The organism is Allobosea lupini, from assembly GCF_900109525.1.
GTDB lineage: Bacteria > Pseudomonadota > Alphaproteobacteria > Rhizobiales > Beijerinckiaceae > Allobosea > Allobosea lupini.
The window spans coordinates 1-56,655 of the sequence record NZ_FOAN01000003.1; the positions used below are offsets into that span (position 1 = coordinate 1).

Genomic DNA, 56,655 nt, shown 5'->3' on the forward strand with positions numbered 1-56,655 from the left:
AACACAAAAGACCATATGCTTGCCATATCCTTCGCCGGCCCGGTGGCTTGAGCGAGGAGCCAGAACCCGATCCCATCCCGAACTCGGCCGTTAAACTCCTCAGCGCTGATGGTACTGTGTCTCAAGACCCGGGAGAGTAGGTCGTTGCCGGGCCTGTCAAGGATATCCCTCATCACATGACGTGACAGCGCGCGGCGCCAGGTGCCCAAAAGCACCCAGCGCCGCGTTGCCGTTTAAAAAAACCTTACCGCGGGGTGGAGCAGCCCGGTAGCTCGTCAGGCTCATAACCTGAAGGTCGTCAGTTCAAATCTGGCCCCCGCAACCAAATCAATGAAGAATGCAAAAACCCGCAGAGAGAAACCTCCGCGGGTTTTTGCTCGTTCCGGGCGAAGAAGCACACAGCGCCTAGCGAATGGGCCGTGCCGAAACCTCGCGCCTCTAAAACCTCTGCGATCTAGGTCCCCCGGAGAGCGCTCTAAGCGCCATTCTGTTTCCTCAGCAGTGTTTGGTATAAATCCCGGAGTTTCTGCCGGTCTGCCGGGTCTTGAATCCGGCTAAGATCGAGCTTTATATGCTCGTCTTGTTGACCCTCGGCATCCTCTTGGACGTCGATAGGCAGATCCACCAGATAGCCGGCCTGCCCCTTCATCGTAAAACCTTCTTTCCCCTGTTCGGCAGATTCGCTTTCAGGACGCATGAAGCTTCGAGCGCTCACGCCCCAAAGATCTTCAATCGTGACTACGACTTCAAACGGAATCTTATTCTTTCCGGTTTCATACTTCGAAATTTGCTGTTGCTTGACTTCAATGCGCTCCGACAAATGCTCTTGACTCAGGCCTGCGGCGTGCCGATACGCCTTCAAAAAGGCCCTCGCGCTGTCGTTGGCTGGCCCTTTACCCGTCCTCGGCATGCTTCCCCCGGAGCCGCGAGGCTAAAAGGGAGCGTTTCAGGGCGTGTCAAACAACTGATTTCAGGTCGTAGTATAGAACTGAAGCAATTTTAGGTTGAAGTTGGGCTGCTTATGCCCGTTCACGGCGGCGCGTCCTATTGCAATCTTGGCATGTTGCCGCGAGGGCCTGCAGACCGATGCCGGCGCCCTCGCAGATGATCTCCTCGGGTGAAACCTTGATGAGGGATAGGCGCCACAGATTGCTGCAGTGATGTCGTCCGCCGAATCGAGCCCTCCGCCACGTCGTCATCCTCCCGGTTGCAGTAAGTGGGCGACGGTTTGCTGAGACCTTCGTCGCCTTCTGCGGGTTCTGAAGAGTGCAAAGTGTCGGAGCGCTCCGGGCAGCCTGCGACCGTTACACGGCGATGCGTCGACTGACTCCGGTTCGCCTGACGCAGACGCGGCGCCGATAGGGCGACGACCGGCTCTATTCGGACTGAGCGTTTCTCTGCGCGATCGCTTCAGTGAAGATCGGCTCCCAGGCCATGACGTGGCTGGTCATCAGAGCCTCGGCTTCGTCCTCCAGCCCCTCCCGGATCACCTCGATGATGCGGTAATGCTCCGGCACGGACGCTTTCTGCCGCTCCAGGCCATGGGCTGACCGGATGCCGTAGAGCCGCATCCGGTCGCGCAGGCGCAGGACGATGTCGGCCAGGACATCGTTGCCGGCGAGTGCGAGCAATTCCGCATGGAAGGCTCGGTCGGCGGCCAGATAGCGCGGCACGTCGCCGGTCTCGACGGATTCGGCGATGGCGTCGGCCTGCGCCTGGAGTTCAGAGAAATCCTCAGTCCCCATCCTGACCAGCTTGCGGAAGGCAGACGCTTCGAGCTGCCTGCGCACCTCGAAGATGCCGCGCAACTCGTCGAGCGAGGGATCGACGACCCGGAAGCCGCGATTGCGCATCGGCTGGAGCAGCCCGTCCGAGGTGAGCTGGAGCAGGGCCTCGCGGATCGGCGTCGTCGAGATGCCGAGCGTGCGCGCCAGCGACGGGACCGAGCAGACCGTGCCCGGTGGCATCTCGCCGGAGACGATCGCGATCCGCAGTTGATCGACGACCTGTTCGCGCAGATTGGCGTCTCCCGAGATCAGCTGCATCCGTTCCCCGCCTTGCGCCGCATAGTTGATGCTCTCTGCCATGATCGCCCCGGCTATGGCCAGTCGCATCTCGGACTTGAAGTAGCGCGTCACGCGTAATACACTACCATATGTCCGATATGCGGAATGCCGAAATCAAAGAGGGCTATTGCACCCTGTGCCGCTCCCGCTGTGGTTCGCTGAACCATGTGCTGGACGGGCGTCTCGTCGCGGTTTTGCCCAATCCGGCCCATCCGACCGGGGCGGCGCTCTGCGCCAAGGGGCGGGCAGCACCCGAGCTGGTCGACAGCCCGCTGCGGCTGACCAGGCCGTTGAAGCGCACCACGCCGCGTGGCGCCGAAGCGCCGGACTGGGTCGAGATCGACTGGCCTGAGGCGCTCGACACGATCGCCGAGCGGCTCGGCACGATCCGAAGCGAGACCGGCGCCGAGACGGTCGCCTTCGCGGTGACGACGCCGAGCGGCACGCCGATGGTCGACAGCTTCGAATGGGTCGAGCGCTTCATTCGCTGCTTCGGCAGCCCCAATCTGATCTACGCCGTGGAGATCTGTGGCTGGCACAAGGATTTCGCCCAGGCCCTGACCTATGGCCGCGGCATCGGCGCGGCCGATTACGACAATGCGGACGCCATCGTGCTCTGGGGACACAACCCGACGCGGACATGGCTGGCGCAGGCGACCCGCATCGCCGCCGCGCGCAAGCGTGGCGCGACCGTCGCGGTGGTCGATCCCAAGCGCGGCGGCGCCGGCGAGGGTGCCGATCTCTGGCTCGGCATCCGCCCAGGTGCGGACGGGGCGCTGGCCATGGGTGCGATCCGCCATCTCCTGATGAATCGCAGCTATGACGACGCATTCGTCCGGCAATGGACGAATGCGCCGATGCTGGTCGATCTGTCGACCGGGCGTCTGCTGCGCGCGCAGGATCTCCGGGCGGACGGCGCGGACGATGCCTTCGTGCTGTTGCGGCCGGATGGTTCGCCGCAGGCCTATGACACCCACGAGGCGCTCGAGCGGCCGCAGGACATCGTCCTCGACGGCGAGGCGACGCTGCAAGGCGCGGACGGTAGAGCGATCGTCTGCGCCACCGTGATGCGGCTCCTGGCGCGCGAGGCCGCCGCCTTCACGCCGGAGCATGTCGCCGGGATCACCGGGCTCTCGATCGACGACCTCGCCAGCTTCTACGGTCTGTTCGAGGGGGCGCCCCGGCTGGCTTATCATTCGTGGACCGGCGTCGGCCAACACTCCAACGCGACCATGATCGAGCGCGCCATCGGCACGCTCTATGCGCTCACCGGCGCGAGTGACCGCAGCGGCGGCAATGTCTGGACGAGCGCGCCGCCTTTCCGCACCGTGAACGATTATGGCCTGCTGCCGGAAGCGCAGCGCCGCAAGGCCCTCGGCCTCGCCGAGCTGCCATTGGGCCCGCCGGCAAAGGGCTGGATCACCGCCCGCGATTTCTGCCGGTCCGTGCTCGAGGGGGAGCCCTATCGCGTCCGCGCATTGATGAGCTTCGGCACCAATTTTGTGGTGTCGCAGGGCGATTCCGCGCGCAATTGCGCCGCGCTGCAGGCGCTCGACTTCCATGTCCATGTCGACATGTTCATGAACCCGACCGCCGAGCAGGCCGACATCGTCCTGCCCGCCAGCATGCCTTGGGAGCGCGAGGCGCTGCGGCTCGGTTTCGAGATCACGCAGGACGCGGTCGAGCACATCCAGCTTCGCCAGGCCATGGTGCCGCCACGCGGCGATGTCCGGGCCGACTACGACATCGCCTTCGACCTCGCCTGCCGGCTCGGCCATGCGGAGGAGTTCTTCGGCGGTTCGATCGAGGCCGGCTGGAACCACCAGCTCAAACCGCTCGGGCTGAGTGTCGCGCAGCTGCGGGCCCAGCCGGGCGGCACCCGCGTGCCGCAGCCCAACCCGGAGCGCAAGTACGCTGCGATCCGCAAGGAAGACGGGGTCGCCGGCTTCCCTACGGCGAGCCGCCGGATCGAGATCTATTCCGAGCAGTTGCTGGCGCTCGGCCATCCGGCGCTACCCTGCCATGTCGAGCCGGCGAGCGCAGCCGGGCGCCCGGCCGAGCTGCCGCTGCTGCTTTCGACCGCAAAATCCGGCTGGTTCGTCCACTCGTCGCACCGCCATGTCGCTTCGCTCAGGCGCAAGGCGCCCGATCCATCGGTCGAGCTCAGCCCGGCGGTCGCTCAGGCGCGCGGCATCGTCGCCGGCGACTGGGTGATCGTGCGCACGCGCGACGGCGAGGCGAAACTGCGCGCCAAGCTGGAGCCGACGCTGCCGGCCGGGACCGTGATCGCCGAGTTCGGCTGGTGGGAAGCCTGCACGCCGCTCGGGCGCCCCGGTGGGGCGGTAACGGGACCGGCAACGCGCAACATCAACGCGATCTTGTCCGATCGCGATCGCGACCCGATCAGCGGCTCTGTTCCGCTGAGGGCAGTGGCTTGCGAGATCATCCGCGACGAGGCCGCCTCGCGCGGCTGGTGGACCGGAGAGCGTGCCTTCCGCATCGTCTCGCGCCGGCACGAGGCCGAGGATGTCCTCGCCTTCGGTCTCGCTCCCGTCGATGGCGGGTCGCTATCCGGTTTCCTCCCCGGCCAGCATGTTGAGGTGACCGAGCCCGGAACGGGATTGTCGCGTAGCTATTCGCTGACCGGCCCGACCGAGAATCCCACCGAATATGAGATCGCGGTGCGCCAGATCGCGGCCGGCGCCGACGGCACGCCGCCCGGCCGGATGTCGACGCGGCTGCACGAGCTGGAACCCGGCAGCATCGTCACGCTGCAGCCGCCGGCGGGGATTTTCACGCCGCCCTTGACCGGCACCCGCCCGGTGATTCTGGTCGCGGCCGGCGTCGGTATCACGCCTTTCGTCGGCTATCTCGCCGCGCTCGCTCGGACCCTGCCGGAGCAGCGCCCGCCCTCGGTCGAGCTGGTTTATATCTGCCGCAATGGCGCCGAGCAGCCTTTCGGTGACTGGCTGTCGACGATCGCTGGGCGAATTCCGGAGCTGCGAGTGATCCGGGCCTTCACCCGGCCGCGACCACAGGACCAGCTCGGTCGCGATTTTGACCATGCCGGCCGGCCGGAAATTGCAGGGCTGGGCCTCGTTCCTGGGGCGCGCCGGCCGCTGGCCTATCTCTGCGGGCCCGACGGTTTCGTCGCCGACACCCGGGCCGCTTTGGCGAGCATTGGCCTACCGGGCTTCGACGTCTTCAGCGAGGTCTTCGTCTCGCAGATCGACATTCCCGCCAATCTGGCGCCGCGCCGTATCATGCTGCAGCGGAGCGGGGCATCCTTCGACTGGTCAGTACAGGCCGGCAGCCTGCTCGATGCCGCCGAGGCGGCCGGGCTGTCGCTGCCGAGCGGCTGCCGCAGCGGCCAATGCGAGAGCTGCCGCCTGCGTGTCGTCTCCGGCACCGCCAGCCACCTCTCGCCCTATGACGGCGAGCCCGACGATTGCCTGACCTGCTGCGCGGTGCCGCTCAGCGACCTCGTTCTCGACGCCTGACTGCAAACCAACGGCGGCTAACCGCCATAAGAGGGGACAATGACAGATACGATCCTGAACGAACGCGCGGCGGCGCCGCGCGAAGGCGTCCTCGTGCGCATGTCGCAGACCATGGTGGCGTTCTCGGAACGCTGGTTTCCGGACGCCTATATCTTCGTCCTGCTGGCGACGGTGGCGGTCGCGCTCGCGTCGATCGCGCATGGCGGCTCGCCGGTCGCAGTCAGCACCGCCTTCGGCGAGGGCTTCTGGAGCATCATTCCGTTCACCATGCAGATGGCGCTGGTCGCCATCGGCGGCTACATCGTGGCGCTCTCGCCGCCGGTCGCGGCGCTGATGCGCCGGGCTGCCGCAATGCCGAGCACAGGCCGCGGCGCCGTCGTCTTCGTCGGCGTGGTCAGCATCCTGCTCTCGCTGGTCAACTGGGGCGTCAGCCTGATCTTCTCCGGCCTCTTGGTGCGCGAGATCGCCCGGCGCAAGGACATCCGCCTCGATTATCGCGCGGCGGGCGCGGCCGGCTATCTCGGGCTCGGCTTCGGCTTCACCCTCGGCATCAGCTCCTCGGCGGCGCAGCTCCAGGCCAATCCGGCGAGCATCCCGCCCTCGCTGATGCCGATCACCGGCGTGATCAGCTTCTATGAGACGATCCTGACTTGGCAGAACCTCTTGGTGATCGTGGTTGGCACGGCGCTCTCGGCGGCGATCTGCTACTACACCACCCCGTCCGACGCTGCGGCCAAGACCGCCGCCGACCTCGGCGTCGACCTCACCGACGTCAAGGCCGAGCAGAAGCCGACCCGGCCGGGCGACTATCTCGAATTCAGCCCGCTCCTGACGATCCTGATCGTCGTGCTGGCCGCCGGCTGGTTCTACGAGACCTTCAAGTCCGGCAATCCGCTGATCACGATGTCGGGCCTCAACACCTACAACTTCGTCTTCCTGCTGGTCGGCGCGCTGCTGCACTGGCGGCCGCGCAGCTTTCTGGTCAGCTTCTCGCAGGCCATGCCGAGTGTCGCCGGCGTGCTGCTGCAATTCCCGTTCTATGGCGGCATCGCCTACATGCTGACGCGGGTGAAGGCCGGAAGCGTCTCGCTCTCGGACACGATCGCGCACTGGTTCGTCGGCCTCGCCAGCGATGCCAGCGTGTTCTCCTTCATCGTCGGCATCTATTCGGCGATCCTCGGCTTCTTCATCCCCTCTGCCGGCGGCAAATGGATCATCGAGGCGCCCTACATCATGAAGGCGGCCAACGAGATCGGCGCGCATCTCGGCTGGACGGTGATGGTCTACAACATCGCCGAGACCCTGCCGAACTTCATCAATCCGTTCTGGATGCTGCCGCTGCTCGGCGTGCTCAAGCTGAAGTCGAAGGACCTGATCGGCTACACCTCTATGCAGTTCTTCATCCACTTCCCGGTGGTGATGCTGCTCGCGGTCGCGCTGATGCACACCTTCACCTATCGCGCGCCGGTCATGCCCTGAGCGAGCGGGGTCCCGTTGTCCTCAGAGCGCTGCGGCCTGGGTCATGAGCCAGGTCCGCAGCGCCGACAGGTCTTCGCTGATCGCCGAAGTCCGGGGCTGGATGAGACCATAGGCGGTTCCGTCCGCAGTGAAGCCGGCCGGTGCTTCAAGTCGTCCCGCTTTGACCTCGCTTGCCGCGATCGCTTGCGGCGAGAGCGCGACGCCGAGGCCGCCGAGTGCGGCCTCGAGCATCAGGAAATGATGGTCCAGCAGCCGGACCGAACGGGGGCGAGGCGCGGTCGGCTGCCCCTCAAGCCAGGCCTGCCAGGCCTGCGGCCGGGTTCGTGATCCCAGCGCGACATAATCGCCGCTGTCGAAGGTCCCGCGCAGCGATGGCGGCATCACCGGACCGACCCGCTCTGGCATCAGCGCCGTGACCGCCCAGCCCGGATCGAGCGCGAAATCCAGCCGCCTGATCGCGACCGTCACCCGCTCGCGTGCGAAATCCAGTGCACCTCCGCCCGTCGACAGATGCACCTCGATCGCCGGATAGGCATCCTGGAACTCGGACAGGCGCGGGATCAGCCAGCGCATCGCCAGGGATCGCTCGCAGGACAGGACGATCGGGGCCGGCGCGGCACTTGTCCTGATCGCCGCGAGCGCGCCCGAGATCAGGCCGAGCGCCTGACCGGTCGCCGACGCCAGCGTCTCGCCGCTGGCCGTCGGCCGTACGCCGCGCCCATCCGCTTCGAGCAAGGCCATGCCGATATCCATGCCAAGCTTCGAAACCCGTCGGCTGACAGCACCATGCGTCAAGGCGAGCTCGGTCGCGGCGGCTCGCACGGAGCCGAGCCGAGCCACCGCCTCCAGGGCGCGAAGATCGTCGAGCGAGGGAATCTCGGTGCGCTTCATTGGTGATCGATTATCACCAGTATCTGTCAGATCATATGCATTTTCAGCGCGGACAATTCTGTCATCCTCACGGGCATGACGATGCGGGATTCTGCGCAGACCGGCATCGCCACGGAAGGCGCCAACGCCGTTTCTCGGGCGTGGCAGCCGGCTTGTTCTGCTGGAGAGAGCCCGATGAGATCGACAGCCCTGCCTATCGCGATCACCATGGGAGATCCGTCCGGCATCGGGCCGGAGATCGTCGCGAAGCTGTTCGTGAGGCGAGTGGCCGAAGGCACATTGCAGGGAGAAAACCGGGCGCGGCCTGCGATCGTGATCGGGGATCCGCTGGTCATGCGCCATGCCCTGACCCTCCTGGGCAGCACGCTCCAGCTCCGGACGGTCGCGGCGGTGAGTGAGGCTGCCTGCGAGCCGGGCACGATCGATGTCCTCGCATCCTCCCGCCTCGACGCGCCTCCTCCGCTCGGCACCGTCAATGCGAAAAGCGGCAAGGCCGCGTTCGATGCGATCGCGCTGGCCATCGAGCTGGCTGCAGCCGGGCAGGTCGCCGGGATCGTCACGGCGCCGATCCACAAGGAGTCATTGGCGGCCGCAGGCTTCGGCTACCCCGGCCATACCGAAATCCTGGCCGATCGCGGCAAGGCGGGCCGTGTGGCGATGATGCTGGCCAATGACGAAATCCGGACAGTTCTCGTCACGATCCACTGTTCGCTGCGCGAGGCGATCGAACGCGCCGATTTTGCCGCGCAGATGTCGGCCATTCGCCTGGCCCATGCGGGTGGGAAGGCGCTCGGCTTGGCAGCGCCACGCATCGCTGTCGCCGGGCTCAATCCCCATGCCGGGGAGGGCGGTCTGTTCGGCCGCGAGGAAATCGAGATCATCGCCCCGGCGGTCGCGGCGGCGCGGCGCGAAGGGATCGATGCGAGCGGTCCCTGGCCGGGCGACACCGTCTTCATGCAGGCACGCGCCGGCCGTTTCGATATCGTCGTGGCGCAGTATCATGATCAGGGCCTGATCCCGGTCAAATATCTCGGCCTCGACAAGGGGGTGAACATCACGCTCGGCCTGCCCTTCATCCGCACCAGCCCCGATCACGGCACGGCCTTCGACATCGCTGGGCAGGGCATTGCCGATCCCGCCAGCGTCGAAACCGCTTTCGACTATGCGTGCCGCCTTGCGGCCACGCGCGACCAGGATCATCGCCATGGCTGACCTCGCTTTCATCTTCATGCTGACGCGCCATGACCGGACGGTGCCCGACGCTGCCGGACATGTCGCGACCGCGCTCGCCGCCGGCATCCGCCATATCGGCTTCAAGGATGTCGGATTGCCGCTTCCCGCGCTCAGGGAACTCGGCCACATGATCAAGGCCGGCGGTGCGGTAAGCTATCTCGAAGTCGTCTCGCTCGACCGCGACAGCGAGATCATGTCGGTGCGCGCAGCCATCGATCTTGGCGTCGACCATCTGCTGGGCGGGACGCATGTCGACGATGTCCTGCCGCTGCTGCGCGGCACCGGCATCCGCTACTATCCCTTCCCGGGGCAGATCGCCGGGCATCCGAGCGTGCTGAACGGCTCGATCGAGGAGATCGTCGGCAGCGCCCGCAGCATTGCGGGCCGCGAGGGCGTCGACGGGCTCGATTTGCTCGCCTATCGCTCCGGCGTCGATGTCCCGGCGCTGATGACCGCCGTCTGCGCGGCCACGGACAAGCCGGTGATCGTCGCGGGCTCGATCGACCGGCCGGAGCAGATCGAGGCGGTTCGGCAGGCTGGCGCCGCCGGGTTCACCATCGGCACGTCGGCGCTCGAGGGCCGCTTCCCGGCGCGTGGGACCGGGCTGGAGGCGCAGCTCGCAGCGATCGCCGCCTGCCTCTGACAGGTAGGGCGGCTCAGCCGGGCTGGGCTTTCTGCCGCAGGGAGCGCGGGGTTTCGCGGAAGGCGGCCTTGAAATCCCGCGAGAGATGGGCGCTGTCGGCAAAGCCTGCACCCATGGCGATGTCGGTGAGCGAGCGCTTGCTGTTCAGGATCAGCCATTTCGCATAGTCGAGCCGCAGCTTGCGCTGGAAGGCCGCCGGGCTCTGGCCGAGCGAGGCGCCGAACAGGCGCTCGAGCTGGCGCGGGCTGACGCCGACATAGCGCGCGACCGCGGCGATCGGCGGGGGATTGTCGAGCCGCTGCTCGATGAACTGCGCCGCCTGCTGCACCCGAACATCGAGATTGGGCGCCAGCTCGGCGTAGAAATGCGCCTGCGGCATCTCGGCCGGGCGCATGTCCTGCAGCATCATGTGCCGCATCGCCTGCTGGGCCTTGTCGCGGCCGCAATGGCGCGCGACGAGATAAAGGCCGAGATCGATCGCGGCGGTCGAGCCGGCGCAGGTGATCAGGTCGCCCTCGTCGATGAAGAGCCGCTCGACCCCGGCCGAGACCTTGGGAAAGCGCTCCTTGAAGGCGTCGAGCACGTTCCAGTGCACGCAGACCCGGCGTGGGCCGGCGAGGCCGGCCCGGGCGATCGCGAAGGTGCCGGTGCAGATGCCGAGCAAGCGTACACCCGACGTCGCCGCGCGGCGCAGATAGCCGAGCAGGCTCTCGGGGAGAGCGTCGTTGAGATAGTCGTTGCCGCCGCAGACGGCGAGATAGTCGAAGCCGGCGGGGTCGAGCAGGCCGGCATTCGGCGTGACCGAGACGCCGCAGCTCGAACGCCGCGGCTCCCCGTCGAGGCTCATCACCGTCCAGCTGGCATGCAGCTGGCGGCTGCGCCCGCCATGATCCGCAGCCAGCCGGAGCACGTCGATCAGCCCGGAGAAGGCAGCGAGCGTGAACTGGTCGAGCAGCAGGAAGCCGATCCGCAGCCGCGAGACCGGCGCTGCGGCGGTCTGCGGCCGGTCGCTGGCGGGGTGATGGAACTGGGCGGTGCTCATGTCGTGATTATTCAAATTTTGGGCCGGCGCATTCTAGTGCCTTTTGTGGCCCGCGCGCCAATGTCGCTACAGAAGCGCAAAGACGCTCGGCAGAGGAGAACGACGATGACCCCAACCGTCCGGCTGGCCACGGCCATGCTCGCCACCACCCTGCTCACCGCCCCGGCGCTGGCGCAGCAGCCCTCGTCGATCACCGTCGCCTGGTATGGCGGCAATTGGGGCGAGGCCTTCAAGGCTTGCGTCGCCGAGCCCTTCACCAAGGCGACCGGTATCGCCGTCAATGCCGAGATCGGCACCTCGACCGTCACATTGGCGAAGCTGCAGCAGCAGAAGGCGGCGCCAACCATCGACGTCGCCTGGATGGATGGCGGCATCAGCGAGCTCGCCCTCGCCGCGGAGGTGACCGACACTCTCGACCCGGCGGCGATCCCCAATCTCGCCAACACCCTGCCGGAAGCCATCTACAAGAGCGGCGCGACCACTTATGCGGTCGGCAGCGGCTACTACTCGCTTGGGCTCACCTACAACACCCAGAAGGTGAAGACCGCGCCGACCTCCTGGAACGATCTCTGGAAGCCGGAGTTCGAGGACGCCGTCACCATTCCCTCGCCGGCGAATTCCTCCGGCGTGCCCTTCGTGATGTTCCTGTCGAAGATCTGGGGCCATCCGGCCGGCGACCTCGCTCCGACCTTCAAGAAGATCAAGGAGCTCAAGGCCGCGCTGTTCTTCGATTCCTCGGGCGCCGCCACCAACGCCTATCAGAGCGGCGAGGCGATCATCGGCGCGCATTTCAACGTCGGCGCCTGGGATCTCGCCGACAAGGGCCTGCCGATCGGCTTCGTCGTGCCCAAGGAGGGCGCCTGGGCGACCGATGCGCGCCTGCATCTGGTCAAGGGCACGCCGAAGAAGGACGCGGCCGCCAAATTCATCAACCAGGCGCTGACACCTGAAGCCTCCGGCTGCCTTGCCGAGAAGCTCTATCTCGGCCCCTCCGTGAAGAACGTTGCGGTCAAGCCCGAGACCGCGCGCAAGCTGCCCTGGGGCGAGACCGGCTCGGTCAAGAACCTGCAATTGTTCGACTGGGCTGAGATCAACGGCCTGCGCTCGCGCGTCGTCGACGAGTGGAACCGGCAGATCGCCCGTAAGTGAGCTGATGGCAACGAGCATCGCGAGCCGCAGCATGAGCCCCATCCTCGCCATAGACGGCCTGTCCAAGCATTTCGGCGGACAGGCGGCGCTGACGGCGATCGATCTTGCCGTCGAGCAGGGCGAGTTCATCGCCCTGCTGGGGCCCTCGGGCTGCGGCAAGACCACGCTGCTGCGCTGCATCGCCGGCTTCCTGACGCCGGAGGCCGGCACGATCCGGCTCGCCGGCGAGGACGTGACGCGGCTGCCGCCCTATCGGCGTCCACTCAACACGGTGTTCCAGAACTACGCGCTCTTCCCGCATATGAGCGTTGCCGAGAACGTCGCCTATGGGCCGCGCCGGCAGGGCGTCGCCAGGGATGAGGCGGCCAGGCGCGCTGCCGAGGCGCTGGAGCTTGTCGGCCTTGCCGGCTTCGGTGAGCGCCTGCCGGCTCAGCTTTCCGGTGGTCAGCAGCAGCGCGTCGCGCTGGCCCGCGCCATCGTCAACCGGCCGCAATTGCTGCTGCTCGACGAGCCCCTGAGCGCGCTCGACCTGAAGCTGCGCAAGAAGGTCCAGAGTGAGCTCAAGCAGATCCAGCACCGGCTCGGCATCGCCTTCCTGTTCGTGACGCACGATCAGGACGAGGCGATGAGCATGGCCGACCGGATCGTGCTGATGAATCGTGGCCGCATCGAGCAGATCGGCCGTGGCCAGGACATCTACGCCCGCCCGGCGACCCGCTTCGCTGCCGATTTCGTCGGCGATGCCAACCTGCTCGCGGTCGACAGGCGCGGTGATGACAGCGTCTCGCTGCTTGGCGGCGCGATCACTTTGCCGGCTGCCGATGCGCCGCAAGGCACCCTGACCGGCGTGCTGCGGCCCGAGGACATCCTCGTCACGACCGAGCCCGTCGCCGAGCGCCTCGCCTTGCCGGCCGTCGTCTCCGAGATCGTCCATGTCGGCAGCCATGCCTCGGTCGGACTGACCGTTGGAGATACTACGCTGACCGCCCGGCTTGCCCCGTCCGCCCTCGCCGGGATGAGCGCCGGCCAGGCCGTCTTCGCCAATATCCGCCTCGTCGACATCAGCCTCGTGCCGGGGGATGCGTGATGAGCGGAGTGCCGCGCCCGGTCCTGCTGCTCTGCGCCCTGCCGGCGGCCTTCTTCGTCGCCTTCTTCCTGGCGCCGATGGCGGTCGTGCTGATCGCGAGCCTGACGACGCCGGCCGGCCAGCCGACCTTCGCGCACTATGTCCGCATCCTCGCCGACACCTATCACTGGGATGTGCTCTGGGTGACCTTCCGCATCGGCGCGCTGACCACGCTGGTCTGCGTCCTGATCGGCTATCCGCTCGCCTGGTATCTCGTCCGCATCGTCAAATGGCGGCCCTGGCGCCGCTTCTGCGTGATCCTCCTGGTCGTGCCGCTGTTCACCAGCAACATCGTGCGCTCCTTCGGCTGGATGGTGCTGCTCGGCCGCAATGGCCTGGTCAATGACGGGCTGATCGGGCTCGGCCTGATCGAGCGGCCGATGCGCTTCCTCGGAACCGAGCTCGGCATCCTGATCGGCCTCGTCTACATACTCCTGCCCTTCATCGTGCTGGCGGTGGGCAATGCGCTCGCCAAGGTCGATCCGGCGCTCGAACACGCCTCCGCCGATCTCGGTGCGACGCCGGCCGGCACCTTCCGGACCATCATCTTCCCGCTCAGCCTGCCCGGGCTGATGGCCGGCGCCGTCATGGTCTTCATGCTGGCCGTGAGTGCGTATGTCACGCCGGCGCTGCTCAGCGGCGGGCGGATCACCGTCTTCTCGATGCTGATCTTCCAGCAATACAGCTCGGTCTTCGACTTCAACTATGGCGGTGCGCTCAGCATCACCATGCTGGTGCTGACGCTGGCGCTCGTCGCCATCGCCGGGCGCCTCAGTGAGCCGAGGAGGGCCTGAGATGGTGTCAGCTCTCGTCCGGATCGTCTCCTTCGCCGCGCTCGCCTATCTCGCGCTGCCGCTTGTCGTCCTGGTCGGGACGTCGCTGACCACGACCAGCTTCCTCGCCTTCCCGCCGCAGGGACTGACGCTCGCCTGGTACGGCAAGATGCTGGGCGATCCCTCCTATGTCTCCGCCTTCCTGATCAGCACGCTGCTCGCGGTCGCCGCGACCATCGTCGCCGTGCTGCTGGCGGTGCCGGCGGCGATCGCCATCGCCCGCTATCGCTTCACCGGCCGCCGTCTGCTCTCCGAGACGCTGATGTCGCCGCTGATCCTGCCGCATGTCGTGCTCGGCGCGGCGCTGCTCCAATATGGCAGCACGATCGGCCTCGTCCGCAGCTTTCCGGCGCTGCTGGTCGGGCATGTCGTGATCATCATGCCCTTCGTGCTGCGGGCGGTGCTGCCGCAGCTCAGCGACGAGCAGCGCAGCCTGGAGGACGCCTCGGCCGATCTCGGCGCCAAGCCGCTGACCACCTTCTTCCTAGTGACCCTGCCGCAAATCCGCAGCGGGCTCGTCAGCGGTGCGATCTTCGCCTTCATCGCCTCCTGGATCAATGTCGAGCTCAGCATCTTCAACACGACCGCCGAGCTGACCACGATCCCGGTCAAGCTCTTCAACTACGTCCAGTACACAATCGACCCGACCATCGCCGCGGTCTCCGGCCTGACGATCATCGTCGCCGCCGTCGTCATCGTGCTGCTCGACCTCACCATCGGCCTCGACGTGCTCTCGGAGCGACGCCGCTAACCCTTCGACCCACTGCTTTCCCAAGGAGCCGCACATGCGCCAGCAGAATGTCTTCGACGTCGTCTACACGCATACCGAGGGTGAGCCCCTCTGCATCATCCATAGCGGGATTCCCTACCCGGCCGGATCGAGCATCCTGGAGAAGCGCCGCTTCCTCGAGGAGAACTATGACTGGCTGCGCTGCGCCCTGATGCGCGAGCCGCGCGGGCACAAGGACATGTTCGGCGTCTTCCTGACGCCGCCGTCGAGCCCGGAGTTCGATGCCGGCCTGATCTATATCGACGGCACCCAATACTCGCATATGTGCGGCCACGGCACGATCGCGGTCGGAATGGCGATGGTCGCGCTCGGCCTCGTCCGGCGCGGCGAGAACGGCCGCACCACCATCCGCTTCGAGACCACCGCCGGACTGGTCACCGCCGAGGTCGCCAATGACGGCCCGGACGTGCTCTGGACCCGCTTCGAGAACGTGCCGGCCTATGTCGCGGCGCAGGACGTGCCGTTCGACCTGCCGGGCGTTGGCTCGCTCAAGGCCGACATCGTCTGGGGCGGCAATTACTTCGGGATCATCGACCTGCGCGGCACCTCGCTCCGGATTTCGCCAGAGAACGGCTCGGAGCTGTCGCGTCTCGGCATCATCGCCCGCGAGCAGCTCCGCCAGAAGGTCGCGATCCAGCACCCGGCCTCGGCCCATATCAACAACTTCAACTTCGTCACCTTCTGGCACGAGCCGACGATCGAGGGCGCCTTCTACAAGAACGTCCACGTCTTCTCGGCCGGCCAGCTCGACCGCTCCCCCGGCGGCACCGGCACCAGCGCGATGATGGCGATGTACGAGGCGCGCGGGCTGATGAAGATGAACCAGCCGATCCGCTCGGAAGGCCTGCTCGGCTCCGGCACCTTCGAGGGCTGCCTGATCGGCGAGACCAGCCTGAACGGTACCCGCGCCGTGCGTCCGACCGTGAAGGGCACCGCCGGCCTGCTCGGCACCGCGCGCTGGACGATCAACCGGGATGATCCGGTCGACGCCGGCTTCCTCGTCGCCTGACAGGTCTCGTGGCGGGGCGGCGTCTGGCCGCCCCGCTATCCGGTCGAGGCCGCCCGGCGGCCGGTGATCCATTCAGCCGTTGCCTCGAGGCAGGCGCGATCGATCCCGGTCGCAATGCCCTTGGCCTCGAAATGCGCGACCAGCCGTTCTGTCGCAAGATTTCCGGCGGCGCCGGGCGCATAAGGGCAGCCGCCGAGACCGCCGACCGAGCCATCGAAGACGCGCAGGCCCAGCTCCCAGGCCGCCGCGACATTGGCGATTGCGCGCCCGGAGGTGTCGTGGAAATGGCCGGCGAGCATCGTTGCCGGTGCCCGCTGCAAGGCGGCTTCGACCATCGCCGCCGTCCGTTCCGGCGTGCCGCGACCTAGTGTGTCGGACAAGGCGATCTCGTTGCAGCCGAGCGCGAGCAGCTCGGCCGTGACTGCCGCGACTGCCTCGGGCGCGATCTCTCCTTCATAGGGGCAGTCGAGCGCGCAAGAGACATAGCCGCGCACCGGCACGCCGGCACGGCTTGCCAGCGCCATCACCGGCCGGAAGCGCTCGATGCTCTCCGCGATCGAGCAATTGGTATTCGTCCGGCAGAAGCTTTCGGAGGCCGCGGTGAATACGGCGAGTGCCTGCGCGCCAGCAGCGAGCGCCGCCTCCGCTCCCTTCTCATTGGGGACCAGGGCGGAATAGGTCACGCCGGGTCGCCGATCGACGCCGCGCATCACCGCCTCATGATCGGCCATCTCAGGCACCCAGCGCGGCGAGACGAAGGCGGTCGTCTCGATCCGCGACAGGCCGGCATCGGCGAGCCTCCCGATCAGCGCGAGCTTATCCGCCGTGGCGATCCCGGCCTTCTCGTTCTGCAAGCCGTCGCGCGGGCCGACCTCGACGATGGTGACGCTGTCGGCCATTGTCAGGCGCCCAGATAGGCCGAGCGGACGCGCTCGTCGCGCAGCAGCTCGGCGCCGGTGCCTTCGAGCGTGATCGCGCCGGTCTCGATGACATAGGCGCGGTCGGCGATGGCGAGCGCCTGATTGGCCATCTGCTCGACCAGCAGGATCGTCATGCCCTCCTCGCGCAGCCGACGGATCACGGCGAAGACCTCACGCACGATCAATGGCGCCAGGCCGAGCGACGGCTCGTCGAGCAGGAGGAGTTTTGGCCGCGCCATCAAAGCGCGGGCGATCGCCAGCATCTGCTGCTCGCCGCCCGAGAGTGTGCCTGCGAGCTGGTCCTGTCGCTCGGCAAGGCGCGGAAAGACGGCGAAATAGCGCGCGATATCACTGGCGATGCCATCCTCGTCGCGACGCGCATAGGCACCAAGCACGAGATTGTCGCGCACGCTCTGGTCGCCGAAGACCAGGCGCCCTTCCGGCGAATGGCCGATGCCGAGCCTGACGCAGTCATGCCCGCGGATGCCGGTTATGTCGCGTCCCTCGAAGCGGATCGCGCCGCCAGCGACCTTCACCAGCCCCCCGATCGCCCGCATTAGTGTCGACTTGCCGGCGCCGTTGCCGCCGATCAGCGTCACGACCTCGCCTTGCCCAACCTCCAGCGAGATGCCCTTCAGCGCCTCGACCGCGCCATAGCGGACCTTGAGCCCTTCGATCGCGAGCATGGTCATGCGGCGTCTCCGGTCAGGGCGGTATCATCGTCGGCACCGAGATAGGCGGCGATGACTTTCGGGTTCTGCCGGATCGCCTCCGGCCGCCCCTCGGCGATCAGTGCGCCATAGTCGAGCACCAGCACATGCTGCGAGATGCCCATGACCAGGTCCATGTGATGCTCGATCAGCAGAACGGTGACACCTGCCTGCTGGATGCGGCGGATGACCTCGCCGAGCTCATGCGTCTCCTGCGGGTTGAGGCCCGCCGCCGGCTCGTCGAGCAGGAGCAGCTTAGGCTTTGAAGCGAGCGCGCGGGCGATCTCGAGCCGCCGCTGCAGGCCATAAGGCAGGCCTTTCGCCGGCTCGTGAGCGCGCTCGCCAAGGCCGAGATCGGTGAGCAGCGCCAACGCGTCGGCGCGGGCTGAGGCCTCCGCCTGGCGGCTCGACGGCAGCCCGAGCAGCGAGGCGACAAAGCCGGTCTCGATATGGCGATGCGCGCCGAGCAGGACGTTGTCGAGGGCCGAAAGCTCGCCGAACAGCTTGAGGTTCTGGAAGGTGCGGGCGATGCCGAGGGAGGCGACGCGATGCGCCGGCCAGCCGGCGATCTCCTGGCCCTCGAAGCGGATGGAGCCGCTGCCCGGGGCGACATGGCCGGAGAGCAGGTTGAGCAGCGTCGTCTTGCCGGCGCCGTTCGGGCCGATCAGCGCATGGACCTTGCCGGCGCTGATCGCGAAGGAGACGGTGCGCACCGGCACGATGCCGCCATAGGCCTTGTAGAGATCCTTGACGACGAGGATCTCGCCGCCGGCCGTTGCGGCCGACGCCGCCAGAGCGCTGTGGCCGGCGACCGCGGCCGCAGCCACTTTGCCCTGTCGCCAGCGCGCAGCGAAGCCGGAGACGGCACCGGCGATGCCGTTCGGCATCAGATAGAGCGAGAACAGCAGCAGCGCGCCATAGGTGAAGTGCTGCAGCGCCGGCCAGCGCGCCAGCCAGGCATCGAGCATGGTCAGGATCACGGCGCCGAACAGCGGCCCGTAGAGCGAGCCCGAGCCGCCGAAGATCACCACGACCAGCAGGAAGATCGAAAGGTTGAAGGTGATGAAGTCGGAGTTGAAATACTGGTTCTGCTGCGCGACGACAGCGCCGGCGAGGGCGCAGGTCACCGCGGAGATGACGAAGGCGAGCGTCTTGGCCCGCACCACGGAGATGCCGACCGACTGCGCCGCGGGCTCTGCCATCTGCACGCCGAGGAAGGCACGGCCATAGCGGCCGGCGAGCAGTGAGCGCAGCATCAGATGGGTGGCGATGCAGAGCGCGCCGACGAACCAGACCCAGTGCAGGTTGGTGAAGCTGACGCCGGCTATGGATGGCGCGCTGATGCCGTAGAAGCCGGCCTGGCCCTTGAAGATGTCGGTCCACTCCGTGACGATCTTCTCCACGACGATGCCGAAGCCGATGGTGACCATGGCCAGACTCGGGCCCGAGACGCGGACCGACGGCATGGCGATGACCAGGCCGAAGATCGCGCCGAAGCCGCAGGCCAAGAGCAGCGACAGCCAGGGCGAGAGGCCCCATTCGATATTGGCGATCGCCGCGGTATAGGCGCCGACGGCGAAGAGCCCGGCATGCCCCAGCGATTTCTGGCCGGCATAGCCGACCAGCACGTTGAGCCCGGCAGCCGCGAGATAGTTTACCCCGATCGTGAACAGGATCTGCAGGTAGAAATCGTTGAGGCCGAACAGGGGCACGAGCGCCAGCGCTGCTGCCAGCACCGCCAGCCCGATGGCGTGGGCGAGCGCCGGCATCAGATCTTCTCCACGCTGCGCGCGCCCATCAGTCCGCTCGGGCGAACGACGAGGACGATGATGATCAGCAGGAATATGGTGATCTCGCGCATCTCGGCACGCCAGAGCCCGACCAGCGCCTCGACGATCCCGAGCAGGAAGCCCCCGAGCATGCAGCCGCGCGGGCTGGTCAGGCCGCCGACGATCGCGGCGGAGAAGGCCTTCAGCGCGATGCCGAGACCGATGAAGACGGAGGCCGTGGTGATCGGCGCGATCAGGATGCCGGCGAGCCCGGCGAGCGCCGAGGAGATGACGAAGGCGAGGATCACGATCGTCTCGACATTGATGCCGACGATCGCCGCCGCCTGCGGGTTGAAGGCGACGGCCCGCAGCGCCTTGCCGAAGCGCGTCTTGCGCAGGACGATGTCGAGCACGGCCATGACGGCGACCGCGACGACCGCGATCAGCACCTCCTGCGGGCGAATGCCGGCGCCGGCGATGCGCCAGACCTCGCTGCCGAGCGGCGAGGGCACCGCGATCGAGGCCGGGCCCCAGATCGCCAGCGCGGTGTTCTGCATGATGATGCCGAAGCCGATCGTGCTCAGCACCCAGTTGAGGCCGCCGGCGCCGACGAAGGGCTTGATCGCGCAGTAATAGAGCGCGATGCCGATCGCGCCGACCACGACGACGCTGGCGATGGTCGCCAGCACATAGGCCGTCATCGTCATCTCGGCCTGGGTGAGATTGCCGAAATGCGGCTTGCCGGCTGCCAGCAACAGCAGGGAAACGCCGACCAGGCTGCCCGGCACGAGGAAGGCGCCCTGGCCGAAATTGAAGGTCTTGGTCGTGGCGTAGGTGATGTTGAAGCCGAGCGCAATCAAACCGTAGATCGCGCCCAGCGCCAGACCGCTGGCCAGAGCCTGAAGGAATGCCGTCATCGTCTCTCCGCGCGTCCTTTGCGCCGACGCCGAACCTTGTGATCAGAAATCACGCGGTCGTCCCGGGCGACCGCAGGGAGACCCGGGACCCATTCCGGAACGGTTCGGGCATGGGTCCCGGATCTTCGCTACGCTCGTCCGGGACGACTAGCATAAGGGAGCTACGGACCGATCAGCGCTTGAGATCAGCTGCCGTCAGGCCCTTGACCACGGCGTCGTCGAGCTTGACCACGCGGCCGTCCTTCCACTGCGCGAGGTGGAAGTCGGCGACGCCGAGCGCCTCGTGCTGCTCCTTGCTGAACGGCTTCTCGTATTTTTTGATGATGCCCTGAACCGCGCCGAGGTTCTCCAGCGCCGCCTGCAGCTTCGGGCCGTCGGTGCCGCCGGCCTGATTGATCGCGGCGGCGATCAGCATCACCGCGTCATAGCCTTGCGCGGCCGAGACGAAGGCCGGCATGTTCGGATGCTTGGCGACAAGGCGCTTGTGCAGCGCCGCCGCCCGGTCGCTGGCGTCTTCCGTGGTCGATGCCGCGAAGATCGTCTTCTCGGCGAGCTTGGGGCCGGCGATGTTGACCAGCGGCGTGTTGATCGAGCCCCAGGTCGAGAGCAGGCCGGGGTAATAGTCCATCTTCTCCATGCTCTTCAGCACCTGCGCGGTCGCATCCGCCAGCGAGCCGGTGATGATCATGTCGGCGCCGGCCGCCTTCAGCTTGGCGAGCTGCGAGGTCATGTCGGTGTCCTTCGGCCCGAACTTCTCGATGCCGACCGGCTTGATGCCGTGCAGGGTCAGGATCTCCTGGAGGTCCTTGGTCGCCGCCTGGCCGTAGCCGGTGGTGTCGGCGATGATCGCGATGTTCTTGCTCTTCGACGCCTTGACCGCATAGGCGGCGAGCAGGGCGAGCTGCTCGCGATCGACCATCGACACCCGGAAGATGTAGTTCTGCGGCTCCTTGGCGTAGCGGGCGGTGATGTCGGTCGCGGTCGCGACATGCGAGATCACCGGCACCTTCTTCTGCTGCGGGATGTGCAGCCAGGCGAGCGCATTGCCGGAGTTGGTCGGGCCGACCACGGCCGCGACCTTCTCGTTGTCGATCAGCTCGTTCATGTTCTGGATCGACTTCGGCGGCGCGCCGGCATCGTCACGGACCACGCCGACGACCTTGCGGCCGAGCACGCCGCCCTGGGCGTTGAGGTCATCGATCGCCGCCTGGAAGCCATAGAGACCGGAAAGGCCGAGCTCGGCCGCGCCCGAGGCCGACTGGTCGGCATTGTAGCCGATCTTGATCTCGTTCTGCGCGAGGGCCGGCAGCGACAGCGCCATGCCTGTCGAGACCAGCAGGGCACCGAGCGTGCGGCGGGTGATGCGATTGTCCATGAACGTTCCTCCGGTTGTCGTCCGCTTGCTGCGGTTCTGTGGTGAGAGTTGAAAAAGGTCAGCCCTTGCGCCGCTCGGCGAGCAGCTCGCGTGCCCGGTCGACGCGGACGTCATGCGTGCGGGCGAGTTCGGTGGCGATCGCCTCGATCTCGGCACCCTCCGCCCCGGCGACGATGGCGATGTTGCGGGCATGCAGCGCCATATGGCCGCGTTGAATGCCTTCCGTCGCCAGCGCCCTGAGCGCCGCCATGTTCTGGGCGAGCCCGACCGCGACGGTGACCTCGGCCAGCTCCTGCGCCGTCTGGACCCCGAGCAGGCGCAGCGACCACTGGGCCAGCGGATGGGTCTTGGTGGCGCCGCCGACCAGGCCGAGCGCCATCGGCAGCTCGATCGAGCCGACGAGGTTGCCGTCCTTGTCCTCCTCCCAGGTCGTCAGCGAGGTGTAGCGGCCGCTGCGGGCGGCATAGGCATGGGCGCCGGCCTCGATCGCGCGCCAGTCATTGCCGGTCGCGACCACGACGGGGTCGATGCCGTTCATGATGCCCTTGTTGTGGGTGGTGGCGCGGTAGGGATCGATCGCGGCGAAGGTATAGGCGTCGAGCATGCCGTCGATCATGCGCCGGCCCGAGAATTCCTTGGTCGCCAGCGCCGCCTCGGGAATGGTGACGCTGGCGCGCGCCAGCCGGAGATCGGCGAGGTTGGAGAGGATGCGCAGGCGCACCGTGCCGCCGGTGATGCGCTCGACGATCGGCGCCACCGTCTCGGCCATGGTGTTGACGGTATTGGCGCCCATCGCGTCGCGGACGTCGACGAGCAGATGCATGACGACGATCGGGCCGCGCGGCGTCTGCGGGAAGACATGGACCTCGATGCCCTGGCAGCCGCCGCCGAGCGAGACCAGCACCTTGTCCTTGGCATTGGCGGCAGCGACGATCTCGGCCTGAGCCGCCAGCAACTTGTGGCGCGCGCCCTCGGGATCACCGACGCCGAGCAGCTGGACCTGCGCCCGCATGATCGGTCGGTCGCTGGAGGTGCGGAAGCCGCCGGAACCGCGGGCGATCCGGGCCATATAGGAGGCGGCGGCGACGACGGAGGGCTCCTCCACCGCCATCGGGATCAGGTAGTCCTTGCCGTTGACGGTGAAATTGGTGGCGATGCCGAGCGGCAGTTCGAAGGTACCGACGACATTCTCGATCATGCCGTTGGCGAGTGTTAGCGGCAATGCACCGGGCTGGGCCAGCAAGGCGCGGTCGGCATCGGCGAGCCCGGCCGCCGCGACAGCCTCAGCCAGTCGCTCGGCGCAGCTGAGATTGCGGTAGTTCTCGATGCGCGAGTTCACCTCGCGCCCGGCGGCGCTGCGCGCCTCGGCCGTCACCATGTCGTGTCCTCCCCAGCCGGGGTTTTTCATGCGCCTCGCGATCGGCATCGGCGCTTCTTCGGTTGACAAGCTCGGACAATCGCCGGAGAGCGGCAAGGCACAATTTTCGCAATGTCCCATTCTCTGTACCAGTGGATTGACTGGTACAGCCGCGAGGCTTGATGGACGAGCAGGTCGACAGCAACCGCACCGGCGCGATCGTTGCCCGGATCAGCCGGATGATCGACGAAGGGCTGCTCCAGCCCGGCCGGCGCATGGCCTCGCTGCGACTGGCGGCCGGCGAATACGGCGTCTCCAAGAACACCATGGTCGAGGTCTATGACCGACTCGTCGCCAGCGGCCGGCTCGAGGCCCGCCGTGGCGCCGGCTTCTATGTCCGCGCCCCCGGACAGCGGCCGAGCGAGGCGCCGCCGCCGCATATGAGCGAGGCGATCGACATCGTCTCGCTGCTCCGCGAACAGCTCTGCCAGGTCCATCCCGTTCGCGTCGGCGACGGCCGCCCGCCGCGCTCCTGGATGGAGGATTCCGAGCTCGGGCGGCACTTGCGCGTCCGCAGCGGCAAGGGCGACCTGCCGATCGAGCACGGCTACGGCGATCCGGTCGGCTACGCCCCCTTGCGCACGCAGATCGGGCTGATGCTGGCCGAGCGCTCGATCCAGGTCTCGCCGGCGCAGATCCTGATGACCTTCGGCGCCAACCACGCGCTCGACCTGATCATCCGACAGTTGCTCCAGCCCGGCGACACCGTGCTGGTCGACAGCCCCGGCTATTACCCTCTGTTCGGCAAGCTGAAGCTCGCCCGCATCGAGATGGCCGGCATCCGGCGGCTGCCGGACGGGCCGGATCTCGATGATCTTTCCGCGCAGATCGCGCGGCACCGGCCAAAAGTGTTCTTCACCCAGTCACTGGCGCACAACCCGACCGGCGGCTCGATCGCCCTGCCGATCGCGCATCGCCTGCTGCAGCTTGCCGCCCAGCACGATCTCGTCATCGTCGAGGACGACCCCTTCGCCGACGTGATGCCGGCGAGCGCGCCGCGGCTCGCCGCGCTCGATCAGTTGGAACGCGTGATCTATCTCGGCACCTTCTCTAAGACGCTCTCCGCGAGCCTGCGCATCGGCTATGTCGCCGCGAGCCCGGCGCTCGCCCGCTCGCTCGGCGACATGAAGATGCTGACCGTGGTCAATTCCTCCGGCTATCTGGAGCGGCTGGTTAGCGACCTCATCGCCAGCGGCCAGTACCGCCATCACCTCAAGCGCCTGAAGGAACGGATCGGCAAGGCGACCCGCACCGCTTTCACCGGTCTGGAGCGCCTCGGCCTGCCGATCTTCTCGCGACAGGGCGGCGGCTACTATCTCTGGGTCGGTCTGCCGCCGGGTCTCGACGATCTCGCGCTGGCGCGCCGCGCCTCCGAGCAGGGCATCTTCATCGCGCCCGGCACGGTCTTCATGCCTGAGCGGCATCAGCTCGAAGGCAATGAGCGAGTCTCGGGCATGCGAGTCAACGTCGCCTATGCCGACGATCCCGCCCTCATGGCTTTCCTCCAGGCCGAATTGGCGAGCATCTCCTAGCACCAGCGGCGCCGAACTCAGTCGATGTCGGCTGGCGTCAGGCGGCGGACATGGCGGCGCAGGACAGTCTCGAACGTCGCCAGCGCCGGCGAGACCGAGCGGCCGCTTGGCCGGATCAGTACGATGTCGCGCGCAATCGCCGGGTTCGCCAGCAGCCTGGCGAGGACCCGGCGATGCGGCGCCGCCGCCCGCGCATAGGTCGGCAGCACGGCGACGCCGAGGCGGGCCTCGACCAGCGCCAGGGCGGTGGTGATCTGCGCGACCTCATAGGCCGGCACGAGTGGAATGCCGACGGTCTCGTAGGCGACCTCGACCAGCAGCCGGATACCGCTGTCGCGGGTCAGCGTGATCAGCGGCTCGCTTTGCAGCTCGCGCCAGTCGACGTCCGCATCGGCGAAGCGGCTGCCTGGGCTGCAGAACAGCATCAGCTGGTCGCGCGCCATCGGGATGCGCTCGATACCGTCCTCGATGGCGGCGAAGGTGCCGAGTCCGCAATCGACCCGGTTCGTCCTGACGGCTTCGACGATCGTGTCGGTGCGCGCGTCGAGCACCGCGACCTGCACGCCGGGAAAGCGCTCGCGCATCTCCGCAATCGCCTCGGGCAGGATCGCCGCCGCCAGCAATGGCGGGGCGGCGACGGTGATCTTGCCACGCCGACGCTCGGCGAGATCATTGGCATTCTGGATGGCGAGGTCGAGATCATGGACGATCTTGGCGGAGGCGCCCTGGAACTCCCGGCCCCCCTCGGTCAATTCGACCCGGCGCGTCGTGCGGTCGAACAGGCGGATGCCGAGCGCCTGCTCCAGCTCACGCACCAATTGTGACAGCGCCGGCTGCGCCATGTGCAGGCGCTCCGCCGCCTTGGTGAAGGTGCCGAGCTCGGCGACGGCGAGGAACGCCTGGATCTGTCGGAGCGTGACTGCCATCACGATTTATAAGCAGATCTTCTGAATTCAGACAAATAAGCTGAATTCCATATGGTCATGGCCAAGGCCATCATGCCCCGACATCGCGCCGCTGGCCGCTCCGTTCGAGGCTTTTCATGACCGCCTATCCCGATCTCAAGCTCTATATCGGCGGCGCCTGGCGCAAGACCTCCGACAGCCTGCCTGTTCTTAATCCGGCCGATGAGAGCGTGATCGGCGCGCTTCCTGTCGCCGCTCGCGCCGATCTGGACGATGCGCTGTCGGCGGCCAGGGACGGCTTCAGGGTCTGGAGCAGGATGTCGCCGCGGGCCCGTGGCGAGATCATGCTTAAGGCCGCCGCGCTGATGCGGGCCCGCATCGACGAGATCGCCCATGCGATCACGCTGGAGCATGGCAAGCCCTTCGCCCAGGCGCAGCTCGAGGTGATCCGCGGCTGCGAATTCTTCGAATGGGACGCGGCGGAAGGGCAGCGTACCTATGGACGGGTGATCCCGAGCGAGCCCGGCATCAAGTATGTCGTGATGCACCAGCCGATCGGCATGGTCGCGGCGTTCTCGCCCTGGAATTTCCCGATGAGCCAGCCCGCGCGCAAGATCGCCGGGGCGCTCGCGGCGGGCTGCTCGATCATCCTGAAGGCGGCGGAGGAAACCCCGGCCGGCGCGCTCCACATCGCCCGCGCCTTGCACGATGCCGGCCTGCCGCCGGGCGTGTTCAACCTCGTCTTCGGCGTGCCCGCCGAGATCTCATCCTATCTGATCCCGCAGGAGCAGACCCGGCTGATCGCCTTCACCGGCTCGACCGCCATCGGCAAGCATCTGACCCGGATCGCCGCCGATCATATGAAGCCGGTGCTGATGGAGCTCGGCGGCCATGCCCCCGTGATCGTCTGCGACGATGTCGATCCGGTCGCGGCGGCGACGGCGTCGGCGATCCGCAAGTCGCGCAATGCCGGCCAGGTCTGCACCTCGCCGACGCGCTTCTTCGTGCAGGAGCCGATCTACGAGGCCTTCGCCCGGACCTTCGCCGAGAAGGCGCGCTCGGTCGTGGTCGGCAACGGCCTCGATGCCGCAACGCAGATGGGCCCCGTCGCCAATCATCGCCGCATCGAGGCGATGGAGATGCTGGTCGCTGACGCCAGGGCCAAGGGTGCGCGCGTTCTCGCCGGCGGTGAGCGCATCGGCAATCGCGGCTATTTCTTCCCGGTGACCGTGCTCGCCGATGTGCCTGATGATGCAAGGGTCATGCGTGAAGAGCCGTTCGGACCGCTCGCGGTGATCAACCCGGTCTCGACCCTGGACGACGCGATCGCCAAGGCGAACGGCCTGCCCTTCGGCCTTGCCGCCTACGCCTTCACCCATTCCGCCAGCCGGGCCGACCGTCTCGCCGACGAGATCGAGGCCGGCAACGTCTCGATCAACACGCTGGAGGCCTCGGTCGCCGAGGTGCCGTTCGGCGGCGTCAAGGACAGCGGCTATGGCCGCGAGGGCGGCGCCGAGGGTTTGGCGCACTACACGACCATCAAGACGGTCTCGCACCGCATGGCGATCTGACCGGCAGGCGACAGGGAGATTGCCTACATGAAATACGCCAGGAAGGACGCGAAGGCTTACACCCGCGCCAATATGAAGGGCATCTGGGCAGCCGCGCTGACGCCGTTCACCTCCTCGCTCGCCATCGACGAGGACGGGTTCCGCGAGAATATCCGGCACTGGACAAACGATCTCGGCATCGACGGCCTGTTCATCGCCGGCAAGCAGGGCGAGTTCTTCGCGATGTCGGTCGAGGAGCGCAAGCGCAGCTTCGAGCTCGCCGTCGAGGCCACGGCCGGGCGCGGCCAGACGATCATGTCCTGCTCCGACCAGAACATGGATGTCGTCATCGATCTTGCGAAGCACGCCCAGAAGGTCGGCGCCGACTACATCGTCGTGCACGCGCCGATCCTGCACTTCTTCAAGGCGCAGGACGAGACGCTCTACCAGTACTACCGGACTATCGCCGAGCAGGTCGACATCGGCATCGCGCTCTGGAGCCATCCGGACTCCGGCTATCTGATGAGCCCGCAGCTGTGCAACCGCCTGGCCGACATCGAGAACGTCGTCGCGATCAAGTACAGCGTGCCGCGCGCCATGTATGCCGAGCTGACCCGGCTCGCCGGCGACCGCATCCTGGTCAGCACCGCCTCCGAGGAGGAATGGCTCGACAACATCGTCGAGCTCGGCTGGCAGGTCTATCTCTGCTCCTCGCCGCCCTATCTGATCCAGACGGCAGCGGACCGGCGAATGCGCGAGTATACCGACCTCGCCTTCGCCGGCGAGGTCGAGAAGGCGCATGCAGTGCGCGACAGCCTGAACCCTGTGCGCGAGGCGCTGCGGACGACGCGGCCGGCCGAGAAGCCGCACGCGCATCAGAAATATTGGCAGGAACTGCTCGGCCAGGTCGGCGGCCGCGTGCGCGCGCCGCTGCTGGAGCTGACCGAAGCCGAGAAGGCGGCGACGCGCGCCGCCTTCGAGAGCTGCGGGCTGCAGCTTGCCGGTACACCGCTGGCCAAGGCTGGCTGAGACTTAAGGCTTGAACGACGGGAGAGACGGATATGGCGAGCGAAGGACGGCTGAAGGCCTTCAATTTCAAGAAGTGGATCGCGGAGAACGAGCACCTGCTGAAGCCGCCGGTTGGCAACAAGAAGGTGTTCGACGACGGCCAGATGACCGTGATGGTCGTCGGCGGGCCGAACCAGCGCGCCGACTACCATGACGACCCGGTGGAGGAGTTCTTCTACCAGCTCAAGGGCGACATGATGCTGAAGCTGGTCGATGACGGGAAGCACTACGACGTCACGATCCGGGAGGGCGACGTCTTCCTGCTGCCGCCGCATGTGCGCCACTCGCCGCAGCGCCCGCAGGAAGGCTCGATCGGGCTCGTGGTCGAGCCGGCGCGCCATGCCGACCAGGTCGACGGCTTCGAATGGTACTGCTTCGAGTGCAACGGCCTGGTGCATCGCATCGAGCTCAAGGTCGGGGATCTCGTGAAGGACCTGCCGCCGCTCTACGAAGCCTTCTTCGCCGACGAGAAGGCCCGCACCTGCAAGCAGTGCGGCGCCGTCCACCCCGGCCGGAAGCCGCCGGCCGGTTGGGTCGCGCTCTGAGCGACGACGAAGGTGCCGGTTCGTCCGGCCACTTCGCGGCTCTTGCGCGCCCATTGGAGATTGCTTTAAGCTTAAAATAATTTCTGACAATCCGACGCGAATGATCGGAGGAGGGGAACCATGCAGCACCGTAAATCAGGATACCTGGGTTTGATGCTGGCCGCCGCCGTCGCCATGCCAGCGTTGGCCCAGCAGGCGCCGGTCAAGATCGGCATGGTCACGACGTTGTCGGGGCCGGGCGGCTATCTCGGCCAGGACATCCGCGACGCGTTCAAGCTCGCCATCGACATGAACGGCGGCAAGCTCGGCGGCGCGCCGGTCGAGCTCGTGGTCGAGGACGACGCGCTGAAGCCCGGCCAGGGCAAGCAGATCGCCGAGAAGATGCTGAAGACCGACGGCATCAAGATCATGACCGGGATCGTCTTCTCGAACGTCGCCGGCGCGACCGTGCCCGATATCGTCGATGCCGGCGCGCTCTATGTCAGCCCCAACGCGGCGCCGTCGAACTTCGCCGGCAAGGAGTGCAACGAGAACTATTTCGTCGTCTCCTGGCAGAACGACAGCCTGCACGAGAGCGCCGGCCAGCACGCCACCAATCTCGGCTACAAGAAGGCCTTCATCCTCGCCCCGAACTACCAGGCCGGCAAGGATGCGCTCGCGGGCTTCAAGCGCCTGTTCAAGGGCGAGATCGTCGGCGAGGTCTATACCAGGCTCGACCAGACCGATTTCGCCCCGGAGATGGCGCAGATCCGCTCGGCCAATCCCGACGTCGTCTTCCAGTTCCATCCGGGCGGGCTCGGCATCGCCTTCTTGCGCCAATACCAGCAGGCCGGCCTGCTCGGCAAAACCCCGATGGTGCTGGCCGAACCCTCGCTCGACGCGACCACGCTGAAGGCGGTCGGCGACGCGGCGCTCGGCCTCAGCGTCACCGCGCACTGGAACACCGATTTCGACAACGCCGCGAACAAGGCGTTCGTCGAGGCCTTCACCAAAGCCTACAACCGCGTGCCGACCTATTACGCCAGCCAGGGCTACGACACCGCCCTCGCCATCGCTTCGGCGCTGAAGGCGACCGGCGGCAAGGCCGATGTGCCGGCATTGCGCAAGGCGCTCGCCAAGGCCGATTTCCAGTCGGTCCGCGGCGCCTTCAAGTTCGGCCCGAACCAGCACCCGGTCCAGGACTGGTACGCACTCAAGGTCGAGAAGGGCGCCGACGGCACGCCGGTGCTGAAGACCTCGGGCAAGGTGCTGAGCAATCACAGCGACGCCTACGCCAAGGATTGCAAGCTCTGAACCACTGACAAGCTCCCGCATCGACGGGGTGGGCTGCTGCCTGCCCATCCCGTCGCCAGCCGGACGTGACCAGCAATGACCCTCGTTCTCGAACAATTGCTCAACGGCCTGCAGTTCGGCGTGATGCTGTTCCTGCTCGCTGCAGGGCTGACGCTGATCTTCGGCATCATGGGCGTGATCAACCTCGCCCATGGCTCGCTCTACATGGTCGGCGCCTATGCCGCCGCCTTTGCCGCGGCACAGACCGGCTCGGTCTTTCTCGCCATCCTGGCCGGCCTCGCGGCGGCGGCGATCGTCGGCATGGCGATGGAGCTGTTCGTGCTGCGCCGGCTGTATGCCCGCGACCATCTCGACCAGGTGCTGGCGACCTTCGCGCTGATCCTGATCTTCAATCAGAGCGTGACCCTTCTGTTCGGGCGCCAGCCGCTCTTCGTCTCGGTGCCATCCGTGCTCAATGGCTCGGTCCAGCTGCTGCCGGGGCTCACCTATCCGATCTATCGGCTGATCATCATCGCGGTCGGCCTTCTCGTCGCGCTCGGGCTCTACCTCCTGATCAATCGCACCCGCATCGGCATGCTGGTCCGCGCCGGCGCGACCCATCGCGAGATGGTCAGGGCGCTCGGCGTCGATATCCGCCTGCTCTACACCGCCGTCTTCGGCCTCGGCGCCCTGCTCGCCGGCCTCGCCGGGCTGATGGCCGGGCCGATCCTGGCCGTACAGGTCGGCATGGGCGAGCAGATCCTGATCATGACCTTCGTCGTCGTGGTGATCGGCGGCGTCGGCTCGATCCGCGGCGCCTTCTTCGGCGCCCTGCTCGTCGGCCTCGTCGACACGGTGCTGCGTGCTTTCCTGCCCGGCCTGCTGCGCCAGGTCATGACCGGCTCGGAAGCCGATGCGCTCGGCGCCGGCCTGGCTTCGATGGGCATCTACATGCTGATGGCCGTGGTGCTGCTGGTGCGGCCTAAGGGACTCTTTCCCGCCAATGTCTGATGACGCCATCATCCAAACCGGCTCCCCCGCGCCGAGCACCGGCCGTGCTCTGATGCTGTTGGCATTGGCCCTCGGGCTGATCGCGCTGCCCTTTGTCGTCCAGGCGCTCGGCCAGCCGGCACTGGTGCCGTTAGCGACCCGCGTGCTGATCTATGCGATCGCCGCCGCCAGCCTGAACCTCGCGCTCGGCTTTGGTGGCATGGTCTCGTTCGGCCACGCCGCCTTCTTCGGCGTCGGCGGCTATGTCGTCGGCATCCTCTACCGCAACTATGTCGACGACAGCCTCTTCCTCGGCCTGATCCCCGGCACGAGCCAGCTGCTGATCACGCTGTCGGCCGCGATCCTGGTCGGCGGGCTGCTCGCCTTGCTGATCGGCGCGCTGTCCCTGCGCACCAGCGGCGTGCAGTTCATCATGATCACGCTCGCCTTCGCGCAGATGCTGTTCTTCCTGTTCGTCTCGCTGAAAGCTTATGGCGGCGATGACGGCATGACGATCCGGCGCCGCAACGAGCTCTTCGGCCTCAACACCCGTGACGACATCACCTTCTATTTCATCTGCCTCTCGATCGGCGTGCTGGTCTTCCTGGCGCTCTGGCGCATCGTCGGCTCGCGCTTCGGCATGGTGCTGGCGGGCATCCGCCAGAACGAGCGGCGCATGGCGGCGATCGGCATCGCGCCCTATCGCTACAAGCTCGCCGCCTTCGTCATCTCCGGCATGGGCACCGGCCTCGCCGGCGCTCTGATGGCCAACTATCTGCGCTTCGTCAGCCCGGACATGCTGCACTGGACCAAGTCGGGCGAGCTGATGATCATGGTCATCCTCGGCGGCGTCGGCACCCTGCTCGGCCCGCTCTTCGGCGCAGCCGCCCTCGTCATTCTCGAGACCGTGCTGACCTCATGGACCGAGCATTGGCAACTCGTGCTCGGGCCGATCCTCCTGCTCGTCGTCCTCTTCACGCAAGGTGGGCTCAACGGGCTGTTCAGCCGCCTCGGCATCGGCAGGAGCGCGCGATGAGCCAGCCGCTCCTCTCCGTCCGCGGCCTGCGCAAGCGCTTCGGCGGGCTGATCGCCACAGACAATGTCGACCTCGATGTCGTCGAGGGCGAGATCCACGCGCTGATCGGCCCGAACGGCGCCGGCAAGACTACGCTGCTGACCCAGCTTTTCGGCGAGCTCAGCCATGACGAAGGCGAGATCAGGCTGGAGGGCGTGCCGATCGACGCGCTGGCGACGCCGCAACGTGTCCGGCGCGGCCTCGCCCGCACCTTCCAGATCAACCAGCTGCTGCCCGATTTCAGCATGCTCGACAATGTCGCGCTCGCCGTGCAGGCGCGGCAGGGGCACAGCTTCCGCTTTTTCGGCGATGCCCGCCGCGACAAGGGCCTGCGCCAGCGCGCCCGCGAGCATCTGACCACCGCCGGCCTCGCCCATCGAGCCGAGGTCAAGGTCGCCGATCTCTCTCATGGCGAGCAGAAGCAGCTCGAATTCGCCATCGCGCTCGCCTGCGAGCCGCGCGTGCTGCTGCTGGACGAGCCGATGGCGGGTCTAGGGCATGCCGAGAGCGAGCAGATGGTCGCGATGCTCTCCGGGCTGAAGGGCCGGGTCACCATGCTGCTGGTCGAGCACGACATGGACGCCGTCTTCGCGCTCGCCGACCGGATTTCGGTGCTGGTCTATGGCCGCATCATCGCGACCGGGACAGCGCAGGAGATCCGCGACAGCGCCGACGTCCGCACCGCCTATCTCGGCGAGGGGGACGCCTGATGCTGAGCGTGCGCAACCTGCAATCGGCCTATGGCGCCAGCCAGGTGCTGTTCGATGTCGGCCTCGACATCGGCGACGGCGAGGTCGTGACCCTGCTCGGTCGCAACGGCATGGGCAAGACCACGACGGTGCGCTCGCTGATGGGGCTATTGTCGCCCAAGGGCGGCGAAATCAGCTTCGACGGCCGCCAGCTCAAGGGCAATACGCCGGAGGCGATCGCCCGCTGCGGCATCGGGCTCGTGCCGGAAGGCCGGCAGGTCTTCCCGACGCTGACCGTGCGCGAGAACCTCGTTGCCACCGCAGCAAACCGGCTCGGGCGCTCTTCGCCCTGGACGCTGGAGCGAGTCTATGCCCTCTTCCCGCGCCTTGAGGAGCGCGCCGGCCAGTCGGCCCGCACGCTGTCGGGCGGGGAGCAGCAGATGCTGGCGGTCGGCCGGGCGCTGATGACCAATCCGAAGCTGCTGATCCTAGACGAGGCGACGGAGGGCCTCGCGCCGGTGATCCGGGCCGAGATCTGGCGCTGCATCGAAGCGCTCAAGGCGCAGGGCCAGTCGATCCTGCTGATCGACAAGAACATCGCGGTGCTGAAGCGCCTGGCCGACAGGCATTACATCATCGAGAAGGGGCGCACGGTCTGGTCGGGCTCGAGCGGCGACCTCGCGGCCAATGCGGAACTGGTGCATCGCTATGTCGGCGTCTGAAAACAAGATCGTCGCGAGCAGTCTCGCGGTCGATCCCGTCGAAGCCTTGCGCGACACGCTGAGCGAGATCCTCGCCGGCCTGGTCGCGGCCGGCTGCGGCCCGCATCACCTGACCGGCATGGACTGGGAGAGCGCCGATCCCGCCGCCTTCCATCTCTCGCGCCATACGGTCGAATTGGCCTATCGCGAGGTCTTCGCCGGCTTCCGGCCGCCGATCCACCTTCAACTTGGAACGGAGCCGGGCCTGACTGTCCGCGCCCGCCACGCCATGCCACAGCCGCTGCCGGATATCGAGGTCGAGGGCTATCCGCTGCGCGAGCTCGGCCGGCAATACAGCCCGCGCCTGCAGGCCGACATGACCGCGCTGTTCCGGCGATGGAGCCGCGAAGGGGAGGCCTTCCGCGCCGGGCATGGCGGGCTCGACCTCGCCTATGGCCCAGGCCGCTTCGAGACGCTCGATCTCTATCGTCCCGCCGGCGTGGCGCGCGCCCCGATCTTCGTCTTCATCCATGGCGGCTACTGGCAGGCTTCTGACAAAGTCCAGCACGCGCAGTTCTCGCAGGGGCTGCTCGATGCCGGTTTCGCGGTCGCCCAGCCGAATTACGGGCTGGCTCCGGAGACGCCGTTGGAAGCGAGCATCGCCCAGACTGTCGCCGCGCTGAACTTTCTCGTTCGCGAAGCCGAGGCGCTCGGCCTCGACCCGGCACAACTGCACATCAGCGGCCATTCAGCCGGCGGCCATCTCGCGGCGATGGCCTTGTGCGACCCGGCGTCGCCGCCGGTTGCCTCGGCGCCGCTGCTCTCCGGGCTGTATGATCTGAAACCGCTCGGTCACCTCCCGATCGGGCGCCTGCTCGGCCTCGACGATACCGAGCGCGCGGTGCGCCTCAGCCCGCTCGGTCGGCCGCGCCCTGGCAATGCACGCCTCGCCTTCGCCGTCGGCGAGGGTGAGAGCGACGCGTTCAAGCGACAATCGGCGAGGCTGGCGGCGGCCTGGCAGGCGTCCGAGCCGCTGATCTGCCCCGGCCATCACTTCAGTATGCTCGAGGGGCTGAATAGCGGCGCCCTGCTCGACCTCGCCTTGCGGACGGCAAGACCATGACGGCTCGTCGGCGCAAGCCGCTGAGGATCGGGCTGATCGGCTGGGGCGCGATCAACCGGCATGTCGTCCGGCTGTTGTCGCGATCGGTGGTTGCTGAAGCGGTCTCGATCGTCGCCATCGGCGTGCGCTCGCCCGAACGCGCGCAGGATATCCCGGCCGACGCCAGCCTGCTGACCGACCCGCAGCAGCTTGCCGGGCTTGATCTCGACATCGTGGCGGAAGCCGCAGGGCAGCCCGCCGTCGCGCTCTGGGGTGAGAGTGCCTTGCGGCAGGCGGGGGCGTTCGCGGTGACCTCGGCCGGTGCCCTCGCCGACACGGCGCTGCTCGAGCGCCTCATGTCGGTCGCCGAAGCCGCCGGCAGCCAGCTCGTCGTCACATCAGGCGCGCTCGCCGGCATCGATGCGCTCGCGGCAGCTTCGGCGCTGCCGCTCGACGAGGTCGTCCACGCCATCGTCAAACCGCCGGCGGCTTGGCGGGGCACGCCTGCCGAGAGGCTCGTCCCGCTCGATGCGCTGACCGCACCGGCTAGCTTCTTCATCGGCTCCGCCCGCGAGGCGGCCCGGCGCTTTCCCCAGAACGCCAATGTCGCGGTGATCTCGGCGCTCGCCGGCATTGGGCTCGACCGGACCCGCGTCGAGCTGATCGCCGATCCCGGGATCGCCGAGAACTGCCATCGCCTGAGCGCGCATGGCGCCTTCGGCCGCCTCAGTGTCACCATCGAGAACAGGCCGCTCGCCGACAATCCGAAATCCTCGGAGATGGCCGCGCTCAGTCTCGTCCGGATGATCAGCAACAGCGTCAGCCCACTCTGCCGTTGATCCTGCCGCCACTCGACCGGGCCTTTGCGGACTGAGATGATCCGCTGGCTGCGATTGCGCCGCGCTGCGGGTTGCCTGAGATGACGATGAATGACCCGATCACGATGACATCGACGATGACCTATCGCGCCGCCCTTGATGCGTTTCTGGCCTCGCCCGCCTCAGCCTCCTGGCGCGATCTTTCCGTCTTCCGCGACGGCACGGTGGCGCGCGCCTGCGCCGCCGTCGATGCCGAGCGCGCTATCGGCCAGGTCGTGGCGCCGATGCCGGAGCGCTTTCTGGCGGCGCTCACGCTGACGCCGCTGGACGATGTCAGGGTCGTCATCCTCGGCCAGGACCCTTACCCGACACGCGGCCATGCCAACGGGCTCGCCTTCTCCTATGTCGGACCGCCGCCGCTGCCGCGTTCGCTGGTCAACATCTACAAGGAGCGGGCCGAGGATATCAGCTTCGCTGCGCCTGCTGACGGCGATCTCTCTGGCTGGGCGAAGCAGGGGGTGCTGCTGCTCAACACCGCGCTGACGGTGCGCGAGGGCGCGACGCAGGCCGGCTCGCATCTCAAGCTCGGCTGGCGCGCGGTGACGGACGCGATCCTCGCGGCCGTCTCGCAGCGGCGACCGCATGTCGTCTTCATGCTTTGGGGATTACCCGCGCAGGCCAAGCGGGGCCTGATCGACGAGAGCAGGCATCTCGTCATCGCCAGCGCCCATCCCTCGCCGCTCTCGGCGCGGCGCGGCTTCTTCGGCTCGAAGCCGTTCAGCCAGGCGAATGACTGGCTGAAGGCGAAAGGAGAGCAGCCGGTCGCGTGGTGAGGGCTACCCCACCGGCCGCTCGTCGGCGATGACCTTGCCGTCATTCGGGAGTGCGCCGAGCGGCAGCACCTCGACAGCCCCCTTCAGCTTGGTGACCTGCTGCAGGGTCGAGGAGACCGCGTCGACGAAGCCCTTCGGCTCGGCATAGATTTCGGCCTTCAGCGTCATCGTGTCGAGTTCGTTGGCACGGCCGATGACGAGGCGGAGCTTGGCGATCTCGGCATGGCGGCGGGCGATCTCGGCGACCTGTTCGGGCCGCACGAACATGCCCTTGACCTTCGCCGTCTGGTCGGCGCGGCCGAGCCAGCCCTTGATCCTCGCATTGGTGCGGCCGGAAGCGCTCGCCCCCGGCAGGACCGCAGTGAGATCGCCAACCGCGAGGCGAATCTGCGGGTGGTGCGGGTCAAGATTGGTGACGACGATCTCGCCGACCTCGCCCTCGGCGACAGGGTCGCCGGTGCCGGGGCGGACGATCTCGACGATCAGGTTCTCGTTCAGCACCATGCCGTCGCGGGCGCCGGTCTCATAGGCGATCAGCCCGATATCGGCGGTGGCGTAGAGCTGGTAGGCGTCGACACCGCGGTCGCGGACCCAGGCCTGCAGCGAGGGCGGGAAGGCCGCGCCCGAGACGATCGCGCGCTTCAGGCAGGAGGTGTCGATGCCGCGGCTGTCGGCGGCCTCGATCAGCAACTTCAGGAAGTCCGGCGTGCCGAGATAGGCGCTCGGATTGTAGGCGCCGATCACCTCCATCTGCTGCTCGGTATTGCCGGGACCGGCCGGGATGACGGCGCAGCCGATGGCGCGCGCCGCCGAATCCATGATGAAGCCGCCCGGTGTCAGATGATAGCCGAAGGTGTTGAGAACGACGTCTCCCTTGCGGAAGCCGGCGGCGTAGAGGCCGCGTGCCGTGCCCCAGGGATCGCTGCCGACCCCCTCCGGCTCGAAGATCGGGCCGGGCGAGGTGAAGAGCCGGCCGAAGGAGCCGAGCGGCGAACCGACGAAGCCGCCGAAGGGCGGGCTGTCCTTGTGCAGCGCAGGCAGGTCGGCCTTGCGCAGCACGGGCAATTCGGCGAGCGCGGCGCGGTCGGTGACACCGGTCGGATCGACGCCCTTCAGATGCGCAGCATAGCCCGGTGTCGTCAGCGCAGCGGCGAGCACGGCCGGCAGTTTTGCGAACAGGTCGGCCTCGCGCCGCTCGGGCGGCCGGGTCTCGAGATCGTCGTAGTGCTCGCTCATCGCGCTTGCCCTTGGAAATGGTGCCCGGCCTATCGGCGCAGGATGCGAAGGAAATTGAGCAGTCCCATCAGGGAGGCCGCGACATAGGTCATCGCCGCGGCCCTCAGCACCCCGCGTGCCGCCGGCATGTCGTCCGGGTGCAGGTAGCCGTCCTGCTGGAGGATCGGGAGTGCCTTGCCGAAGCTGGCGTCGAATTCCACCGGCAGCGTCACGAGATGGACGACGAGCCCGATGCCGAGCAGCGCCAGCACCGCGGCGAACTGAGCGAAAAGCACGCCCGGAGCCCGCACCAGGATCATCACCAGCGGCGCGGTGACGAGCACCACCATCGCGACCTTGTCGACCTTGCCCAGCAGCCGGGCGAGGCTGGTGCGGATATCGAACAGGCGGCTGCCCTGCGCATGCTGGAGCGCATGGGCGACCTCGTGGGTGGCGACGGCGACGGCGGTGATCGAGCGGCCGTCATGGTTGCCGGGCGAGAGCCGCACGGCACGGGCGTCGGGATCGTAGTGATCTCCCGCGGCGGTGATCTCCACGGGGATTGTCTGCAGGCCGAAACGATCGAGCAGATGGCGGGCAAGCTCGCCGCCGGTGCCGGGAAGGTCTGGCCTGTCTGCGGCGTGCCTGTCCATTTCGTAGCGGACCCAGAATTGCGGACCGTAGATGACGGCGACGAGAAGGAGAGCGAGGACGACATAGAGCATGACCGGGTCGTGCCCGCCGATCCCGGCTTGACTATGACAGCCAGCGCTTGCGGCGCTTGTAGCTCTTGACCTCGCGGAAGGACTTTTTGTTGCCCTCGGCGACGCCCAGGTAGAATTCCTTCACGTCCTCGTTCTCGCGCAGCATCTTGGCTTCGCCGTCCATGACGACGCGGCCGGTTTCCATGATGTAGCCATAGGTGGCGTAGCGCAGTGCCATGTTGGTGTTCTGCTCGGCGACGAGAAAGGAGACGTCCTCCTTGTCGTTGAGCCGGCGAACGATCTCGAAGATCTCCTCGACGATCTGCGGCGCCAGCCCCATGGACGGCTCGTCGAGCAGGATCATCTTGGGTTTGCTCATCATGGCGCGGCCGATGGCACACATCTGCTGTTCGCCGCCGGAGGTATAGCCGGCCTGCGAGTTGCGGCGCTGCTTAAGCCGCGGGAAAAGCTCGTAGATCTTCTCGAGATCGCGCTTGATCGCGGCGTTGCCGTCACGGCGGGTGAAGGCGCCGGTGAGCAGGTTCTCCTCGATCGAGAGATGGCCGAAGCAATGCCGGCCTTCCATCACCTGGATGCAGCCGCGGCGGACGAGCTCACTCGGCGACATCTTGTCGACGCGCTCGCCGTCGAAGACGATCGAGCCCTTGGTGACTTCGCCGCGCTCGGCCTTGAGCAGGTTCGAGATTGCCTTCAGCGTCGTGGTCTTGCCGGCGCCGTTGGCGCCGAGGATCGCGACGATGCCCTTGCGCGGCACGGTCAGCGAGACACCCTTCAGCACCAGGATGACGTGATCGTAGATCACCTCGATATTGTTCAGCGACAGGATCGTGTCCGTCGCCGCGGCGGCTGCGGGCTTCTCGAGGGTGGCGGTCGACATTGAACCTCCAATCCTTCTCCCCTCGGGGGAGAAGGTGGCCCGGCGTCAGCCGGGTCGGATGAGGGACGGACGGATGAGGCGGTACAAGACTTCCCTCATCCGTCTGCTTCGCAGACACCTTCTCCCCCGGAGGGGAGAAGGATTGGCACTCGTCAGATCAGGACGATTTTTCGCAAGGCTCGGTGCGCTTGGGCCAGTTGCCGGCCTTCTCGACATAGTCCTTGGCGTTGGCCTCGATCAGCGGCCGGACCTCGTCCTTCATCGGCTCGATCCAGTCGCCCTTCTGGGTCCACTTGGTGCCGTCCCATTCGGCGACATAGGCCTTGTGGTGGCCGGAATGGTCGGTGCAGCTGACCTTCACCGGCGAGGCGAAGCCGGCCATGCCGATCTCCTTGAGGCGGGCCTCGTCGATATTCAGGTTCTCGAGCCCGCGGCGCATGTCCTCGGGGGTGATCACCTTCTTGCCGGTCAGCTTCTGGGCGGTGCGGATCGCCTCGACCACGAGCATCGAGTTGTAGACGCCGCGATTGTAGAGGTTCTCGCCGACCTTCTCCTTCGGCGTCGTGCTCTTCCCCTTCTCGACGACATGCTTGAGGATGTCCTGGATCACCGGGAAGTTCTGGCCGGCCGCGTTGAAGTTCAGCGAGCGGTAGCCCTTGGCCTCGGCGCCGCCGGCGCGGGCGTCGTCGTCACCGCCGGCCCACCAGACGCCGACCAGCTTGTTGATCGGGAAGTTGTTCTTGATCGCTTCCTTCACCGCGGTCGGGTTCATCGCGCCCCAGCCCTGGTTGTAGAGGAAGTCCGGCCGGTCACGGCGGATCGAGAGCCAGAGCGAGCCCTGGTTCTGCATGTCGGCCGCGGCAACCGGATAGAGCTTGAGCTCGAAGCCGTACTTCTTGGCGAGGTTCTCGAGCACCGGGATCGGCTCCTTGCCGAAGGGCGCGTCGAGATGGATCAGGCCGAGCTTCTTGCCCTTGAGCTTGTCCATGCCGCCGAGCTCGTTCGCCATGTGCTTCACCATGACCGAGGCGCCGTCCCAATAGGTCAGCGGCGGGATGAAGACCCAGGGGAAGTTGGTGCCGTCGGCCGAGGCCGAGAGGCCATAGGCCATCGACAGGATCGGCAGCTTGTCGACATGGGCGCGCGGGATCGCCGCCAGCGTCGCGCCGGTCGACCACGGGCTGTAGACGATGGTCTTCGACTTGACCTGCTCGTAGCACTCGATCGACTTCTTGGTGTCGTAGCCGGTCTCGCACTCCTCGTAGACGACCTTGACGCCGTTCACGCCGCCGTCACGCTCGTTGATCATCGAGATGTAGTCGCGCATGCCGTCGCCGATCGGGATGCCGGAGCCCGAGAACGGGCCGGTACGATAGGCGTTGTTGGAGAAGTAGATCGTCTCCTGCGCATTGGCCGGTGCGGCGATCGCTCCGGCGGCGAGAAGCGCGCCGACGGCGACGCTCCTGATGATGCTGCTCGTTTTCATAGGCCTTCCTCCGTGGTTGCCGGGTCCGGCCGAGCCGTCCCGTCTTCGCTTGCCCGCCGCTTGAAGACCGCGGCGAGTCGTTGTCCTTGGACCCTGCGCCCCGGTCTCAGTAGGGGAAGGGCCACGTCCGCAATTTCTGCTTCCCGATCTGCCAGAGCCGGGCAAGGCCGTGCGGCTCGAGGATCAGGAAGAGGATGATCAGCGCGCCGACCAGCATGAAGGTGACGTGCTCGGCCGTGGCGCCGCCGATCGGCACGCCCAGCGCCGGCAGGCCGAACTTCAGCGCCGTCGGCAGGATCGACAGGAAGGCCGCGCCGAAGAAGGACCCGATCAGCGAGCCCAGGCCGCCGATGATCACCATGAACAGGATGGTGAAGGAGAGGCGGATGGTGAAGACGTCGTTGGCTTCGCCGCCGCCATACCAGAGGAAGATCATCATCGCTCCGGCCACACCGGCGAAATAGGAGGAGACGGCGAAGGCCGTGAGCTTGGCGTTGAGCAGCTTGATGCCCATCAGCTCGGCGGCGATGTCCATGTCGCGCACGGCCATCCAGGAGCGGCCGAGCTTGCCGTGGACGATGTTGGAGGCGAACCAGGTCAGCACGACGACGAGCCCGAGGCAGACGAAATAGCGCGTCTCCGGGGTCGCGGAGGCGCCGGTGATCGGCAGGCCGAACAATGTGCGCTGCGGCACCTCGATCGCGCCGGAGGCGTTGTAGTTGAACAGCCAGGGCACGCGCACGAAGGCCCATTGCAGGAAGAACTGCGCGGCGAGCGTGGCGACGGCGAGATAGAAGCCCTTGATCCGCAGCGAGGGCAGGCCGAACAGCACGCCGATCGCCGCCGAGAACAGGCCCGACAACAAGATCAGGACGATGATGTTCACGCCCGGGAAGAAGGTCGTCAGCTTGTAGCAGGAATAGGCGCCGACACCCATGAAGGCGGCGGTACCGAGCGAGATCAGCCCGGTATAGCCGGTGAGGATGTTGAGCCCGATCGCCGCCAGCGAGAACACCAGGAACGGGATCATCACCGAGGCGATGAAGAAGTCGTTGCCGATCAGCGGGATGCCGACGAGGGCGATCGCCAGGATGACGGCGATGCCGATCCGGTCCTGCCGGAGCGGGAACACGGCCATGTCGGCGGCGTAGTTGGTCTTGTATTGGCCGGCTTCGCGGTAGAACACGGGTCCGCCTCTCAGATGCGTTCGATGATCTTGTCGCCGAACAGGCCCTGCGGCCGGAACAGCAGGAAGCCTAGCGCGATGAAATAGGCGAGCCAGCTCTCGATGCCGCCGCCGATCAGCGGCCCCCAGTAGAACTCGCCGAGCTTCTCGCCGATGCCGATGATCAGCCCGCCGACGATGGCGCCGGGGATCGAGGTGAAGCCGCCGAGGATCAGCACCGGCAGCGCCTTCAGCGCCACGATCTCGAGCGCGAAGGAGACGTCGGAGCGGGCGCCCCACATGATGCCGGTGATCAGCGCGACGATGCCGGCGGTGAACCAGACGATCACCCAGATCTGGTTGAGCGAGATGCCGACCGACAGCGCCGCCTTGTGGCTGTCGGCCACGGCCCGCAGGGCGCGCCCGATGCGCGTGTACTGGAAGAACAGCGCCAGCACGGCGATCATCAGCGAGGCGATGATGGCGGCAGCGATGTCGATCTTCTGCAGCGAGACGATGCCGCCCAGGATCTTCAGGTCGATCGCGCCCTTGGGCAGATAGAGCTGCTCGGCGATCATCTGCTTGGGATTGCCGCCGAAGATGGCCTCGCCGAAGCCGATCAGGAAATAGGTGATTCCGAAGGTCGCCATGAACAGGATGATGTCTGGCTGGTTGACCAGCGGGCGCAGTACCACGCGCTCGATCGTCACGGCGAGGGCGAACATCACGCCGAGCGTCAGGATGACCGCGAGGAAGGCCGGCACGCCCTTCTCGTAGAGGCCGACCAGCGTCAGCGCCGCGAAGACCACCATGATGCCCTGGGCGAAGTTGAACACGCCCGAGGCCTTGAAGATCAGCACGAAGCCGAGCGCGATCAGCGCATAGAGTACGCCGGAGACGAGGCCCTCCCAGATCGTCTGGGCGAGCAGGTCCGGGGCCTGGACCATCTGGTTGAACGGATCGACGAAGATATTGTGGATCGTGCCGGTCGGGTCGATGCGGGCGCCGATGAGCGCGGCGGCGACGAGGCCGACCACGATCAGGCCGGTCTTGACCCAGACATTGCCGAGGAGATTGGGCGCGGGCTGCGCGGCGATGTCGCTCATGCGCTCATTTCCTTTGCGCTCATGTCCTTGCTTGCGGCGGCCATCAGTGCGCCACTCCGAGATAGGCGTCGATCACGCGCTGGTCGGCCTTGACCTCGGCCGGGGTGCCGTCGGCGATCTTGCGGCCGTATTCGAGCACGACGACGCGGTCGGAGAGGTCCATGACCACGCCCATGTCGTGCTCGATCAAGGCTATGGTGGTGCCGAACTGATTGTTCACGTCGAGGATGAAGCGGCACATGTCCTCCTTCTCCTCGAGGTTCATGCCGGCCATCGGCTCGTCGAGCAGCAGGAGCTCCGGCTCCATCGCGAGCGCACGCCCGAGCTCGACGCGCTTCTGCAGGCCATAGGGCAATTTGCCGACCGGCAATTTGCGGATGTGCTGGATCTGCAGGAAGTCGATGATGTCCTCGACGACCTTGCGATGCTCGATCTCCTCGTCCATCGCCGGCCCGTGGCGCAGCGCCTGCCAGAAGAAGCCCTTGCGCATCTTGAGGGTGCGCCCGGTCATGATGTTGTCGAGCGTCGACATGCCCTTGAACAGCGCGACGTTCTGGAAGGTGCGGGCGATGCCGGCGGCGGCGGCCTGGTGCGGCCTGACCTTGGCGCGGCGCAGGCCCTTGTAGGTGATGCGGCCTTCTTGGGGATGGTAGAAACCGTTGATGCAATTCAGCATCGAGGTCTTGCCGGCGCCGTTCGGGCCGATGATGGCGCGAATCTCGCCCTTGCGGATGTCGAAGGAGACGTCGCTGATCGCCTTCACCCCGCCGAAGCGCAGGGAGACGTTGTCGACCGAGAGCAGCACCTCGCCCTTGTGCGTGACCGGTTCGCCGGCGACCGTCATGGAATGCGCGTTCATGCCGCCTCCTTCGTCGCCAGGCTCGAGACCGGGTAAACCTTGGCGTCGGCGACCTTGACCGTCGCTGAGATCACGCCCTTGCGGCCGTCCTCGAAGGTCACTTCCGTCGAGATATCCGCTTGGGTCGAGCCGTTGTACAAAGCCTCGACCAGCGGGGCGTAGCGCTCGGCGATGAAGCCGCGCCGGACCTTCTGGGTGCGGGTCAGCTCGCCATCGTCGGCGTCGAGCTCCTTGTGCAGGATCAGGAAGCGCTTGATCTGGGCGCCGCCCATCATCGGCTCGGCCGCGAGCGAGCGGTTCACCTCGTCGACATGCTTGGCCATCATCTCGTAGACCTGCGGATGGCCGGCGAGCTCCTGATAGGAGGCGTAGACGACGTTGTTGCGCTCGGCCCAATTGCCGACGGCGGTCAGGTCGATGTTGAGCGCGACGGTGGCGTAGTCGCGGCCCTGGCCGAAGGCGACCACCTCCTTGATGTTCGGATAGAATTTCAGCTTGTTCTCGATGTATTTCGGCGGGAACAGCTCGCCCGAGTTGAGCTTGCCGACATCCTTGGCGCGGTCGATGATCTTGAGGTGCCCGCTCTCGTCGAAGAAGCCGGCATCGCCCGAGCGGACATAGCCGTCCTCGGTCATCGTCTCGGCGGTCTTCTCGTCGTCCTTGTAGTAGCCGCGGAAGATCGAGGGCGAGCGGTAGAGCACCTCGCCATTGTCGGCGATCTTGATCTCGACCTGCGGCGCCGGCTTGCCGACCGTGTCGGCCTTGATCTCGCCGTCCGGCTGCATGGTGATGTAGACGCCGGCCTCGGTCTGTCCATAGAGCTGCTTCAGGTTGACGCCGATCGAGCGGTAGAAGCGGAAGAGCTCGGGGCCGATCGCCTCGCCGGCGGTGTAGCCGACCTTGATGTTGGTCAGGCCGAAGCGGTTGCGCAAGGGCGCGTAGATGATGATGTCGCCGAGCTTGTAGAGCAGCCGGGCGGAGAGCGGCACGGATTCGCCGTTCAGGATCTTCTCGCCATGCTGCTTGGCGACGCCGAGGAAGTAGTTGAAGACTTTCCGCATCAGCGGGCCGGCATCCTCCATGCGCACCATGGTCAGCGTCAGCATGGTCTCGAAGACGCGCGGCGGCGCGAAGGCGTAGGTGGTGCCGATCTCGCGGCGGTCGTCGACGACGGTTTCGGGCCCTTCCGGGCAGTTGACGCAGAAGCCGGCGATGATCGCCTGGGCATAGGAGAAGACATGGTCGCCGACCCAGGCGATCGGCAGATAGGCGATGATCTCGTCGTTCTCGTTCAGCCCGTCGAAGCTGCAGCCGATCTCGGCGGCGGTGATGACGTTGAAATGCGTCAGCATCACCCCCTTGGGCCGCCCGGTCGTGCCGGAGGTGTAGAGGATGATGGCAAGATCGTCGCTCGCGCCCTGCTCCATCTCGCGGTCATGCGCGGCTGAAACCGTGGTGTCCTTGAGCGCGGCGCGCCCGGCCTCGATCACGTTGCCGATGTCGTGCAGCTTGGCGTGGTCGTAATCGCGCAGGCCGCGGGGCTCGTCATAGAGCATGTGGCGCAGGGCCGGCAGCCGCTCGATGACCGAGAGAACCTTGTCGACCTGCTCCTGGTCCTGCACGCAGGCGAAGACCGCCCCGGCATGGTCGAGCACATAGGCCATCTCGTCCGCGACGCTGTCGGCATAGACTGGTACCGGGATCGCGCCGAGCCATTGCGCCGCGGCCATCGACCAATAGAGGCGCGGGCGATTGTAGCCGATGATGGCGACCTTCTCGCCGCGCTTCAGGCCGAGCTGCTCGAAGCCTTTGGCATAGGCGCGGACCTGCTCGGCCACCTCGGCCCAGGTCCAGGACTGCCAGATGCCGAGGTCCTTGTGCCGGAACGCGACGCGTGCGCCGCGCTCCCGCGCATTGCGCAGCAAAAGCTTGGGAAAGGTGTCCGCCCGGCCGGCGGCTGCGCTTGCCACGATATCGTCTCCACCCTGTCGCCCCGTCTGTCGCGGGTTGTCGGGCCTTGCGCCCTTTTGCGATCATGCAAGCTTTGCAGGTGCCTCGGCGCTGTGCAAGAAGCCACTTGACAGACAAGACGCATTTGGGGCGCTATTGTCCCGCCGAGGTTTAGCCTGCTCTACCCGAACCGGTGTTTCTCAGGCAGTTTCGAGAGTTTGCGGCCCCCCGATCGTGCAGGAGGCCGCGTTGCCGTCACACGAAACGGATCGGCGCGCTTTCACTCAAACGCGAGAAGCGCGGCAGGAACCGTGTTTCGCCGATCCTGACAGGTTGCGGCCCGCCACTGACCAGCAGAGCGCGCACGGCCTCTTCGGCGAGCAGCGAAGCGAGCTGCCGGCCGAGGCAGCCATGGCCGCCAACGCCGAAGGCGAGGTGCCGTTTCGCTGGCCGGGCTGGATCGAACCGCGTCGGCTGTTCGAAGGCCCATCCATCCAGATTGCCCGACGGCCACCACATCGTCAATGAAGTGCCGGCGGCAATCGTCTCGCCGCGCCAGACGATGTCCCCGGCCGCCATCCTGGCGGTGAGGATCGTTGGCGAGGTCAGCCGGAACGCCTCCTGCACCGCATCGGAAAGCGTGTACTGTCCGGCCGACAGGTCGAGGCGCAATTGCTCTTGTTGCATCAGGTAGTCGAGGACGCAGAACACGCCCGAGATCGTCGTTTCGACGGCGTCGAATGCAAAGCCTGCGACCAGATCTGCAGCCTTGGCGGCGCTCCCCGACGGCAATCGCGCCGCGATGTCGCGCATCAGCCCTGATTGGCCCTCGGATTCGAGCTCGTGCAGCAGCCGCAGCAGGCCGCGCGCCTCCCGGTTCGCGGCGGCGAGCCTGTCCGGCGCCGGCGCGAAGGACAATTGCTCGCCGATGACGGCTATTGCAAAGCCGATCCGGCCTGCCTGTTGCTGGTCTATCCCGGCAAGTGCACAGAAGGCGCGGGCGGAAAGCGGTGCGACGAAGTCGCGGACCAGGTCCGGATTGGCTGCGCCGAGCAGGTCCCGGCGCGCCGCATCGGCCAGATGCCGAATCGTGGGCCGCAACGCCTCGATCCGCTGGGCCGACAGCCCGGCAATGACCGCTTGCCGCAGGCCGCGATGTTCGGGCCCCGCCAGGGTGAACAGGCCCCAGCGCAGCAAGGCGTGGATATCGGCCTTGTCCGGGCCGAGACCTTCGAGCGGGAAGGGATGGCCATCGAGGCGCGGGTCGCGCCCAAGCGCGAAGAGCGCCTCATAGCCCAGTACGGACAGGCCGCCGGTCGATGCGAAGAGGCCGTCGCCGGTAGCGAGGGCAGATTGGAAGAAGGGTGCGGGATCCTGCCAGAAGGCGGGATCGGCAGGCAAATCAAAGGTGTGCATCTTGGTTCGCTTTCGTCATCAAGGCAGAATCGATCGCGCCCGCTCTCGGTGAGGCGGGCTGCGGACGTGCGCTCGATGAGGTCAGCGAAGCCGGATGGATGCGGTCATGGCGCCGAGCTACCATACTCCGGCCTCGGGGTGAACCTGGCGGGGCGATGCGGGTGGAAGGCAGCGCCTTCGATCTGCCGCTTTCGAACCGGAAGCTCGATACGGGGACTAGCCAATGCGTGCTCTTGCCTCGATCGCGATGCTGCTCGCCGCGGGCGCCACGCAGACGCATGCGCATCGGCCGCCGGGTGGCTGGGACTATCCGTTCGAATGCTGCTCCGAGGCCGATTGCGCGCGGATCGATCCAAGCGAGGTGCGGGAGACTCCGTCCGGCTTCGTCGTGACGATCATGCCCCGTCGCCATCCGATGTGGGCCAGCGAGCGCCGCCAGCCGGCCGTGCTCGACATCCCCTATCAGAAGGCCCGTCTTTCGCCGGACGGCTTCTTCCATCTCTGCATGAACGATGCGGGCGAGTTGCTCTGCTTCTTCTCACCGGGTGGGGGATCGTAGTGCTGATGTCGGCAACGGGTCGCAAGCCGACATTCCGCCTCACCCAATCGGCTGCGTCGCACCCGGCCCCAGCGATCTCTGCACCATGACGCTGTCGGACCATTTGCCGTGGCGATAGGCGACACCCGGCAACAGCCCCACGCGGGCGAAGCCGAAGCGCTCGTGCAGCGCGAGCGAGGCGCCATTCTCGGCGTCGATATAGCCGATCATCTGGCGAAAGCCGGCGGCAGCGCAGGCGTCGATCAGCGCCTGCATCAAGAGCCGTCCGATGCCGCGGCCGAGATGCTGGTGATGGACGTAGATCGAGTGCTTCACCGTGAAGCGATAGGCCGGCCGCTTGCGGAACAGCACGACATAGGCATAGCCGACGACCTCGCCGCCGCGGGTCGCGACCAGATGCGGCAGCTTGCGGCTGCGCAGGTTCTTGCGCCGGTCCTTGAGATCGTCCGGCTGCGGCGTGCCGGTGTCCTCGATACCGGCCTCGATGCCGAGGCGGATGTGCCGGCGATAGATCGCCAGCATCGGCTCGACATCGTCGTCGCGGGAGGGGCGGATGATGATCGGTAGCTCGCTCTCCATATGCCGTCGCGATCCTCAACCCTGCGCCTGCTCGCTGACGACATAGGTGTGGAGCCGCACCCGCCCTTCGGCATCGACCTCGCGATAGACGCCCTGGATCTCGACATCGAAGCCGGGGAAGAGGTTGAAGCAGGCCTCGAACATTTTGAGATAGTCGATCATCGGCTGGGCCCGCTCGGTCAGCCGCTCGCCGGGAACGATCGTGGCGATTCCCGGCGGGTAGACGACGAAGGGCGTCGTCGCGATCCGCCCGGCGATGGCGTCGATCGGCAGATAGTCGACATCGTTGCGCGTCAGGCAGCGCGCCGCATCATGCGGCGACATCGCCATCTCCGGCAGATGCTCGGACGAGAACTGCCGGTTTTGCAGGCCGCTGACGTCGTGGTCGCGGAAGAAGCGGTGCATCTCTCCGCAAAGGTCGCGCAGGCGCACGCCGGCATAGCGTCCGGGCCGGCGCCGGTAGAATTCGGGGATCACCTCTTCCAGCAGGGCGTTGTCGTCGTGCAGCTTCTTGAAGGCGACGAGCCCGCTGATCAGCGTGCCGGCCTTGCTGGCCTCGACGCCCGGCGTCAGCAGGAAGAGCAGCGAGTTGAGATCGTTCTTCTCGGCGACGATCCGGTTCTCGCGCAGGAACTGCGCCACAACCGGCGCCGGGATGCCATGCTCGGCGTAGGCGCCGGTCTCGCGGTCGAAGCCGGGCGTCAGCAGGGTCAGCTTGTTGGGGTCGGTGATGGCAAAGCCCGGCTCCATCTGCGTGAAGCCATGCCAGTTGGCATCCGGTGCGAGCTGCCAGTAGGCGGGGTTGCTGGCGAGCTGGTCGGTCGCCACCATCTCCCAGGCGACATCATGGACGGCGCCTTCGCGCGACGCGTCGGCGATCGTGACCCGGTCCGGCACGAAGGGCTCGAAGAACCAGCGCCGCTCCGGCCTCGTCTCCTTCTCCTCGAATTCCCGGCGGACAGCCCGGATCTTCTTGCGCAACTCGATGCCGAGCCGGATCGTGTCGTCCCACAGCACCTCGCCGGAGCGGCCCTTCATCATCTGCGCGCCGACATCGAGCGAGGCGAACAGCGGATAGAACGGCGAGGTCGAGGCGTATTGCATGAAACTCTCGTTAAAGCGCCGGTGTTCGACCCGCCGCTTCTGGCCCTTGATGTGCCGGTCCCTGATATGGATCTGCGAGGCCTGGCTGAAGCTCGCGAGCTGCTTGTGCGTCGACTGCGTCGCGATGATGCCGGGCGAGTCCGGCCCCAAGCCTGTCAGCCCCATGGCGAAGCGCCCGGCATAGAGCGGGTGGAATTTCATGAAGCCGGCCCAGGCCTCGTCGAAGAGGATGTACTCGCAGAGGTGGCCGATCTTATCGAGGATCATCTGGGCCGAGTGGATCGTGCCGTCATAGGTGCACTGCTCGACCACGGCGACGCGAAACGGGCGCGGCTTTGTCCAGGCCTCGGCATCCTTGACGAGCGGATTGGTGCGAATGCGCTCGCGCAGAGCCTCCTCGTCGAAGCTCTCCCAGCGCATCGGGCCGATCAGGCCCCAGGCATTGCGGGCGGTCGGGATGTAGACGGGTATGCCGCCGGCGATCAGCAGCGCGCCGTGATGGGCGGCCTTGTGGTTGTTGCGGTCGAATAGGACGAGGTCGCCATCGGTGACCAGGGCTGCGAGCGCGACCTTGTTCGAGGTCGAGGTGCCGTTCAGGACGAAATAGGTCTTCTCGGCCCCGAAGATCTGCGCCGCTTCCTTCTGCGCCTTGAGGGCCGGGCCCTCATGGGTCAGGAGGTCGCCGAGATCGAGCACGGAATTGTCGAGATCGTCGCGGAAGACCGCCTCGCCGAGATGCTCCATGAAGACCCGGCCGATCGGGCTGCGGCTATAGAACACGCCGCCATTATGGCCCGGGCAGGTCCAGAGATGGTTGCCCTCCTCGGCATAGTCGACGAGCGCGCCGAAGAACGGCGTCTTCAGCGTCTCGGCATATTGCTTGAGGCGGCTGATCAGGCTCTTGGCGATGAAGGGCGGCGTCTCCTCCGAGAGGAAGATGTAGCCGTCGATGAAGTCGAGCACCTCGACCGGCACGTCCTCGAAGCGCTTGCGGCGAATCAGCAGGATGATCGGGAAGTCGAGGCCGCGCCGGCGCATCAGGTTGATCAGCGCGGCGGTCTTCCCTTCCAGGCCCTTCTTGCCCCAGTCGACCACCATGCAGCCGATGGCGGCGTCGGTCTGGACCGCGATCTCGGCATCTTCGAGCTTGCGCGCCTTGACCACCTCGAAGCCCGACCGCTCGATCTCGTCGATGATCTGATTGAAGCGGATGCCTTCGAGATCCTCGGCATCGAAGTTCGGCGTCGCGAACAGGAAGGTGAAGCGCCTGAAATAGTCCATGCCGGCTCCGCTGGGCGTGAGCCCGAAGCATTGGGCGAATTATGCGACAATTCGGCGACCATCGAGCCGGCTAGGTTCGGACAGTGCCGTCGCTCCTGCCGCAATCGGTAAGTGCGGACGTTTGCGAATCCAGCCGGGGATCGTGAGCTTGACCGCTGCAGGTCGGGAGCCTGACAAATGGCGCCCCAGACGATGACCGAATTGGTAGCTCCGAGATGCTACGTCTTCACTATTATCCCGGGTTCATCAGCCTCGCCACGCACATCGTCATCGAAGAGATCGGCTTGGACTATGAGCTGTCGTTCGTGAACCTGCACAAGGGGCCGAACAGGAGCCCGTCCTATCTCGCGCTGCATCCCGACGGCCTTGTCCCCGTGTTGGAAGACGGCGATCTGGTTCTCTACGAGAGCGTCGCCATCATCCTTCATCTCCTCGAAAAGACGGGCGGCGCATCGCTATTGCCCGAGCAGGGCAGCGCTCTCAGGCCGCAGTTCTACAAATGGCTGATGTGGCTTTCGACTGCCTTGCACGCCAATCTGTCGCTCTATTTGCACCCCAGCAAGGTTGCGGCGTCTGTTGAAGCGCAAGCGGAAGTGAGAGATGCGGCCGAGCAACGCGTGAACGCCCAGTTCGACCGTGTCGAGGAGGAATTGGCGCGGCATGGCGGTGCCTGGCTCCTGGGCGACACCTATGGCCGCGGACGCCTATCTCTTTACGCTTGCCCGCTGGTCGCGCGGCATGCGTCGACCCGCCGCCAGCCGACAGCAACTGGGCGCTTATCTGCAGCGCATGATCGCCCGGCCAGCCGTGCAGCGCGCCCATGCGCAGGAGCACATCCCGCAGCCATGGGTCTGAGGCTTCGAGACCCCGGAAGCGGACCTTGCTTCCAGCGAGCGCCGTCTACCCTTCGTAGCGCGCCAGCCGCTCCAGATCGAGGATCGTCACCTCGTTGTGGCCGATCTTGATGAATCCGAGCTCGGACAGCCTGGCGAGGCTCTGATTGGCCATCTGCCGGGAGATGCCGGCGAGCAGGCCGAGCTCCTCCTGGCTGATCGTCAGCGTCCGCTCGTTGTTCGGATAGAGGATCGGGTTGAACAGCCAGGCGAGGTTGCGGGCGAGGCGACCGGTGGCGCCCAGCATGCGGTCGTACTCGGCGAGCCCGATGAACTGGGCGAGCCGCTCGTTGAACTGGTGCACCAGGAAGCGGTTGAAGGCGGCCGAATGCTCGAACAGCCAGAGGAAGGTCTGGCGCCGCATCAGCGCGACCTTGCTCTCGCGCAGCGCAACGAGATCATAGCGCCGCGCCTCGTTCTTGATGATCGTGCCCTCACCAAACCAGGCGCCGCCGCGCAGTCCGGCGAGCGTCGCCGATTTGCCGCTGCGCGAGGTCGTGCTCATCTTGAGCAGCCCGTCGGCGACGCCGGTCCAAGATTCCAGCCGGTCGCCGACATGGCAGACATAGGCGCCCTTGCCATAGGCCTTGAGGCTGGTGCCGCGCCTGGCCTCCTCGAACTCCTCCGGCGTGAGGTCGTTCGACCAGGCGGCGATGCGGCGCAGCTCGTCCTCGGAAATCAAGATTCGCCGGCCCCTCGCATGCGCTCGTCGCGCACTATGCGGCCCGGTTCATCGCAAACTCAAGTCAGGCAGGCTGTCGTGCGATCTGCGCCGATCCCCAGGTGCATCGTGCGTCGCTTCCACGGGATGGCCCTCAGGACCTGATCGCGGCGGCTAGCGAGGCGAGCAGCAGCGCCGCGAAGATCAGGTTGACGATGCGGTTGCTCCAGGGATCACGGAACAGGCCGGTCAGGCCGGAGCCGGCCAGAAGCCAGCCGAGGTTGACGGCGGCAATCACCAGCAGCAGGAGGCCGATCTTGAGGCTTGCATCGAGCGCCGGTTGCTGCGGCAGCAGCGTGAAGCCGGAGAACAGCGCGGCCATGGCCGCATAGCCCTTGGGATTGACCAGCGAGAGCGTGAAGCCGGCGGCGAAGGAGGGAGCCGCCGCGTCGCTGTCCGCATCGGCCAGCGGCGGCGCCGTCGCGATCCAGAAGGCGAGATAGAGGAAGTAGAGCGCCGACAGCACCGTGACGACCGGTGCCAGGCCCGGCAGCGCCAGGACGACGGCGACGATGCCGCTCGCGGTCAGGGCCATCACCGCGAGCATTCCGAGCGTGATGCCGGCGCCATAGGCGAGGCCGCGGCGAGTGCCGAAGGCGGCGCCGGTCGCGGTCAGGCTCAGGGTCGCCGGCCCGGGGCTGCCGGTGAGCGCAACGCCGGCGAGGAGGAATCCGGCCAGCCCATCCATGTCGTCCTCCGCAGCCGTGAGCGAGCACAGAGGACAGCAGGGGAGCTATCGGCCGTCTTGAACGTTCGTGCGGCTACTCGGCTGCCTTCGGCATCGCCAGCGCCTGCGCCGACCCGTCACGCAGGCGCTTGAGGAGGTCCGCCTCCTCGGCCTTTGCCGCCGTGAGATGGCGCTCCTTGACGTGGCCGAAGCCGCGGATCTTCTCGGGGATTGCGGCCAGCGCAACGCAGAGCGCATGGTTCTGCGGCGAGAGCTTGCCAAGGATCTCGGCGACCAGCGCCTCGTAATCTGCGATGAGCCGGCGCTCTGTCTTGCGTTCCTGGGTGTAGCCGAAGACGTCGAAGGCGGTGCCGCGCAGGCCCTTCAGCTTGGCCAGCAGGCCGAAGGCGCCCAGCATCCACGGCCCGAAGCTCATCTTCCGCGGCAGGCCGGTATTGGGATCGCGCTTGGCCAGGAGCGGCGGTGCGAGGTGGAATTCGAGGCGCAAGGGCTCACCCGAAGCGCTATCCTGCTCGAAGGTCGCGGCGAGCTGCTTGCGGAAGGCGCCGTCGCTGTAGAGCCGGGCGACCTCGTACTCGTCCTTGTAGGCCATCAGCTTGAAAAGATAGCGCGCGACGCTCTCGGCCAGTGCGCTCTGGCCGGGAAGCACGCCGGCCTCCTTGGCGCGGACCTTCTCGACGAGATCGCGATAGCGCGCCGCGTAGGCGGCGTTCTGGTAGCGGGTGAGGAAGTCGACGCGGCGGGCGACGATCTCGTCGAGGCTCTGCGAGAGCTGGCGGGCGTCCGTCGGCGCCTTGGCCTCGGCGAGCGCCGCGAGCAGGGCCGCCGGATCATGCGCGGAGCGGCGGCCGAGCTCGAAAGCCTGCTTGTTCATCGCCACGGCCTCGCCGTTGAGCTCGATCGCCCGCAGCAGCGATGCCCGCGAGAGCGGCACGCCGCCATGCTGCCAGGCATAGCCGAGCATGAACATGTTGGCGGCGATGGCATTGCCGAGGAATGAGACGGCTGCGGCCGTCGCATCGACGAGATGGGTGTTGTCACGCCCGGAAGCCGAGATGATCGCCCGCTTCAGGCGCTCGGTCGGCAGCGAGAAATCGGCGTTGCGGGTGAAATCGCCAGGCATGGATTCGGCGGTGTTGACCACGACGGTCGAGCGGCCCTGGCGGATCGCGCCCAGCACCTTCTTCGAACCGGTGACAGTGAGGTCGCAGCCGAGCACGAGATCGGCCTGGCCGGCCGCGACGCGGATGGCGTGGATCTCCTCCGGCGTCGGAGCGAGGCGGACATGGCTGAAGACCGCGCCGCCCTTCTGGGCGAGGCCGGCCATGTCGATCATGCCGCAGCCCTTGCCTTCGAGGTGGGCTGCCATGCCGAGGATCGCGCCGATGGTGACGACGCCCGTGCCGCCGACGCCGGTGACGACGACAGCGAAATTGCGGTCGAGCGCCGGCACCCTGGGCTCGGGCAGATCGCTTGCGCCGAGCGCGGAGGCATCGAGCGTGCGCGGCTCCGCCTTCTTCGGCCGCGCGCCATGCACGGTGACGAAGGAGGGGCAAAAGCCCTTCACGCAGGAGAAGTCCTTGTTGCAGTTCGACTGGTCGATCTGGCGCTTGCGGCCGAACTCGGTCTCGAGCGGCTGCACCGAGACGCAGTTCGACTTCACGCCGCAGTCGCCGCAGCCCTCGCAGACCAGCTCGTTGACGATGACGCGCTTGTCCGGATCGGGATAGGCGCCGCGCTTGCGCCGGCGGCGCTTCTCGGTGGCGCAGGTCTGGTCGTAAAGCAGCAGCGAGACGCCTGACGCGGTCGCAAGCTCGCGCTGGACGGCGTCGAGATCGTCGCGATGATGCAGGGTGGTTCCTGCAGGCCAGAGCGTGCCGGCCGGGTACTTGTCCGGATCGTCGGAGACCACGGCAATGCGCGAGACGCCCTCGGCCGCGACTTGGCGCGCCATCTGGTCGGGCGACAAATGCCCTTCCGCCTGCTGGCCGCCGGTCATTGCGACAGCGTCGTTGTAGAGCAGCTTGTAGGTGATGTTGACGCCGCTCGCGACGGCCCAGCGGATCGCGAGCGAGCCGGAATGGGTGTAGGTGCCGTCGCCGAGATTCTGGAAGACGTGGCCGCGCTTGGAGAACGGCGCTTCGCCGACCCAGTTGGCGCCTTCGCCGCCCATCTGGGTGAAGCCGGTGGTGTCGCGGTCCATCCACTGCACCATGTAATGGCAGCCGATGCCGGCATAGGCGCGCGAGCCCTCGGGCACGACGGTCGATGAGTTGTGCGGGCAGCCCGAGCAGAAATAGGGCGTGCGCTTGGCGACTTCGATCGCCTCGGCGAGCCGGCCCTGAGCGGCGGCGATCTCTTCCAGCCGAGCCCTGAGCGCAGGATCCTCTCGGTACTGCAGCAGGCGCGCGCCGAGCGCGATGGCGATGTCGTTGGGATCGAGCGCGCCATGGACCGGGAAGAGCCACTCGCCCTGCTCGTCCTTCTTGCCGATCACCATGGGCTGGTGCGCGGTGCCGTAGAGCTCCTCGCGCAGCTGGACCTCGATCAGCGAGCGCTTCTCCTCCACGACCATGACGAGGTCTAGTCCAGCGGCGAAGTCCTTCAGTTCCTGCGGATCGAGCGGCCAGGGGCAGGCGATCTTGAACAGGCGGATGCCGAGATCATTGGCGCGGACCTCGTCGAGGCCGAGCTCCTCCAGCGCCTGGCGCACGTCGAGATAGGATTTGCCGACGGTGATGATGCCGATGCGCGGCGTCTGCCCACCGGAGAGGATGGTCTGGTTGAGCTTGTTGGCGCGTAAGTAGGTGAGGATCGCGGCGCGCTTGTACAGGTGCAGGCGCTTTTCCTGGTCGAGGAAATCGAGCTCGCGGCGGATGCTGAGGCCGCCCGGCGGCATGACGAAATCATCGGGGATCGCGATGCTGACCCGGTCGACCGAGCCGTCGACCGAGGCGGTGGATTCGATGTTGTCCTTGACGCATTTCAGGCCGACCCAGACGCTGGCGAAGCGCGAGAGCGCAAAGCCGTGCAGGGAATAGTCCATGATCTCCTGAACGCCGGCCGGATTGAGGATCGGCATCATCCGGTCGACCAGGACGAACTCGGTCTGGTGAGCGTTGGTCGAGGATTCCGCGGTGTGGTCGTCGCCGAGCAGGCAGAGCACGCCGCCATGGCGCGAGGTGCCGGCCATGTTGCCATGGCGGAAGACGTCGCCGGTGCGGTCGACGCCGGGGCCCTTGCCGTACCAGAGCGAAAAGACGCCGTCATATTTGCCCTCGCCGGAGAGCTCGGCCTGCTGCGTGCCCCAGATCGCGGTGGCGGCGAGGTCCTCGTTGAGCCCGGGCTGGAAGACGATATTGGCGGGCTTGAGCTGCTTGGCGGCCCGCTGAAGCTGCTGGTCGAGCCCGCCGAGCGGCGAGCCGCGATAGCCGGAGACGAAGCCGGCGGTGTTCAGGCCCGCACGCCGGTCGCGTTCGTGCTGGACCAGCAGCATGCGGGCGATGGCCTGCGTGCCGGTCAGGAAGATCTGCTGCTTGGAAAGGTCGTATTTGTCGTCGAGCGCGACGGCTCTGAGCTCCGGCTCACTCGCCGCGTGGCCTTGCGAAGTCTGCTGCGTACCGGCCATGGCCGACCTCCCGACGATCGCGCTCAAATCGATTATAGGGACCGGTAGCGCCGGTCACCAATTCGTTATTATGTCAGCAAGGCTGTCATAACTGACGTGATATCGTCAAATCACCCTGGGGTGATTCCAGAGTGGCGGAGACCGCTCGCGCCGCGATTTGGCCGCCTTTGCGGGCGATGCCGGCAGGGCTCACGGCACGGGATTGCAAGGCTAGGCGCGCCAGGCGCGTTTTTGTATGAAAGCTCGGCCGGATTCGCCGCAGATTCGAGGAAATTGCCGCGTGCCGCGATACTCGACGCTCCTGACGCTGTTCGCAGCCATTTCGGCTTGGCTCGGCCTTGCCTTGCCGGCGCTGGCGCATCCGCACGTCTTCGTGACCTCGCGCACCGAGATTCTCTATGACGCCAGCGGCGCGGTGAAGGCATTGCGCCATCGCTGGAGCTTCGACGAGGCC

49 protein-coding genes, 1 tRNA gene and 1 rRNA gene (1 of these 51 only partly in view) are annotated in these 56,655 nt (G+C 66.7%); 26 read left to right on the top strand and 25 right to left on the bottom strand.

What is annotated here, in order from left to right:
- Positions 1 to 38 precede the first annotated feature (38 nt).
- Positions 39 to 153: ribosomal RNA gene (rrf, locus tag BMZ21_RS09465) — 5S ribosomal RNA — on the top strand.
- A gap of 95 nt (positions 154 to 248) precedes the next feature.
- Positions 249 to 325 (top strand) — tRNA-Met (locus BMZ21_RS09470).
- 150 nt (positions 326 to 475) lie between these two features.
- Here the strand turns inward: BMZ21_RS09470 and BMZ21_RS09475 are convergent.
- Complete coding sequence (locus BMZ21_RS09475; RefSeq protein WP_091832502.1) at positions 476 to 910, bottom strand: helix-turn-helix domain-containing protein; 435 nt, start codon at positions 908 to 910, stop codon at positions 476 to 478.
- Between the two features lie 466 nt (positions 911 to 1,376).
- Entirely contained in the window at positions 1,377 to 2,138 is a 762-nt protein-coding gene (locus BMZ21_RS09480; RefSeq protein ID WP_244543783.1) for a GntR family transcriptional regulator, read from the bottom strand.
- 17 nt (positions 2,139 to 2,155) lie between these two features.
- On the opposite strand from BMZ21_RS09480, the gene BMZ21_RS09485 reads away from it, so the two are divergent.
- Complete coding sequence (locus tag BMZ21_RS09485) at positions 2,156 to 5,566, top strand: molybdopterin-dependent oxidoreductase (RefSeq protein ID WP_244543784.1); 3,411 nt, start codon at positions 2,156 to 2,158, stop codon at positions 5,564 to 5,566.
- Positions 5,567 to 5,605: 39 nt separating this feature from the next.
- On the top strand, positions 5,606 to 7,045 hold the full coding sequence (locus tag BMZ21_RS09490; RefSeq protein ID WP_091832506.1) for a short-chain fatty acid transporter: 1,440 nt from the start codon (positions 5,606 to 5,608) through the stop codon (positions 7,043 to 7,045).
- A 21-nt stretch (positions 7,046 to 7,066) separates the two neighbouring features.
- Here BMZ21_RS09490 and BMZ21_RS09495 read toward each other — a convergent pair whose 3' ends face one another.
- Positions 7,067 to 7,936 (bottom strand): LysR family transcriptional regulator, encoded by an 870-nt coding sequence (locus tag BMZ21_RS09495; protein ID WP_091832510.1) that lies wholly within the window; start codon positions 7,934 to 7,936, stop codon positions 7,067 to 7,069.
- A 174-nt stretch (positions 7,937 to 8,110) separates the two neighbouring features.
- Here BMZ21_RS09495 and pdxA point away from each other — a divergent pair, with 174 nt between their 5' ends.
- Positions 8,111 to 9,148, top strand: coding sequence for a 4-hydroxythreonine-4-phosphate dehydrogenase PdxA (gene pdxA / locus BMZ21_RS30325; RefSeq protein ID WP_244543785.1), 1,038 nt, complete (start codon positions 8,111 to 8,113; stop codon positions 9,146 to 9,148).
- Entirely contained in the window at positions 9,141 to 9,812 is a 672-nt protein-coding gene (locus BMZ21_RS30330) for a 4-hydroxythreonine-4-phosphate dehydrogenase (protein ID WP_167561590.1), read from the top strand. The genes pdxA and BMZ21_RS30330 overlap by 8 nt, the downstream gene beginning before the upstream one ends.
- Before the next feature lie 13 nt (positions 9,813 to 9,825).
- Here BMZ21_RS30330 and BMZ21_RS09505 read toward each other — a convergent pair whose 3' ends face one another.
- Positions 9,826 to 10,854 carry a GlxA family transcriptional regulator gene (locus tag BMZ21_RS09505; protein ID WP_091832513.1) on the bottom strand — a complete coding sequence of 343 codons (1,029 nt, stop codon included), beginning with the start codon at positions 10,852 to 10,854 and terminating at the stop codon, positions 9,826 to 9,828.
- A gap of 105 nt (positions 10,855 to 10,959) precedes the next feature.
- Between BMZ21_RS09505 and BMZ21_RS09510 the strand changes: the two genes are divergently transcribed.
- From BMZ21_RS09510 to BMZ21_RS09530, 5 genes are read left to right on the top strand one after another with little or no spacing between them, the layout of a single operon-like run.
- Entirely contained in the window at positions 10,960 to 12,003 is a 1,044-nt protein-coding gene (locus BMZ21_RS09510; RefSeq protein WP_091832517.1) for an ABC transporter substrate-binding protein, read from the top strand.
- Positions 12,004 to 12,034: 31 nt separating this feature from the next.
- The gene (locus tag BMZ21_RS09515) at positions 12,035 to 13,090 is read left to right on the top strand and encodes an ABC transporter ATP-binding protein (protein ID WP_091834249.1); all 1,056 of its coding nucleotides are present in this window, start codon (positions 12,035 to 12,037) and stop codon (positions 13,088 to 13,090) included.
- Positions 13,090 to 13,923, top strand: a complete 834-nt coding sequence (locus BMZ21_RS09520; protein WP_091832520.1) for an ABC transporter permease — start codon at positions 13,090 to 13,092, stop codon at positions 13,921 to 13,923. The genes BMZ21_RS09515 and BMZ21_RS09520 overlap by 1 nt, the downstream gene beginning before the upstream one ends.
- A gap of 1 nt (position 13,924) precedes the next feature.
- Positions 13,925 to 14,713, top strand: a complete 789-nt coding sequence (locus tag BMZ21_RS09525) for an ABC transporter permease (RefSeq protein ID WP_091832523.1) — start codon at positions 13,925 to 13,927, stop codon at positions 14,711 to 14,713.
- Positions 14,714 to 14,747: 34 nt separating this feature from the next.
- Positions 14,748 to 15,761, top strand: coding sequence for a proline racemase family protein (locus BMZ21_RS09530; protein WP_091832526.1), 1,014 nt, complete (start codon positions 14,748 to 14,750; stop codon positions 15,759 to 15,761).
- A 35-nt stretch (positions 15,762 to 15,796) separates the two neighbouring features.
- Here BMZ21_RS09530 and BMZ21_RS09535 read toward each other — a convergent pair whose 3' ends face one another.
- From BMZ21_RS09535 to BMZ21_RS09560, 6 genes are all read right to left on the bottom strand, one after another.
- Positions 15,797 to 16,660, bottom strand: a complete 864-nt coding sequence (locus tag BMZ21_RS09535) for a hydroxymethylglutaryl-CoA lyase (RefSeq protein ID WP_091832529.1) — start codon at positions 16,658 to 16,660, stop codon at positions 15,797 to 15,799.
- Positions 16,661 to 16,662: 2 nt separating this feature from the next.
- On the bottom strand, positions 16,663 to 17,367 hold the full coding sequence (locus BMZ21_RS09540) for an ABC transporter ATP-binding protein (RefSeq protein WP_091834252.1): 705 nt from the start codon (positions 17,365 to 17,367) through the stop codon (positions 16,663 to 16,665).
- A 2-nt stretch (positions 17,368 to 17,369) separates the two neighbouring features.
- Positions 17,370 to 19,160 (bottom strand): branched-chain amino acid ABC transporter ATP-binding protein/permease, encoded by a 1,791-nt coding sequence (locus tag BMZ21_RS09545; protein WP_091832532.1) that lies wholly within the window; start codon positions 19,158 to 19,160, stop codon positions 17,370 to 17,372.
- Positions 19,160 to 20,077, bottom strand: coding sequence for a branched-chain amino acid ABC transporter permease (locus tag BMZ21_RS09550; protein WP_091832535.1), 918 nt, complete (start codon positions 20,075 to 20,077; stop codon positions 19,160 to 19,162). The genes BMZ21_RS09545 and BMZ21_RS09550 overlap by 1 nt, the downstream gene beginning before the upstream one ends.
- A 172-nt stretch (positions 20,078 to 20,249) precedes the next feature.
- Complete coding sequence (locus BMZ21_RS09555) at positions 20,250 to 21,452, bottom strand: ABC transporter substrate-binding protein (RefSeq protein WP_091832538.1); 1,203 nt, start codon at positions 21,450 to 21,452, stop codon at positions 20,250 to 20,252.
- A 58-nt stretch (positions 21,453 to 21,510) separates the two neighbouring features.
- Positions 21,511 to 22,830, bottom strand: a complete 1,320-nt coding sequence (locus tag BMZ21_RS09560; RefSeq protein WP_091832541.1) for a hydroxymethylglutaryl-CoA reductase, degradative — start codon at positions 22,828 to 22,830, stop codon at positions 21,511 to 21,513.
- Between the two features lie 161 nt (positions 22,831 to 22,991).
- Between BMZ21_RS09560 and BMZ21_RS09565 the strand changes: the two genes are divergently transcribed.
- Positions 22,992 to 24,401, top strand: coding sequence for an aminotransferase-like domain-containing protein (locus tag BMZ21_RS09565; protein WP_091832544.1), 1,410 nt, complete (start codon positions 22,992 to 22,994; stop codon positions 24,399 to 24,401).
- 17 nt (positions 24,402 to 24,418) lie between these two features.
- Here BMZ21_RS09565 and BMZ21_RS09570 read toward each other — a convergent pair whose 3' ends face one another.
- Complete coding sequence (locus BMZ21_RS09570) at positions 24,419 to 25,327, bottom strand: LysR family transcriptional regulator (RefSeq protein WP_091832547.1); 909 nt, start codon at positions 25,325 to 25,327, stop codon at positions 24,419 to 24,421.
- 116 nt (positions 25,328 to 25,443) lie between these two features.
- On the opposite strand from BMZ21_RS09570, the gene BMZ21_RS09575 reads away from it, so the two are divergent.
- The 11 genes from BMZ21_RS09575 to ung all read left to right on the top strand — a co-directional run bounded on the left by BMZ21_RS09575 (position 25,444) and on the right by ung (position 35,949).
- A complete protein-coding gene (locus tag BMZ21_RS09575) occupies positions 25,444 to 26,877 on the top strand; it encodes an NAD-dependent succinate-semialdehyde dehydrogenase (protein WP_091832550.1) in 1,434 nt (477 codons plus the stop codon).
- Positions 26,878 to 26,904: 27 nt separating this feature from the next.
- A complete protein-coding gene (locus BMZ21_RS09580; protein ID WP_091832553.1) occupies positions 26,905 to 27,885 on the top strand; it encodes a dihydrodipicolinate synthase family protein in 981 nt (326 codons plus the stop codon).
- 32 nt (positions 27,886 to 27,917) lie between these two features.
- Positions 27,918 to 28,469, top strand: coding sequence for a 3-hydroxyanthranilate 3,4-dioxygenase (locus BMZ21_RS09585; RefSeq protein WP_091832556.1), 552 nt, complete (start codon positions 27,918 to 27,920; stop codon positions 28,467 to 28,469).
- Between the two features lie 153 nt (positions 28,470 to 28,622).
- Complete coding sequence (locus BMZ21_RS09590; protein ID WP_244543786.1) at positions 28,623 to 29,762, top strand: ABC transporter substrate-binding protein; 1,140 nt, start codon at positions 28,623 to 28,625, stop codon at positions 29,760 to 29,762.
- Positions 29,763 to 29,837: 75 nt separating this feature from the next.
- Entirely contained in the window at positions 29,838 to 30,752 is a 915-nt protein-coding gene (locus BMZ21_RS09595; RefSeq protein WP_091832562.1) for a branched-chain amino acid ABC transporter permease, read from the top strand.
- Positions 30,745 to 31,767 (top strand): branched-chain amino acid ABC transporter permease, encoded by a 1,023-nt coding sequence (locus BMZ21_RS09600; protein ID WP_208862253.1) that lies wholly within the window; start codon positions 30,745 to 30,747, stop codon positions 31,765 to 31,767. The genes BMZ21_RS09595 and BMZ21_RS09600 overlap by 8 nt, the downstream gene beginning before the upstream one ends.
- The gene (locus tag BMZ21_RS09605) at positions 31,764 to 32,516 is read left to right on the top strand and encodes an ABC transporter ATP-binding protein (RefSeq protein WP_091832568.1); all 753 of its coding nucleotides are present in this window, start codon (positions 31,764 to 31,766) and stop codon (positions 32,514 to 32,516) included. The genes BMZ21_RS09600 and BMZ21_RS09605 overlap by 4 nt, the downstream gene beginning before the upstream one ends.
- Entirely contained in the window at positions 32,516 to 33,217 is a 702-nt protein-coding gene (locus tag BMZ21_RS09610; RefSeq protein WP_091832571.1) for an ABC transporter ATP-binding protein, read from the top strand. Before BMZ21_RS09605 ends, BMZ21_RS09610 begins: the two co-directional genes overlap by 1 nt.
- Positions 33,204 to 34,319 (top strand): alpha/beta hydrolase, encoded by a 1,116-nt coding sequence (locus BMZ21_RS09615; RefSeq protein ID WP_167561591.1) that lies wholly within the window; start codon positions 33,204 to 33,206, stop codon positions 34,317 to 34,319. Before BMZ21_RS09610 ends, BMZ21_RS09615 begins: the two co-directional genes overlap by 14 nt.
- The gene (locus BMZ21_RS09620) at positions 34,316 to 35,137 is read left to right on the top strand and encodes an aspartate dehydrogenase (RefSeq protein ID WP_091832577.1); all 822 of its coding nucleotides are present in this window, start codon (positions 34,316 to 34,318) and stop codon (positions 35,135 to 35,137) included. Before BMZ21_RS09615 ends, BMZ21_RS09620 begins: the two co-directional genes overlap by 4 nt.
- A gap of 86 nt (positions 35,138 to 35,223) precedes the next feature.
- Entirely contained in the window at positions 35,224 to 35,949 is a 726-nt protein-coding gene (gene ung / locus BMZ21_RS09625; RefSeq protein ID WP_244543787.1) for a uracil-DNA glycosylase, read from the top strand.
- Between the two features lie 3 nt (positions 35,950 to 35,952).
- On the opposite strand, the gene BMZ21_RS09630 is transcribed toward ung, so the two are convergent.
- The 9 genes from BMZ21_RS09630 to BMZ21_RS09670 all read right to left on the bottom strand — a co-directional run bounded on the left by BMZ21_RS09630 (position 35,953) and on the right by BMZ21_RS09670 (position 46,529).
- Positions 35,953 to 37,185 (bottom strand): phenylacetate--CoA ligase family protein, encoded by a 1,233-nt coding sequence (locus BMZ21_RS09630; RefSeq protein ID WP_091832581.1) that lies wholly within the window; start codon positions 37,183 to 37,185, stop codon positions 35,953 to 35,955.
- 29 nt (positions 37,186 to 37,214) lie between these two features.
- Positions 37,215 to 37,889, bottom strand: a complete 675-nt coding sequence (locus tag BMZ21_RS09635; RefSeq protein WP_091832588.1) for a zinc metallopeptidase — start codon at positions 37,887 to 37,889, stop codon at positions 37,215 to 37,217.
- Between the two features lie 31 nt (positions 37,890 to 37,920).
- Positions 37,921 to 38,766, bottom strand: coding sequence for an ABC transporter ATP-binding protein (locus BMZ21_RS09640; protein ID WP_091832591.1), 846 nt, complete (start codon positions 38,764 to 38,766; stop codon positions 37,921 to 37,923).
- Between the two features lie 157 nt (positions 38,767 to 38,923).
- Positions 38,924 to 40,252, bottom strand: coding sequence for an ABC transporter substrate-binding protein (locus tag BMZ21_RS09645; RefSeq protein ID WP_091832594.1), 1,329 nt, complete (start codon positions 40,250 to 40,252; stop codon positions 38,924 to 38,926).
- Between the two features lie 106 nt (positions 40,253 to 40,358).
- Positions 40,359 to 41,438, bottom strand: coding sequence for a branched-chain amino acid ABC transporter permease (locus BMZ21_RS09650; protein ID WP_091832597.1), 1,080 nt, complete (start codon positions 41,436 to 41,438; stop codon positions 40,359 to 40,361).
- 11 nt (positions 41,439 to 41,449) lie between these two features.
- Positions 41,450 to 42,364, bottom strand: a complete 915-nt coding sequence (locus tag BMZ21_RS09655; protein ID WP_091834258.1) for a branched-chain amino acid ABC transporter permease — start codon at positions 42,362 to 42,364, stop codon at positions 41,450 to 41,452.
- Between the two features lie 202 nt (positions 42,365 to 42,566).
- A complete protein-coding gene (locus BMZ21_RS09660; RefSeq protein WP_091832600.1) occupies positions 42,567 to 43,382 on the bottom strand; it encodes an ABC transporter ATP-binding protein in 816 nt (271 codons plus the stop codon).
- Positions 43,379 to 45,352, bottom strand: a complete 1,974-nt coding sequence (locus BMZ21_RS09665; protein ID WP_208862254.1) for an AMP-dependent synthetase/ligase — start codon at positions 45,350 to 45,352, stop codon at positions 43,379 to 43,381. The genes BMZ21_RS09660 and BMZ21_RS09665 overlap by 4 nt, the downstream gene beginning before the upstream one ends.
- Before the next feature lie 235 nt (positions 45,353 to 45,587).
- Entirely contained in the window at positions 45,588 to 46,529 is a 942-nt protein-coding gene (locus BMZ21_RS09670; RefSeq protein ID WP_167561592.1) for a cytochrome P450, read from the bottom strand.
- A gap of 442 nt (positions 46,530 to 46,971) precedes the next feature.
- Between BMZ21_RS09670 and BMZ21_RS09675 the strand changes: the two genes are divergently transcribed.
- Entirely contained in the window at positions 46,972 to 47,307 is a 336-nt protein-coding gene (locus BMZ21_RS09675) for a hypothetical protein (RefSeq protein WP_091832611.1), read from the top strand.
- A gap of 39 nt (positions 47,308 to 47,346) precedes the next feature.
- On the opposite strand, the gene BMZ21_RS09680 is transcribed toward BMZ21_RS09675, so the two are convergent.
- Together BMZ21_RS09680 and BMZ21_RS09685 are read right to left on the bottom strand one after the other, a co-directional pair.
- A complete protein-coding gene (locus BMZ21_RS09680) occupies positions 47,347 to 47,886 on the bottom strand; it encodes a GNAT family N-acetyltransferase (protein ID WP_091832616.1) in 540 nt (179 codons plus the stop codon).
- A 15-nt stretch (positions 47,887 to 47,901) separates the two neighbouring features.
- On the bottom strand, positions 47,902 to 50,271 hold the full coding sequence (locus BMZ21_RS09685) for an Orn/Lys/Arg family decarboxylase (RefSeq protein WP_091832619.1): 2,370 nt from the start codon (positions 50,269 to 50,271) through the stop codon (positions 47,902 to 47,904).
- A 215-nt stretch (positions 50,272 to 50,486) separates the two neighbouring features.
- On the opposite strand from BMZ21_RS09685, the gene BMZ21_RS09690 reads away from it, so the two are divergent.
- Positions 50,487 to 51,236, top strand: coding sequence for a glutathione S-transferase family protein (locus BMZ21_RS09690; RefSeq protein WP_091832622.1), 750 nt, complete (start codon positions 50,487 to 50,489; stop codon positions 51,234 to 51,236).
- On the opposite strand, the gene BMZ21_RS09695 is transcribed toward BMZ21_RS09690, so the two are convergent.
- From BMZ21_RS09695 to BMZ21_RS09705, 3 genes are all read right to left on the bottom strand, one after another.
- A complete protein-coding gene (locus BMZ21_RS09695; RefSeq protein WP_091832625.1) occupies positions 51,172 to 51,846 on the bottom strand; it encodes a Crp/Fnr family transcriptional regulator in 675 nt (224 codons plus the stop codon). The genes BMZ21_RS09690 and BMZ21_RS09695 overlap by 65 nt on opposite strands.
- A gap of 133 nt (positions 51,847 to 51,979) precedes the next feature.
- On the bottom strand, positions 51,980 to 52,573 hold the full coding sequence (locus BMZ21_RS09700) for a LysE family translocator (protein ID WP_091832628.1): 594 nt from the start codon (positions 52,571 to 52,573) through the stop codon (positions 51,980 to 51,982).
- Positions 52,574 to 52,646: 73 nt separating this feature from the next.
- Positions 52,647 to 56,201 carry an indolepyruvate ferredoxin oxidoreductase family protein gene (locus BMZ21_RS09705; protein ID WP_091832631.1) on the bottom strand — a complete coding sequence of 1,185 codons (3,555 nt, stop codon included), beginning with the start codon at positions 56,199 to 56,201 and terminating at the stop codon, positions 52,647 to 52,649.
- Between the two features lie 280 nt (positions 56,202 to 56,481).
- Here BMZ21_RS09705 and BMZ21_RS09710 point away from each other — a divergent pair, with 280 nt between their 5' ends.
- Positions 56,482 to 56,655: the 5' portion of a DUF1007 family protein gene (locus tag BMZ21_RS09710; RefSeq protein WP_158673247.1), read on the top strand. The gene runs 477 nt beyond the window's last position; the window shows 174 of its 651 coding nt (coding positions 1–174); it begins with the start codon at positions 56,482 to 56,484; the stop codon falls past the right edge of the window.

Bases quoted from the DNA above. Each gene is read 5' to 3' on its own strand.
- BMZ21_RS09580 (WP_091832553.1), top strand. From the start codon at position 26,905: ATGAAATACGCCAGGAAGGACGCGAAGGCTTACACCCGCGCCAATATG.
- BMZ21_RS30330 (WP_167561590.1), top strand. From the start codon at position 9,141: ATGGCTGACCTCGCTTTCATCTTCATGCTGACGCGCCATGACCGGACG.
- BMZ21_RS09490 (WP_091832506.1), top strand. From the start codon at position 5,606: ATGACAGATACGATCCTGAACGAACGCGCGGCGGCGCCGCGCGAAGGC.
- BMZ21_RS09690 (WP_091832622.1), top strand. From the start codon at position 50,487: ATGCTACGTCTTCACTATTATCCCGGGTTCATCAGCCTCGCCACGCAC.
- BMZ21_RS09595 (WP_091832562.1), top strand. From the start codon at position 29,838: ATGACCCTCGTTCTCGAACAATTGCTCAACGGCCTGCAGTTCGGCGTG.
- BMZ21_RS09530 (WP_091832526.1), top strand. From the start codon at position 14,748: ATGCGCCAGCAGAATGTCTTCGACGTCGTCTACACGCATACCGAGGGT.
- BMZ21_RS09575 (WP_091832550.1), top strand. From the start codon at position 25,444: ATGACCGCCTATCCCGATCTCAAGCTCTATATCGGCGGCGCCTGGCGC.
- BMZ21_RS09505 (WP_091832513.1), bottom strand. From the start codon at position 10,854: ATGAGCACCGCCCAGTTCCATCACCCCGCCAGCGACCGGCCGCAGACC.
- BMZ21_RS09605 (WP_091832568.1), top strand. From the start codon at position 31,764: ATGAGCCAGCCGCTCCTCTCCGTCCGCGGCCTGCGCAAGCGCTTCGGC.
- BMZ21_RS09700 (WP_091832628.1), bottom strand. From the start codon at position 52,573: ATGGATGGGCTGGCCGGATTCCTCCTCGCCGGCGTTGCGCTCACCGGC.
- BMZ21_RS09640 (WP_091832591.1), bottom strand. From the start codon at position 38,766: ATGTCGACCGCCACCCTCGAGAAGCCCGCAGCCGCCGCGGCGACGGAC.
- BMZ21_RS09705 (WP_091832631.1), bottom strand. From the start codon at position 56,201: ATGGCCGGTACGCAGCAGACTTCGCAAGGCCACGCGGCGAGTGAGCCG.
- BMZ21_RS09585 (WP_091832556.1), top strand. From the start codon at position 27,918: ATGGCGAGCGAAGGACGGCTGAAGGCCTTCAATTTCAAGAAGTGGATC.
- BMZ21_RS09615 (WP_167561591.1), top strand. From the start codon at position 33,204: ATGTCGGCGTCTGAAAACAAGATCGTCGCGAGCAGTCTCGCGGTCGAT.
- BMZ21_RS09570 (WP_091832547.1), bottom strand. From the start codon at position 25,327: ATGGCAGTCACGCTCCGACAGATCCAGGCGTTCCTCGCCGTCGCCGAG.
- BMZ21_RS09475 (WP_091832502.1), bottom strand. From the start codon at position 910: ATGCCGAGGACGGGTAAAGGGCCAGCCAACGACAGCGCGAGGGCCTTT.
- BMZ21_RS09600 (WP_208862253.1), top strand. From the start codon at position 30,745: ATGTCTGATGACGCCATCATCCAAACCGGCTCCCCCGCGCCGAGCACC.
- BMZ21_RS09630 (WP_091832581.1), bottom strand. From the start codon at position 37,185: ATGAGCGAGCACTACGACGATCTCGAGACCCGGCCGCCCGAGCGGCGC.
- BMZ21_RS09590 (WP_244543786.1), top strand. From the start codon at position 28,623: ATGCTGGCCGCCGCCGTCGCCATGCCAGCGTTGGCCCAGCAGGCGCCG.
- BMZ21_RS09535 (WP_091832529.1), bottom strand. From the start codon at position 16,660: ATGGCCGACAGCGTCACCATCGTCGAGGTCGGCCCGCGCGACGGCTTG.
- BMZ21_RS09635 (WP_091832588.1), bottom strand. From the start codon at position 37,889: ATGCTCTATGTCGTCCTCGCTCTCCTTCTCGTCGCCGTCATCTACGGT.
- BMZ21_RS09540 (WP_091834252.1), bottom strand. From the start codon at position 17,367: ATGCTCGCGATCGAAGGGCTCAAGGTCCGCTATGGCGCGGTCGAGGCG.
- BMZ21_RS09555 (WP_091832538.1), bottom strand. From the start codon at position 21,452: ATGGACAATCGCATCACCCGCCGCACGCTCGGTGCCCTGCTGGTCTCG.
- BMZ21_RS09545 (WP_091832532.1), bottom strand. From the start codon at position 19,160: ATGCCGGCGCTCGCCCACGCCATCGGGCTGGCGGTGCTGGCAGCAGCG.
- BMZ21_RS09525 (WP_091832523.1), top strand. From the start codon at position 13,925: ATGGTGTCAGCTCTCGTCCGGATCGTCTCCTTCGCCGCGCTCGCCTAT.
- BMZ21_RS09685 (WP_091832619.1), bottom strand. From the start codon at position 50,271: ATGGACTATTTCAGGCGCTTCACCTTCCTGTTCGCGACGCCGAACTTC.
- BMZ21_RS09515 (WP_091834249.1), top strand. From the start codon at position 12,035: ATGAGCCCCATCCTCGCCATAGACGGCCTGTCCAAGCATTTCGGCGGA.
- BMZ21_RS09550 (WP_091832535.1), bottom strand. From the start codon at position 20,077: ATGACGGCATTCCTTCAGGCTCTGGCCAGCGGTCTGGCGCTGGGCGCG.
- BMZ21_RS09645 (WP_091832594.1), bottom strand. From the start codon at position 40,252: ATGAAAACGAGCAGCATCATCAGGAGCGTCGCCGTCGGCGCGCTTCTC.
- BMZ21_RS09655 (WP_091834258.1), bottom strand. From the start codon at position 42,364: ATGGTCCAGGCCCCGGACCTGCTCGCCCAGACGATCTGGGAGGGCCTC.
- BMZ21_RS09660 (WP_091832600.1), bottom strand. From the start codon at position 43,382: ATGAACGCGCATTCCATGACGGTCGCCGGCGAACCGGTCACGCACAAG.
- BMZ21_RS09510 (WP_091832517.1), top strand. From the start codon at position 10,960: ATGACCCCAACCGTCCGGCTGGCCACGGCCATGCTCGCCACCACCCTG.
- BMZ21_RS09680 (WP_091832616.1), bottom strand. From the start codon at position 47,886: ATGGAGAGCGAGCTACCGATCATCATCCGCCCCTCCCGCGACGACGAT.
- BMZ21_RS09520 (WP_091832520.1), top strand. From the start codon at position 13,090: ATGAGCGGAGTGCCGCGCCCGGTCCTGCTGCTCTGCGCCCTGCCGGCG.
- BMZ21_RS09620 (WP_091832577.1), top strand. From the start codon at position 34,316: ATGACGGCTCGTCGGCGCAAGCCGCTGAGGATCGGGCTGATCGGCTGG.
- BMZ21_RS09560 (WP_091832541.1), bottom strand. From the start codon at position 22,830: ATGGTGACGGCCGAGGCGCGCAGCGCCGCCGGGCGCGAGGTGAACTCG.
- pdxA (WP_244543785.1), top strand. From the start codon at position 8,111: ATGAGATCGACAGCCCTGCCTATCGCGATCACCATGGGAGATCCGTCC.
- BMZ21_RS09610 (WP_091832571.1), top strand. From the start codon at position 32,516: ATGCTGAGCGTGCGCAACCTGCAATCGGCCTATGGCGCCAGCCAGGTG.
- BMZ21_RS09675 (WP_091832611.1), top strand. From the start codon at position 46,972: ATGCGTGCTCTTGCCTCGATCGCGATGCTGCTCGCCGCGGGCGCCACG.
- BMZ21_RS09485 (WP_244543784.1), top strand. From the start codon at position 2,156: ATGTCCGATATGCGGAATGCCGAAATCAAAGAGGGCTATTGCACCCTG.
- BMZ21_RS09565 (WP_091832544.1), top strand. From the start codon at position 22,992: ATGGACGAGCAGGTCGACAGCAACCGCACCGGCGCGATCGTTGCCCGG.
- BMZ21_RS09495 (WP_091832510.1), bottom strand. From the start codon at position 7,936: ATGAAGCGCACCGAGATTCCCTCGCTCGACGATCTTCGCGCCCTGGAG.
- ung (WP_244543787.1), top strand. From the start codon at position 35,224: ATGAATGACCCGATCACGATGACATCGACGATGACCTATCGCGCCGCC.